This is a genomic window from Nocardia sp. NPDC004260, from assembly GCF_053603155.1.
Map to the genome: position 1 here is coordinate 1 of NZ_JBSGEZ010000062.1, position 46,195 is coordinate 46,195.

General features: G+C 66.8%; 30 protein-coding genes and 2 pseudogenes. 13 read left to right on the forward strand and 19 right to left on the reverse strand.

What is annotated here, in order from left to right:
* Window positions 1-254: 254 nt before the first annotated feature.
* From ACWEO7_RS28975 to ACWEO7_RS28985, 3 genes are all read right to left on the reverse strand, one after another.
* A complete protein-coding gene (locus tag ACWEO7_RS28975; RefSeq protein ID WP_452427875.1) occupies window positions 255-2,867 on the reverse strand; it encodes a helix-turn-helix transcriptional regulator in 2,613 nt (870 codons plus the stop codon).
* Window positions 2,868-3,196: 329 nt separating this feature from the next.
* Window positions 3,197-4,060: a CHAP domain-containing protein gene (locus ACWEO7_RS28980; protein WP_452427877.1), complete on the reverse strand. Its 864-nt coding sequence runs from the start codon at window positions 4,058-4,060 to the stop codon at window positions 3,197-3,199.
* Window positions 4,061-4,126: 66 nt separating this feature from the next.
* Window positions 4,127-4,474, reverse strand: coding sequence for a Tn3 family transposase (locus ACWEO7_RS28985; RefSeq protein ID WP_452427879.1), 348 nt, complete (start codon window positions 4,472-4,474; stop codon window positions 4,127-4,129).
* Between the two features lie 292 nt (window positions 4,475-4,766).
* Between ACWEO7_RS28985 and ACWEO7_RS28990 the strand changes: the two genes are divergently transcribed.
* Window positions 4,767-4,952, forward strand: coding sequence for a hypothetical protein (locus ACWEO7_RS28990; protein WP_452427881.1), 186 nt, complete (start codon window positions 4,767-4,769; stop codon window positions 4,950-4,952).
* Window positions 4,953-5,017: 65 nt separating this feature from the next.
* Here the strand turns inward: ACWEO7_RS28990 and ACWEO7_RS28995 are convergent, their stop codons facing one another.
* From ACWEO7_RS28995 to ACWEO7_RS29010, 4 genes are all read right to left on the reverse strand, one after another.
* The gene (locus ACWEO7_RS28995) at window positions 5,018-6,478 is read right to left on the reverse strand and encodes an NAD-dependent succinate-semialdehyde dehydrogenase (RefSeq protein ID WP_452427882.1); all 1,461 of its coding nucleotides are present in this window, start codon (window positions 6,476-6,478) and stop codon (window positions 5,018-5,020) included.
* A 261-nt stretch (window positions 6,479-6,739) separates the two neighbouring features.
* Complete coding sequence (locus ACWEO7_RS29000; RefSeq protein ID WP_452427884.1) at window positions 6,740-6,928, reverse strand: DUF6011 domain-containing protein; 189 nt, start codon at window positions 6,926-6,928, stop codon at window positions 6,740-6,742.
* A 36-nt stretch (window positions 6,929-6,964) separates the two neighbouring features.
* Window positions 6,965-7,144, reverse strand: coding sequence for a hypothetical protein (locus ACWEO7_RS29005; RefSeq protein ID WP_452427886.1), 180 nt, complete (start codon window positions 7,142-7,144; stop codon window positions 6,965-6,967).
* A gap of 235 nt (window positions 7,145-7,379) precedes the next feature.
* Window positions 7,380-8,402, reverse strand: coding sequence for a YncE family protein (locus ACWEO7_RS29010; RefSeq protein WP_452427888.1), 1,023 nt, complete (start codon window positions 8,400-8,402; stop codon window positions 7,380-7,382).
* Between the two features lie 89 nt (window positions 8,403-8,491).
* Between ACWEO7_RS29010 and ACWEO7_RS29015 the strand changes: the two genes are divergently transcribed.
* The 6 genes and pseudogenes from ACWEO7_RS29015 (at window position 8,492) to ACWEO7_RS29040 (ending at window position 12,639) form a co-directional block, all read left to right on the forward strand.
* A complete protein-coding gene (locus ACWEO7_RS29015) occupies window positions 8,492-8,992 on the forward strand; it encodes a Chromate resistance protein ChrB (RefSeq protein WP_452427890.1) in 501 nt (166 codons plus the stop codon).
* Window positions 8,989-9,420 carry a chromate resistance protein ChrB domain-containing protein gene (locus ACWEO7_RS29020; protein ID WP_452427892.1) on the forward strand — a complete coding sequence of 144 codons (432 nt, stop codon included), beginning with the start codon at window positions 8,989-8,991 and terminating at the stop codon, window positions 9,418-9,420. Before ACWEO7_RS29015 ends, ACWEO7_RS29020 begins: the two co-directional genes overlap by 4 nt.
* A 145-nt stretch (window positions 9,421-9,565) precedes the next feature.
* A pseudogene (locus ACWEO7_RS29025) lies at window positions 9,566-10,351 on the forward strand (chromate transporter).
* Window positions 10,296-10,742, forward strand: coding sequence for an ester cyclase (locus ACWEO7_RS29030; protein WP_452427894.1), 447 nt, complete (start codon window positions 10,296-10,298; stop codon window positions 10,740-10,742). The pseudogene ACWEO7_RS29025 and the gene ACWEO7_RS29030 overlap by 56 nt, the downstream one beginning before the upstream one ends.
* The gene (locus tag ACWEO7_RS29035; protein ID WP_452427896.1) at window positions 10,739-11,668 is read left to right on the forward strand and encodes an NADP-dependent oxidoreductase; all 930 of its coding nucleotides are present in this window, start codon (window positions 10,739-10,741) and stop codon (window positions 11,666-11,668) included. Before ACWEO7_RS29030 ends, ACWEO7_RS29035 begins: the two co-directional genes overlap by 4 nt.
* 125 nt (window positions 11,669-11,793) lie before the next feature.
* Window positions 11,794-12,639 carry a helix-turn-helix transcriptional regulator gene (locus ACWEO7_RS29040; RefSeq protein ID WP_452427898.1) on the forward strand — a complete coding sequence of 282 codons (846 nt, stop codon included), beginning with the start codon at window positions 11,794-11,796 and terminating at the stop codon, window positions 12,637-12,639.
* 75 nt (window positions 12,640-12,714) lie between these two features.
* Here the strand turns inward: ACWEO7_RS29040 and ACWEO7_RS29045 are convergent, their stop codons facing one another.
* A complete protein-coding gene (locus ACWEO7_RS29045) occupies window positions 12,715-13,194 on the reverse strand; it encodes an SDR family oxidoreductase (protein ID WP_452427900.1) in 480 nt (159 codons plus the stop codon).
* Between ACWEO7_RS29045 and ACWEO7_RS29050 the strand changes: the two genes are divergently transcribed.
* A complete protein-coding gene (locus ACWEO7_RS29050) occupies window positions 13,135-13,533 on the forward strand; it encodes an SbtR family transcriptional regulator (protein ID WP_452427902.1) in 399 nt (132 codons plus the stop codon). The genes ACWEO7_RS29045 and ACWEO7_RS29050 overlap by 60 nt on opposite strands.
* Window positions 13,534-14,034: 501 nt before the next feature.
* Here ACWEO7_RS29050 and ACWEO7_RS29055 read toward each other — a convergent pair.
* Together ACWEO7_RS29055 and ACWEO7_RS29060 are read right to left on the reverse strand one after the other, a co-directional pair.
* A complete protein-coding gene (locus ACWEO7_RS29055; protein WP_452427903.1) occupies window positions 14,035-14,877 on the reverse strand; it encodes a MerR family transcriptional regulator in 843 nt (280 codons plus the stop codon).
* 124 nt (window positions 14,878-15,001) lie between these two features.
* Window positions 15,002-15,088, reverse strand: a pseudogene (locus ACWEO7_RS29060) (IS5/IS1182 family transposase); the annotation flags it as partial.
* A gap of 230 nt (window positions 15,089-15,318) precedes the next feature.
* Here ACWEO7_RS29060 and ACWEO7_RS29065 point away from each other — a divergent pair.
* On the forward strand, window positions 15,319-16,806 hold the full coding sequence (locus ACWEO7_RS29065; RefSeq protein ID WP_452427905.1) for an aminotransferase class V-fold PLP-dependent enzyme: 1,488 nt from the start codon (window positions 15,319-15,321) through the stop codon (window positions 16,804-16,806).
* 341 nt (window positions 16,807-17,147) lie between these two features.
* Here ACWEO7_RS29065 and ACWEO7_RS29070 read toward each other — a convergent pair whose 3' ends face one another.
* Both ACWEO7_RS29070 and ACWEO7_RS29075 read right to left on the reverse strand, forming a co-directional pair.
* Window positions 17,148-18,854, reverse strand: coding sequence for an FAD-dependent oxidoreductase (locus ACWEO7_RS29070; protein ID WP_452427907.1), 1,707 nt, complete (start codon window positions 18,852-18,854; stop codon window positions 17,148-17,150).
* Between the two features lie 11 nt (window positions 18,855-18,865).
* Window positions 18,866-21,070: a molybdopterin-dependent oxidoreductase gene (locus ACWEO7_RS29075; protein WP_452427908.1), complete on the reverse strand. Its 2,205-nt coding sequence runs from the start codon at window positions 21,068-21,070 to the stop codon at window positions 18,866-18,868.
* Window positions 21,071-21,149: 79 nt separating this feature from the next.
* Between ACWEO7_RS29075 and ACWEO7_RS29080 the strand changes: the two genes are divergently transcribed.
* A complete protein-coding gene (locus ACWEO7_RS29080) occupies window positions 21,150-21,854 on the forward strand; it encodes a TetR/AcrR family transcriptional regulator (RefSeq protein ID WP_452427910.1) in 705 nt (234 codons plus the stop codon).
* A 454-nt stretch (window positions 21,855-22,308) separates the two neighbouring features.
* Here ACWEO7_RS29080 and ACWEO7_RS29085 read toward each other — a convergent pair whose 3' ends face one another.
* Genes ACWEO7_RS29085 through ACWEO7_RS29100 form a run of 4 tightly spaced genes read right to left on the reverse strand, consistent with a single transcriptional unit; the run spans window position 22,309 to window position 40,150 of the window.
* Complete coding sequence (locus tag ACWEO7_RS29085) at window positions 22,309-25,332, reverse strand: helix-turn-helix domain-containing protein (RefSeq protein WP_452427912.1); 3,024 nt, start codon at window positions 25,330-25,332, stop codon at window positions 22,309-22,311.
* Window positions 25,245-37,124 (reverse strand): glycosyltransferase, encoded by an 11,880-nt coding sequence (locus ACWEO7_RS29090; RefSeq protein ID WP_452427914.1) that lies wholly within the window; start codon window positions 37,122-37,124, stop codon window positions 25,245-25,247. The genes ACWEO7_RS29085 and ACWEO7_RS29090 overlap by 88 nt, the downstream gene beginning before the upstream one ends.
* A gap of 2 nt (window positions 37,125-37,126) precedes the next feature.
* Window positions 37,127-38,731 (reverse strand): hypothetical protein, encoded by a 1,605-nt coding sequence (locus ACWEO7_RS29095; RefSeq protein WP_452427916.1) that lies wholly within the window; start codon window positions 38,729-38,731, stop codon window positions 37,127-37,129.
* Between the two features lie 18 nt (window positions 38,732-38,749).
* On the reverse strand, window positions 38,750-40,150 hold the full coding sequence (locus ACWEO7_RS29100; protein WP_452427918.1) for a hypothetical protein: 1,401 nt from the start codon (window positions 40,148-40,150) through the stop codon (window positions 38,750-38,752).
* Between the two features lie 742 nt (window positions 40,151-40,892).
* Here ACWEO7_RS29100 and ACWEO7_RS29105 point away from each other — a divergent pair.
* The 3 genes from ACWEO7_RS29105 to ACWEO7_RS29115 all read left to right on the forward strand — a co-directional run bounded on the left by ACWEO7_RS29105 (window position 40,893) and on the right by ACWEO7_RS29115 (window position 43,281).
* Window positions 40,893-41,015 carry a hypothetical protein gene (locus ACWEO7_RS29105; protein ID WP_452427920.1) on the forward strand — a complete coding sequence of 41 codons (123 nt, stop codon included), beginning with the start codon at window positions 40,893-40,895 and terminating at the stop codon, window positions 41,013-41,015.
* A gap of 302 nt (window positions 41,016-41,317) precedes the next feature.
* The gene (locus tag ACWEO7_RS29110) at window positions 41,318-42,061 is read left to right on the forward strand and encodes an SDR family NAD(P)-dependent oxidoreductase (RefSeq protein ID WP_452427922.1); all 744 of its coding nucleotides are present in this window, start codon (window positions 41,318-41,320) and stop codon (window positions 42,059-42,061) included.
* An 8-nt stretch (window positions 42,062-42,069) separates the two neighbouring features.
* The gene (locus tag ACWEO7_RS29115) at window positions 42,070-43,281 is read left to right on the forward strand and encodes an acetyl-CoA C-acetyltransferase (RefSeq protein WP_452427924.1); all 1,212 of its coding nucleotides are present in this window, start codon (window positions 42,070-42,072) and stop codon (window positions 43,279-43,281) included.
* A gap of 86 nt (window positions 43,282-43,367) precedes the next feature.
* On the opposite strand, the gene ACWEO7_RS29120 is transcribed toward ACWEO7_RS29115, so the two are convergent.
* From ACWEO7_RS29120 to ACWEO7_RS29130, 3 genes are all read right to left on the reverse strand, one after another.
* Complete coding sequence (locus ACWEO7_RS29120; RefSeq protein WP_452427926.1) at window positions 43,368-44,105, reverse strand: FadR/GntR family transcriptional regulator; 738 nt, start codon at window positions 44,103-44,105, stop codon at window positions 43,368-43,370.
* Window positions 44,106-44,225: 120 nt separating this feature from the next.
* Entirely contained in the window at window positions 44,226-45,422 is a 1,197-nt protein-coding gene (locus tag ACWEO7_RS29125; protein ID WP_452427928.1) for an acyl-CoA dehydrogenase family protein, read from the reverse strand.
* A 10-nt stretch (window positions 45,423-45,432) separates the two neighbouring features.
* Window positions 45,433-46,062: an HpcH/HpaI aldolase/citrate lyase family protein gene (locus ACWEO7_RS29130; RefSeq protein WP_452427930.1), complete on the reverse strand. Its 630-nt coding sequence runs from the start codon at window positions 46,060-46,062 to the stop codon at window positions 45,433-45,435.
* Window positions 46,063-46,195: the final 133 nt, after the last annotated feature.

The window sequence follows — 46,195 nt, forward strand, 5'->3', positions numbered from 1 at the left end:
ACCCGACCACCACGAAGCCATGGTCTACATCGCCACCATCATGACCATGTCACGCCGACTCACCCGAGCGTGACCGAAGTTCCCGGACGCTCACTGAGAGGGGCAGAGCAGTTGCACTACGACGGTCAGGGGTGTGCCGGGTGCGATGGTGTGGTTCTCATCCGGTGTGGTGATGACGATCGATCCGTCGGTGCCGTCCTTGAAGGATCTGTGGGAGCCCAGGGTTGAGATATCCCAGGACACCCGACCGAAGATCAGACACTCCCCCGTCGTTGTTCTCTGGTTCGAGTTGGGCGCTTGGCTGCTTCCGTTCGGATCCTGCCCATCTCGCTTTTCGGAACAAGTTTGATGATGTCTTGTCGTGAGGTGATCAAGAGTTTGTGAAAGATTGCCCCCATCTGTGCGTCGATGGTCCTGAGGGAGTTGCCTCGACGGGCAGCGATGGCACTGTTCGTCCATCCTGCAGCAGCCAGCGTGGCGACTTCCCGTTCGGCACTCGAGAGTTCACCCCAATGGGACAGGTTGTTCTTCCTGGCGGGATGGTCGATTGGCATCTCGTCGATGGACAACGTTCCCAGCGCCAAGCGCTGCACCTCGCCTAGCTCGGGACGCAGTGAGGAGCCTTGCCGGTAGGCCGCGGCGAACGCCTCGTCCCCCAGCACACGGCGGACAACCTCGATAGCCTTGTTCGTTTCATGGGCGAGCAGCGCCAGATCGCCAAAATTGATTCCCGGCCCTGCCCGCATAGTCGCCGCTCCTCCGATGAGCTGAGCGGTTTCGGTGGCCAACGCGCTGATCTCGGCTCGGTCCGCATTTCCGGCGTCGATCATATTGGAGACGATCCGCGCCAACGTCCAATGCCGAATGTACAGTGCGAACGACACGCCCCACTGGTCACGCGCGGCAACATGATACTCGAGTGCTGAGCGCCCCACGGCCGATGCCTCGGCGGGATCACCATGTTTGGTCAATGTGATCGCCCAGGCCAACTCGGCCCATGCCTTTGCCCACCCAGCTCCGGACCTGGTGGCATGCTCCAGGTGACGCCGCGTGATCTCCAACGCTTGCTGTGCAGTTCCGAGGGAGCTGGCAGCTACGGCCTGGTAGAACTCACTCCTGCCCTCACCGCCCCAATCATCGAAGGTGCCGAACTTTTGCCGGGCCCGACCCAGCACCGCGATAGCCCTCGGGTCACGGCGGGCGAGCATCAGTACCGTCCCCCAAAGGAATTCGACGCTGGCGGGCAGACCGAGATCGTTTTCCGGATTCTGCCGCCAGTTCCCTCCGGCCTCCGTGTCGCCGATGCATCCGACCACACATTCCTCGAGTATCCGGTCGGCCTCGTCGCTTCTGCCCTGCAGCACGGAGAGCCACCCGAGCATCGTCATGGCTGCTGTTTGAAGCTCGGTCGGCTGTGCAGTGCGTCCACGGGTCGCCTGCAGGGTGCGTTCGGTCCACCGGCGTACTTCTCGGGGTGAGCCTTTGATGATGGGCAGGGCAACCAAGCCCGCAGAGATTTCCAAACCGAGTTCGGGTTCCCCGGAGGTCAAGCTTGTCTCGATCGCAGTCACGATGTTGTCCCAGGCTGTGCGAACCCCCCAGTTCTCTTCGCCGGGGCTGAACCATTTGATCTGCGCTTTTACGACTTTGTCTCGATAGTATCTGCGGTGACGGCGTTCGAGCCGCGCCGGCTCGTCCACCTCGCTGGTGGAGCGTTCTTTCAGCCGTTGCGCGGCAAACACCCGGATACTTTCCAGCAGCGAGTACCGCACCGTCGTCGGCATGATGTGGGCCGTCACCAGCGACTGGTCGACGAGCCCATCAAGCAAGCCCTCGATCTCCTCGCATTCCAGGCGTACGACCGCATCACCGCCGGATAGCGGCTCACTATTTTGGGGCCAAGCCGCATCGTCGGCGCACACCGCCGCGATCGCTTCCAGACCAGCGCCCACATCCGGCGCGGAGCCGGTGTCATCCTCGGGATTGGTGTCGTAGCCCGCGGCGAAGACCGACATTCGATCCAAAAGGAGCCGTTCCTTGTCCAGGCACAGGTCATATGACCAAGCGATGACGTCACGAACGCTTTGGTGACGTGGCTCGACTCCCACCCGCGGCCCGCGCGACCAGCGCATCCTTTTGTCGGTGGCCTCCCCGCTCAAGTCCCGAACGATGGCACCCAGCGGTTGCCGCAGCAACCGTGCGGCCGCCAACCGGATATACAGCGGATTGTTCTCCACGTGACGGCACACCAGGTTGGCCAGCTTGATTTGATCAGGGGTGGTTACGGGATTGTCGGTGAGTTCAGCGCGACTCCGAAACAAGGTGAGTGCCTGCTGCTGTGACAACGAAGGAACCAAAATGACACGTTCGTCGACCCACCCGATCGGCCGGCGGCTGGTCGCAAGAATGGTCAGACCCGGCACCGCTTCGGTCAGCTCTGCGATCAACTGTCCGGCAGCGGTCAGGACATGCTCGCAATTATCCATCACCAGCACGGTCTGCAGATTCCGTCCCACCGCGTCCGTACTGGTCAACGTATCGACCAGCGAATCCCAGGCCGATTGCTCCGAGGAGTCGGCGTCCACCACCGAGCGCATGATCTCCTCCTCGACCGCGGTCGCGTCGGCGCCCTTGGTCAGCCGCGCTAATCTCACCCAAAAGATCCGACGGTGTGCAACCGTGTTGAACCGGCGCACAGCTTCGGTCGCAAGGCGCGTCTTTCCGATACCGCCGGGACCGATCAAGACGATCACTCGAGCAGAACTCAGCAGCAGGGTAGCGATCTTCTCCAACTCCGGATCACGACCAATGAAACGATCCGTAGCCGATACCAGGTCTCCGCGATATTTGCGGCGGGTCGCCAACATGCCACCGGAGTTTACTCATCCGAGCAAAATTCTGTGGGTTTGATCACTGCTTTCTGTAACCGTTGTGAACGAGGGCTATTACTGTGACAGATGAAAATTTTTGGTGGCGCCATGGCGGCATCCAGCAGTCTTTCGGGAAGCCTGCGCCACCCACCGTCTTGGCGGCCGCAGACTGGACCGTGCGGCCGGCTCCGCACGTGGAGCTGGCTCCCTTTCGTTCGATTCGATCGACAGCCATTGCAGCACAGCTATTTATCCTGGTCAGCGCCGTTTTGCGGCCTTCAGAGCCTTCGTGTGGGGTTGCGGGTTCGGCCCGGTAGCCCGACCGGCTACGAGTCGTGAGGTGAGGGGGCAGGCGGCCATGGTGGCGATGGCTCTCCAGAGTTCTCGACTGGTGTGAGGAACCTGCCATCCGGGCGTTGGGTGTGGTACACCGCCACATCCGAACCGTACATGTCGGTGACCTCGTGGAGTCGGTGCCGCACGACCGACAGCGGGCCTTGTTTGGAATCCACGTAGACGTCGCCAGAAGTCACGTCTGCGACCACCCCAGAGTGTGTGACGACGGAGTCGGCGTTCCGATAGACCACCACATCACCCGGAACCGCGGCACCGATATCGATTCTGCGGAACCCGTTGTCCTTCAGGATCCAGTCGACCCAACCGCCCCCCAGCCAGCCCGCTTCGCCGTCGCGACTGAAGGTGTACCCGTGGCAGTTGTAGTGGGGGTTGATCGGTGCGAGCGACTCGAGCCGATCAAGCCGGACACCGCTTTCGATGTTCATTCGGAACAGCTCGGTCAGACCGGCTCGGCTGCGGAAGATCCATGGGTCGAAGGGGGGAGGGGCACCGGCTGTGGCCTCCGAGAGGGTCCTCGGCGGGATCACCGTTCCTCCATCGGTTGTGTGGGTACGTAGCGTGATCGGGTCGGTGGCCCATCCAGTTCTGGCGACATGTGCAGCTATCTCATCGGGTGTCTGGTGTTCGGCGGTGGTATTCAGGTCCGTGTGTGCAGGGGTGGCCCGTGCAGCCGGACCGATCCTGTCGAGTCCGGTTGCGAGCCGCTCGTCTTCGTGCTGGATCCGACCGAGGCAGTTCCGTATCTGGTGCGGGAATTCGTGGTGTGTTTTGCTGATCTGTGGGGCGGCTTTGTAAACAATGGCATCGGCGATGCGCTCGGCTGCCTCCAGCATTCTCGAGATGATCGCTGCGTCGCCCGACCCGCCCATCGAGGTTGTCTCTCGCCTGTGACCGGGCTGTCAGGCAGCGAGGCCGACGGTGGTGAAGTCGACCTCGGTGAGCGCCGGGTCGAATGGGTCGGGTTGGTGGGTGAGTACGTCGGTGGCGTAGGCGCCGAAGCGACTGATGTGGGCACGCACGTACGGCGACAGGGCGGCGAGCTGGTCGGCGGTGACGGTCCAGACCTCGGCGGCCAGGTCGCGGACGACGTCCATGATGTTCAGGGCGTTGTGGAAGATAACCAGATTGGCCAACAGGGCGTTGAGCTTGATCAGCTTCTCCTGCTCTTCGGAGTCGTTGTCGGCGAGCACCCCGTTGTTGCCGAAGCTCAGCCATTGGGAGAAGTCGTTGCGCTCGATCGACGTCACCCGCGCACCCTCTCCGAACCACACCGAACCAGGACCCACGCACCGTAACGGAAGACAACCCTCCCGCACCCCCCACAGTCCACCAAACCACAACCGAATCAACGCGGACGGTTACACCTCACCCCGATCGGCATGCCTCAGACCAGGGCGTTGCCCCTTTCCGGCTTATCTCGACTGCGCCCCCGACAGAACAGGAGCCCTCCGATGAAGTGTTCGCGGATGAGGAGTCGGCGCGTCTGTGGGAGTTTCCGGAGGTCAGTCGCGAGGAGTTATTTCGGTTCTTCACATTGCGGTGATCGACGCCGCCACCGGAAAGACGCTGCTGGACACCCTGGTCAACCCCGGCCCCGGCATGCCGATCGCACCGGGAGCCTTCGCTGTGCACGGCATCACCGACGCCGAGGTCACCGCCGACGGGCGTCCCGGCCTGGCAGCTCACACGGCCCGGGACGTGGTGTATCGATGTCCTGAACCGTGAGTGCTGCTGGACAACCGAATTCCCGCAGCACCGCTGCACGCATGCGCATCTTCTCCTTCGAACGGTCAGCCCACGAGACCGGCGGATTCGGTCTTGCGGGGCAGGGAGCGAATCAGTTTGCGATTGGCGAACTCGAAGATGCCGAGTTCGGACAGTTCGCGACCGAAACCGGACTTCTTGATCCCGCCGAAGGGCAGATCGGGCTCCAAGGACGTCGGATGGTTGATCCACACCATGCCGCTGGCGATCTGCTCGGCCACCGCTCGCGCGCGGTCCGGGTCACTGCTGTACACGGTGGCCCCGAGCCCGAACTTCGAGGTGTTCGCCAACTCGATCGCCTCGCGTTCGTCGCCGACGCGGTACACCACCGCGACCGGCCCGAACAGTTCCTCGGAATAGGCGCGCATATCGGGGGTGACATCGGTCAGTACCGTCGCGTCGACGAACGCGTCCTGGCGTCCCGGCGCCGGTACGTCGGGGCGGCCGCCACCGGTGACCACCGTGGCGCCCTTCTCGCGGGCATCCTGAACCTGTTCCAGCAGCTCCTCGGCGGCCTTCGGGGAGGAGAGCGGTCCGAGTGTGGTCTCCGGATCCGACGGGTCGCCCGGGCGCAGTGCGCCGAACCGCTCGGCCAGACCGGCCACGAAGCGATCGTACAGTTCGTCCGGTACGATGAAACGTTTTGAGGCGACACAACTTTGACCGGTGTTCGCCAGCCGCCCTGCGGTCGCCGCATCGATCGTGTCGTCCAAATCGTCGGCGTCGAGCACGATGAAGGGGTCGCTGCCGCCGAGTTCGAGTACGCATTTCTTCACGTGCCGCCCAGCGATCTCGGCCACCGACGCACCGGCGGCGTCGCTGCCGGTGAGGGATACGCCCTGGACAGCGGGGTGGGCGAGGACGTGCTCGACGTCCGAGACCCGCAGGAAGACGTTGGTGTAGACCCCTTCGGGCGCGCCGGCGTCGGTGAAGATCTTCTCCAGTTCGAGCGCGGTGAGTGCGCAGAGCTTGGCGTGCTTGAGCAGAATTGTATTGCCCAACACCAGATTCGGCGCCGCGAACCGCACCACCTGATAGATCGGGAAGTTCCACGGCTCGATGCCGAGCAGCACCCCCAGCGGTGGGTTGACGAGCTGGGCTTCGCCCTCCTCGACCGGCAGTGTGGTGGGCTCCAGAATGCGCGGTCCGTTCTCGCCGTAGTACTGCAGAATGCTCGCCGAGAGGTCGACTTCGAACTCGCTCTCGGAAATGCGTTTGCCCATTTCGCGGGTGATCAGCCGGGCGAGGTCGTCCTTGCGTTCGCGCATCAGATTTGCCGCGGCGGACACCACCCGCGCACGCTGCTCGACCGGTTTCGCGCGCCACGACCGATAGGCGTCGTCCGCGCGTTCGACCAGGGCATCGAGTTGCTCGGTCGCCACATAGGGCAGTTCGGCCAGGGTTTCGCCGGTATAGGCGTCGACCGTCTCGAACGGTTCGGCGTTGGGACCCGAGGCGCTCATAGGCTGGACGTTGGTCGATGTCATCGGTCACCACTCCTCGTACGATGGAATCCGACTCGGTCGGTGCCGGTCGGTGTCACTGGGTGGCTACCCGCCCACGGCGCACGAAACATCTCACCGCACGCTGACGTGCGGGAATGCCGGCCGGTCGCGCCGTCCGGCATCGGTGGGCGGCGCTGAGCGGGCTGGTTGGTGTCGGTGGCGCGGACGTGGAGGGCGTGGGTGCAGGGGTGGCCTGCCAGCGGTAGGTCCATTGGCGCCAGGTGTCGAGGGAGTATTCGGTGGTTAGTACGGGATCGTCAGCTGTTCCGCGGCGGAGATGTCGAACAGGGGCAGTTCGTGTAGTTGCCGTGCCGCTGCGGCGCGCTGTTCGGCCTGCTCACGGACCGCGCAGGTCGGCCCGATGCCCTGGGCCACCGATTGCGGTGACAGCAGCCAGCCGTGACAGCGGCGACAGTGCGCGACAAGTCGCACGGTGGGCAACCGGCCACGCCCGCGACCCGGGCCGTCCTATTCGGCGAGTTCGGACCGGATCTCCAGATCCGGACGCGCCCACCCCGCGGCGGTGACCACGAGCACCCCGTCGTGGCTTCGCAGGCGGGCGAGCACCGCGCGCATCCGGCTCGGCGACGCGGCGCCGGGGACATCGAGGACGACGACGTCGGCACCGTCGAGCAGGACCCCGGCCACGGCGAGTGGATCCGGGATCCGGGATGTGCGCGAGCCGGGCGAGGTTGCCGTTCATCTCGGTGAAGGCCAGCAACCCCAGCTGCGGGCACCCGATGACCGCGACCCACTCCCCAACGGCGGTCACCGCGGCGAGCAACCCCGAGCAACGCGGCCAGCGCGGCCGACCGGACGGGTGTCGACGTGTCGAAACTGCCATGGCATGCCCTTGTCGTCGAAAGGTGTGGTGACCGACGGTTCAGTGGATGGGTTCGAACTCCCACAGCACTGGAGTCCCGTCCGGGCCCTTGGGGATCGGGAAGTAGCTGTGATGGGTGGCGGGGTCCAGCGCCAGCGAATGGGCCCCATCGGCCAGATGCGCGGCGCCGACGGCGACGGTGCGGCCGTCGCGGCGGTCGAACACACTGACCCAGCCGCTTTCGGCCGCGACGTAGACCCGGTGCGCGCTCGCGTCGTAGACCAGCACGTCGGGAGTCTGACCGACAGAGTCTTGCCCGGTGACGGTGCGGGCGGCCAGGTCCACGGTGACCATTCTGGAGTCGGCCTCGCAGCCGACGAACATCACCTGTGCATCCGGGTCGAGGGCTTGGCCATGTGGATGGTCGCAGCCGGGCGTGGGGATCCGGTCGGTCACCACGAAAGTCGCGGGATCGATCACCGCCAGATCGTTGCGGCCCTGAACCGCGACGACCATGCGATCGGTGACCGGGTTGTAGACGACGTTGCCGACCTCCCCACCCAACCCGACGGTGGCGCGCACAACACCGGTGTCGGCGTCGACGACGGTCTCGGTGCCGGCGTGCTCGTTGGTCGTCCACACCGCGTGACGGACCGGGTCGTAGGCCAGCCCGTCGGGGTAGTCACCGGTCGGTGCGGTGAACACGACCGCGCCGCCGTCTTCGTCGAAGGCGACCAGCTGGTTGCGGCCGGTCGCGGTGGCATACACCCGGTGGATGTCCGGGACCACGAGCACGCCGTGCACGTCCGGCACATCGGGGATGGTGCGCACCACCTGGTGGGCGCGCACATCGACCTCGACGACCTCCCCGGCACCCATGTGCGCGAGGAACAGCAGCCCGCGCCCGGCATCGAGGCTGGTGTAGTCGAAGCGCACCGGCCCGCCGGTCAACGCCACCTGCGCGACCTGCCGCAGCGGCAGCTCCCCGGGATGCGGGGGACCCTGCGGTGGGGAGTTCGCGCATCCGCTCACCGCCAAGGCCGCGGCGCCCAGCAGCGCTGCGAGTGCGCGCGTCGGGGGCATCACCCACCTCCCACATCGGTGTAACCGTGGTTTCAACACTACGCTGGAGGCCAGGTGCGGTGAACCCCACCACCGGATCGGAGGATTTCGTGCCCGACTCACCAGCGGCTAAGCCCGGGCAATGGGTGATGCTGTCGTATCGCATGCCTCGTGAGCCGTCCACGCCGCGGATCGCGGTGTGGCGCAAGCTCAAACGCCTGGGAGTCGGGCAGATCTCCGACGGCCTGGTCGCCCTACCGGCGGATGCGCGCACGCGTGAGCAGCTGGAATGGATCGCCGAGGAAGTCATCGATGCCGGCGGTTCCGCCTCGATCTGGATCGCCCAACCCGCAACGTTGACGGTCGAACGTGAGCTCGCCGCCACCATGGCCGCCGCACGCGCGGCCGAGTACGCCGCGATCACCGCCGAGGCTGCGGCGGGCCCGGTGTCGGTGACCGCCCGCCAGTCGCTGGCCCGGCGATTGCGCACCGAGCTGCGCACGATCAAACGCCGTGACTACTTTCCACCGCCCGAACGCGACCAGGCCATCGCCGCGGTCGAAGCTCTTGCCGCGGCACAGGTTTCACGCGCCCGCGGAGTGTCGTCATGAAGTGGGCGACCCGGGCGGGCATTCACATCGACCGCGCCGCCTGCGCGTGGCTGATCCGCCGCCACGTCGACCCCGGCGCCGAGTTCGTCTTCCTCGCCGACCCGGCCGATCTCCCGGCGGAGGCGACCGGGTTCGACATGCGCGGGGTCGAGCTGTCCCACCACGGTGGGGATTGCAGCTTCGAAACCATCCTGCGCCGCTACGAGCTGCATGATCCGGTGCTGTGGAAACTGGCCGCGATCGTGCACGAAGCCGACCTCGACGACGAACGCTACGACGCCCCCGAAGCCCCCGGCCTGGACACCGTGCTGCGCGGACTGTCGATGATCTGCACCGACGAACAGATCCTGGAGCTGACCGCCCCGATGTTCGACGGCCTCTACGAATTCCACCGCCGCGCCACCCTCTTGGGCCGGGAACCCAGCTGAAAACCCGCCTCACCCGACACCCTCCGCTCCACCCACCGCCGGTGTGTGCGCCCCTGCGCAATGCGCGGGCAATTCGGCCATTTCCGAAACCCGCGTGCCGGACTTCGCGTCGCACAACCGATGCAACCAAGGTTACATTCCCTGCGTGAATGAGGCGACACCACCGAAACAGCAGGACCCTCCGACATCGGCGGAGGAGGGCACATCGACCGTCGGGTTCACGCGGATCCTCGCCTACTTCCTGAAGTTGGGCGCCATCGGGTTCGGCGGCCCGATCGCGGTGGTCGGCTACATGCAGCGCGACCTCGTCGAACAACGCGCCTGGATGGGCCGCCGAGACTTCCTCGACGGCGTGGCACTCGGCCAGGCGATGCCCGGGCCGCTGGCCGCCCAGGTCGCGATGTGAGTCGGCTACCTGCGCGGCGGCGCGCTCGGCGCCGCCGCCGTCGCCGCTGCGTTCGTCGCGCCCTCGTTCCTGCTGGTGGTAGTCGTCGGCGGGGTCTACACGCGGTATTCGGGGTTGAGCATCGTGGCGTCGCTGTTCTACGGCATCGCCCCCGCCGTCATGGCCATCACCACCCTGGCCGCGATCAACCTGCTCAAACTCACCGACCCCCGCGACCCGCGGTTGTGGGCCATCAGCGCGGCCGTGGCTTCACCTTGCGTGGGACGAGGAGCGGTGACCAGGGAACCTCGCCCGGGGGGACAGCGCCCCTTCCTACCCTCGCGAGCGACGCCGTTCCCGAGGGGCCGACGCCGTCGGCCGAAGGTGGTGGCGACGACACCTGGGGAATCGGCATCTGGTTGGTCCGCGCTGCGGGACTCACAGTGGAAACCGTTCGCCCACCGTGACAGCACAATCGGAGGACCGATACATGACCGGATCTCGCATCGACCTGATCGAGAACTTCTACCGCGCCTTCAGCGGTGACGTCGATCTGCTCGACGATGTAGTGGCACCTGAGTGGGAGGACATTCCGCTGGGACCCGACCAGCAACCCGGGCGAGAAGGCATCAAACCTCTTGTCGTTGCGATCAATCAGGCGTTCTCGGACTTCACCATCGTCATCGAGACCGTCCTCGACGGCCGCGGCGACAACGGCGACGGCCCGCTCGCAGTGCGCGCCGAAATGCGCGGCACGCACACCGGCGAGTGGTTCGGGGTGCCCGCGACCGGGCGGGAAGTCCGAATCCCGATCCACGAGTTCCACGAAGTCGCCGACGGCCGCCTGGCCCGGACCTGGCACCTCGAGGATTGGCTCGGCTGGCTCCACCAGGTCGGAGCCTGGCCAGTGGCAGGACAGGAAGAGAAGAAACGATGAAAGCGATTCAGATATCCGACTACGGCGAGCGCGTCGTCGCCCGTGACATCCCGACACCGGCCATCGGCCCGCGGGAGGTCCTGGTGCGCGTCGCGGGATACGCGGCGAACCCCCTCGACCTGAAGATCGTCGCAGGCCATATGCACGACTACTTCCCGGTCGAGTTCGCGTACACCCTGGGCACCGATCTGTCGGGAACCATCGTGGCCGCCGGTGACGACGTCAATGGATGGGCCGCCGGAAACCGTGTCATCGCGCGTCTGGACCCGAGCCGCGGTGGCGCCGCCGCCGAGTACGCGGTGGTGCCCGCAGCGCAGCTGGTCCGAGCGCCCGCCACGGTGTCGCTGCCGCTGGCCGCCGGTCTGGTGACCGCGGCGGCAACGGCGTGGCAGGCCCTGACCGAAGTGGCGAACGTCGAGCCCGGGCAGACCGTGTTGGTACACGGCGGCGCGGGCGGGATCGGCAGCTTCGCGGTGCAGTTCGCCCGCGATCTCGGCGCCCGGGTGATCGCGACGGCGTCGGGCCCCGGGCTCGGGATCACCGACAAACTCGGGGCTCATCAGGTGATCGATTACACCACAACCGATTTCACGACTGTCGCGACCGAGGTCGACGTCGTGATCGATACCATCGGCGGCGATACCGAGATCCGCTCACTGGAAGTGCTGAACCCGGGCGGCCTCCTGGTAGCAACCCCGATGCCACCCGATGTCGAGCGCGCCGCAACCCGCGGCGTCCGCGCCGAGTTCGTCTTCCACAGCTCCGACCCGGCCCGGCTGGCACGAGTAGCCGAGAAGATCGACAGCGGAACACACATCCTGCTCGACCGCATGGTCCCGCTCACCGAGGCAACTGCCGCGCTGGACTATCTCGACGCGGGAAAGGCGAAGGGCAAGGTAATCCTGGTCGCCGACAAGCTCGTCTGATATCCGGCCACGACAAGGGCATCCGTCGAATCGACGCGGCGGTCCCCCGCCGGCATCGCTGCGGCCGCGCTCGATGGGGCCATTACCACCTGGTTCGCGTGTCGCCCCGACCGGATACTGATCTCATGGATCTCTCGGAGCTCGGCGCGTTTCTGAAGTCCCGGCGTGATCGGGCACGGCCCTCCGATGTCGGTCTCCCGACCGGACCGCGCCGACGCGTACCCGGTCTGCGCCGCGACGAAGTCGCCGGGCTCGCCGGCGTCTCCACCGATTACTACGTGGAATTGGAACAGGGACGTGGAGTCCAACCGTCCGAGCAGATGCTGGCGGCGCTGTCCCGGGCGCTGCGCCTGACCTCGGACGAGCGAAACCACCTGTATCATCTCGCCGGTCGCCCGCTGCCGCCGATACACGGCGTCGCCGCGCATGTCCACCCGGGCATGCTCGATCTGCTCGATCGGCTGCCGCACACCCCGGCGCAGGTGATCACCGATCTCAGCGCGACATTGATTCAAAACCGGCTCGCACGAGCGTTGCTTGGACCTCCTCCAGCCGAGACGGGTCTCGAGGCGAGCTTCATCTATCAATGGTTCACCGACCCGTTCGTCCGCGATCTCTACCACCCGGAAGAGCATGCCCACCAGTCGCAGGTTTTCGTCGCCGATATGCGGGCGGTCGCGGGCCGGCGCGCAAGGGATCCCGAAGTGATCGCGCTCACCGAGAAACTGCTGCGGACGAGCGCGGAATTCGCCGAGCTATGGGCCAGGCGTGACGTCGCCGTTCGCCGCGCCGACCGGAAACGGCTGATCCATCCTCTGGTCGGCGAGATAGAACTCGATTGCCTCAGTCTGCTCAGCGAGGACGGCACGCAACGCCTACTGTGGTTCACCCCCGCGCCCGGATCGCGCGCTGTCGAACAGCTCGAATTGCTGTCCGTGTTCGGTGAGCAGCAGATCGAGCCGGCGGACTAGATTCCGGTTACCGTGCACGGCGACCAGAGGAATGGGCCCGTCACCGATTCGGACCGGCGCTCACCGGCGAACGCTTCACACCTGCGCCATGCCGCCATCGACGAACAACTCCACACCGGTCACGAAGCTCGAGGCGTCGCTGGACAAGAACACCGCGGCCTTCCCGATCTCGCGCGGATCTGCGATGCGGCCGGTGGGGTTTCCCTCCCCCATCTGCCGCACGGCCACGTCGACCTCTTCCGGCGTGCGCACCATTCCCATTGCGCTGCGCAGGGATTCGGTGTCGACGGCGCCGGGGCTGAGGATGTTCATCCGCACTCCCGAGCCCTTCACATCCTGAATCCATGCCCGCACGAAGCATCGGATCGCCGCCTTGGCGCCGCCGTACATGCTCATGCCCTGGGGCGGCTGGGTGGTGGCGGTCGAAGCGATGATGACGACAGCGCCGCCCTGGGGTAGCAGTCGCAGCGCGGGCTGAACTTCCCGACCCGCGAGGTGCTGATCGAGGCCGCCTATCGCAACGAACTGGCCAAACTCTGCGACGCGGCATCGCAACTGCTCGAGACGATGCCACCGCAGCAGGCGCTGCGCGCCTGGATGGGCCGCTTCATCGATTACGCGACAGCCAAATTCGGGATGGCCGACGCGCTGCGCGCCCTCGTGGAGTCCGGCGTCGACCCTTATGTCCGCAGCAAGGAGATGATGCTCGACGCACTGGCCGCACTGCTCGACGCCGCCGCGCGGGCGGGCACCATTCGCCCCGACATCGGCGCGACCGATATGTTCGCGGCACTCACGGGCATCGCACTCGCGTCCGGCAAGCCCGAGCAGCGCGAGCAGGCCGAACGACTACTCGATCTGACTCTGGACGGACTGCGCGCATCGCCTCGCTGACCGAGCGGGTTCAGCACCATTCACACATTCGCGCTGGCGTCTCTGAACGGTAGGGAAAGCTCGGGTGGATAGTCCATGACATACTCGCTGCACCGGGGTGCCCGACACCGCCGAGGCATGGTGTCCCTATCTATAAGACAAGCTATGCATGATGACCCTCAACTCGCCCAGGCGCGAAACTTTCTGGTCGAGTTGCGCCAGTGTGCGCAGACGCTGATGCGTCGCCGTGAGTTGATGCCGGGAACCGCGATTCGCATGCCCAGCCCGTCGACACCGAACTTGCCGCCGTACACCGCCAGATCGAGCTGCTGTATCAGCAGGAGCAGCCTGGCTTGTTCGAGACAAGTGAATCAGGGCGGCTTGGTCGATAGAGAGCCCACGTTGGATAGCTTGTGAGGCACGCGTTCATGCTCCTATCGAAGCGGCCCGGGTATGCTCGAGGCACAGCAAATACGCTTTGGCGTCGAATGACGATTCCCGTCCCTCCGCAATCCTCAACGCTCACAGCACCGGGACAGTCACTGAAACCATGGCCTCCGATTCAGGCACAAGGTTGGGGTCGTTGCGATAGACGTTGAAATGATGGGTCGAGACATCGTCGTCGGTGCGAGCGATCCGTAGACCGTTGGCGCTGATGAAGGCCGCGATTCGATCGTGCGCTCGCGGGATCATCTCGGCGAACGGGCCGGTCACAGTCGCGCACACCGCGCGGCGAACCGGCAAGTGCAGCGCCACGAGCGGAGCTCGCGCCTCGACACTCGCGGTGGTCTCCACGAAAACCGATTCATCGACATCGGATTCCCGGAATTCCTCATCGTGTTCGATGCAGCCGCACAGCCCGGTCATCGCGATGTCCTGCCGCTGGAGCTCAGGCATGAAACGCTCCCACAACTTCCCCTCGGCGGCGTAGTTTTCCACCGTCCCCCGCAGCGCCACCAGCGTCTGCGCGGGGATGTCGATCAATTCGACCTCGATGTCGGCCATGATGTTCTCCAGTTCGTTCGGGTCGAGCATGCGCTCGATGAGGGCCAGCCGATGCCGGACCGAGGCGGCCTCGTCCACGAGTGTCCGGCGCTGCGACCGCAGCGCATCGGCATACGCGGGAGTGCCGAACACAGCGAGCAGGGCTCCGATGGCGGACACGCCGAAGCCGACGTCGCGTAGCTGCCGAATCCGGCCGGCATCACTCAGCTGCTCCGGCGAATACCTGCGATATCCACTGGCACCATCGACCACGGCGGGAACCAGCACCCCGGTCGCGTCGTAGTGCCGAAGCATCCGCACGCTGATCCTGCTCAACGAGGAAAACCGGCCGATGGACATCAGCTTCGAGGGGTCGGTCACGCCAGTGAGTCTGCAACCTCACACAATGTCAGAGTCAACCGACGCGGCGATGGTCGGCCAAAAGAATAGGCCCCACCGTTGATAGAGGCCCTTGCCTTGCACACCAGTCGGTCGTCCATCCGCGCCGGCCCGGGGTTCCCGGTGGCCGGACCGGCAGTAGCGGCTCGATCACTGTCCACAACTCGTCGTCCACGATCCACGGCGCCGCCACGACGAAACATATCGCACCGCAACGAGAGTCACCGCCAATCAACCGAACCTATCAGGAGCTCTAACTACACGAGTTTCGGCGCATCCCCACGACGGGGATCAATACAGGATTCACGTCCCGCGCTACTTCGGCGATACTTGCACTCGTTCTATAACACCGACAGATCCGGCAGCGTGGCTTCGCCCCGACCGAGCCGCGACAAGAACCGCACGACGATATGAGGACTGACCATGAGCGGCCAGGGCGCGCTAACGATCAGCACAGAGGAATTTCTGGCCGACTATCCGGAATACGCCACGACCACAGTGCTGGATGACCTCCGTGCCACCGAATACGCCTATCTCGATCGCAACCAGGACATCTATCTTGACTACACCGGCGCAGGGCTGGCCGCGGCCGCCCAACACCGGGCACACAACGAATGGGTCTCTGCGGGCTGCTATGGCAATCCGCACTCGAGCAATCCCACCTCACGTGCGGCGACGGCTGGGGTCGAGACTGCCCGGGCTGCTGTGCTCGCCCATTTCAACGCGTCACCGCAGGACTATACGGCGATCTTCACGGCGAACGCCACGGCGGCATGCCGATTAGTCGGCGAGGCCTACCGATTCGGTAGGTCGGTACGTTTCGTCCTGACGGCTGACAACCACAATTCGGTCAATGGCATTCGAGAATTCGCACACTCCAGGCGCGCTCGAACGGAGTACATCCCTCTCGTCGGTACAGAACTCAGAGTGACCGAGGCTGCTGTCCGCGCCGCACTGGGTGGCCTCACGGCGGGGGAATCGCACTCGGCTGCGGCGGCGAACGGACGCGACAAGCATCGTGGGCTGTTCGCCTACCCAGCGCAGAGTAATTTCACCGGCGTTCAGCATCCACTCGAATGGGTTGACATCGCACATGATCACGGATTCGATGTATTGCTCGATGCCGCCGCCTACCTGCCGACCCATCAGCTCGATCTCTCCGAAGTACGTGCCGATTTCGTTCCCGTGAGCTGGTATAAGGTCTTCGGTTATCCGACTGGAGTCGGCTGTCTGGTCGCCCGCCGCGATGCGTTGGCCAGACTGCGGCGGCCGTGGTTTTCCGGCGGCACCGTTCAGGCCGCCAGCGTGGAGGGCCGGTGGTACACACCTGCCGCGGGATATGCCGAATTCGAGGACGGTACAGTGAATTTCCTCGCCATACCGGACATCCAACATGGTCTCGAATGGCTGCACGGAGTCGGCATCGATGTGATCGATCGGCGTACCCGCTGCCTGACCGGGTGGCTGCTGGATCGCCTACTGTCGCTCGTGCACGACAACGGCGCTCCGGTGGTCCGCATCTATGGCCCGCGCGATATGGTCAACCGCGGTGCGACGATCGCGTTGAATATCCTCGACTACTCCGGGGCCGTCGTCGACGAGCGTCTGGTAGCACGCGAATCCTCCGCGGTCGGGCTGTCTTTACGCACGGGTTGCTTCTGCAATCCTGGCGCTGGCGAGGCTGCCTTCAACATCGACCGCTCGGCGTTGCTAGGCCTGCTCGGAAAGCCCCCTGGCACGATCGATTCGTATATTGCCGAACTCGGCCTGCCCACCGGCGGCGCGCTGCGTGTCTCCTTCGGAATCGCGTCCAATTTCCAAGATGCCCAGCGATTCGTCGAATTCGTCGACACGACCTACCGCAACCGCCGGTGTGATCCGCAGGATCTTCCGCCGCGAGAACACTGCTGAACGAAGCCCCTCCCCAGCGCCGATGCCAGTAGGTGCATAGCGAGCATCGATACCTCGATCACGGCGCAGGGCTACGCCGTTGTCCGTTAAGCAGCCGCTGACCAGGGATTTTGAAGTTTGGTGATGAGGTGTAGTGCCGGGTCTGGAGTGAATGCGGTTGTGCGGCAGGCCTCGGCGAGGTTGGTTTCTCCCTGGAGACGGTGGAGATTGATTGCCACGCCACCGCCGCCCTCAATGCCCGCGCACGACCATGGGTCTGGGGCCGACCAGCCCCGAAACCAGGACCCTACGCCGCCGTTTTATCTACCACCTTCGAGGAACGCAGCATTGGCAGGAATTGGTTAGAGGCGGAACCCGTCTGCGTCGATCGGCAGTGGAATCGTCGGCATCGAATCCTCCCCATGCGCAACGGCGAGCAGGGCGGGGAACGAGGCAAGTTTGCGCCTCGGCCGTCCCTGAACCGCGCCGAGGTCGCGCTCGGTCCGATCGATCGCCCTCCACTCGTGCACACCGACGGCGGTGGGCTGGCGCTGCCGGACCAGTGCGTCGAGGTCCTGCGGGGTGGTTGCCGGGGTGGGAAGCAATCCTGCGGAATGGTCGGCGAGGAGTGCGGCGACAGTGTCCCGTGCGCATTTCTTGTTGGCGCCGATGCCTCCGGACGGGCCCCGCTTGATCCATCCCGCCGTGTAAACGCCGGGGATGGGTTCGCCGGTCCCGGCGAGGACTCGGCCAAAGTCGTTGGGCAGCACACCGCGGTCATGGTCGAAGGGCAGGCCGGGCAGCGCAGCGCCGCGGTAGCCCACCGCCCGGAGTATCAGACCCGCCTCGATGGTCTCTTCGATTCCGGTCGGGACAGCGCGGACGTCGCCGCCGGGGCCGTGTTCGAGCCGATTGCGCGCCACACGCACTCCGGTGACTCGTTGATCGCCCAAGATCTCCAGCGGAGAACACAAGTAGCGCAGGGCAATACGGCGCGACGCGCCGCGGTGGCGTGTGGTGAGTTCCGCGGCAGCCTGCGCTTTGGCCAGCCCGATCGGGTCCGATCGAAGTGCGGCGAGCTGGTCGGGATCCAACCTGGCCTCATCGGACGAGGCGAGGACATCGGCGCCGTCGAGATCGGTCAGGGCGAGCAGCTCGGGAGTGGTGTACGCGGCCTGCGCGGGGCCGCGCCGGCCGAACACCACGACTTCCTCGATCGTGCCGGCGGCCAGGGCGGCCAGGGCGTGGTCGGCCATATCGGTGGCGGCGAGCTCCGCGGGATCGGCGACCAGGAGGCGGGCGATGTCGAGGGCGACGTTGCCGTTGCCGACGACGACCGCACGGCGACAGGAGAGATCGAACGTGCGGTCGATGAAGTCCGGGTGGCCGTTGTACCAGTTCACGAACTCGGTTGCCGACGCGCTGCCCGGCAGGTCCTCGCCGGGAATCCCCAGGCGGCGGTCACCGGAGGCCCCATAGGCATAGACGACGGCGTGGTGCGCTGCGGCCAGCTCGTCGTGGGTGATGTGGGTACCGACCTCGACGTTGAGGTGGAAGCGGAAGCGGCCATTGGCGGCGGCGCGCTCGAATACCTCGGTGACGGATTTGGTGGACGGGTGGTCGGGGGCCACCCCGCCTCGCACCAGACCCCACGGTGTGGGCAGCCGGTCGAACATCGTGACTGTCGCGCCCGGATGCTCGAGCAGCTCGAGTGCGGCATACGCGCCCGCGGGCCCGGAGCCCACCACCGCGACTCGAAGCTCCTCGATCTCGGCCCGCGCAGCGGGCGGCGAGGCGTCGGGGATGCCGGGCGGCAGCGGGTTTCGCTGGTAATAAGCCTGCGCCAGGTCCAAGAACCGGCCTGCCGCGGGCGCGGTGTCGCGGGTGATCGCCCCGACCGGGCACTCGGCGACGCAGGCGCCGCAATCGATGCAGCTGGCGGGGTCGATGTAGAGGGCTTCGGCGGAGGCGAAGCCCGGTTCGTCGGGGGTGGGATGGATGCAGCCGACCGGGCACACCGGCACACAGGAGGCGTCGTTGCAGCACGGCTGGGTGATGACGTGGGGCATGGCGTTCCTTGCTAGCGGGAGTCGGGGAGCGGTTCCACGGTGACCGGGATTCCGTTGAGGGCGGCGTTTCCGCTGACGGTGTCCAGGAACAGCGGGTCGGTGACATCGTTGGCGCTCGCGCCCGCGACGCGGGAGGCCACGGACAGCCGACTTTCCGTCGCCGCGTGTCCGTACCCGTGCGGCAGGCTGACCGTGCCCGCCATGATGTCGGTGGTCTGCCTGACGTCCACCCGCACGGCGCCGGTGCGCGAGCGCAGCACGGCGGGCCCGTCGGCCAGTCCGAGGCGGGCCGCGTCGGCAGGATGCATGAGCAGATGGTGTCGCTGCGGACCGGCGACGAGGCGGGCGTAGTTGTGCATCCAGGAATTGTTGGAGCGCAGGTGCCGTCGGCCGATCAACAGCAGCGACCCTGGATCCGCCGGAGCCGTACACAGGTCGGAGCGCAGTGTGTCGAGGGCGTCCGCGATCTCCGGTGGCACGAGGTGTAGTCGGCGATCAGGAGTGCGCAGGCGATGCTCGACGCCTGGCCGCAGCGGGCCCAGGTCCAGCCCGGCCGGGTGAGCGAGCAGTCGCCGCACGCTCAGTTTGTAGCGACCTGTGCGCAGGAGCAGATCCACCAGCCGGCGCGGCGGTGTCCGCAGCCGAATCTCGGTGGCCAGGGCGAGCCTACTGAGGCGACGGCGCAACACCTGCATCCGGCCGCCTCCGAGGTGGCGTTGGTAGGCCGAGCCGAGGTCGCGGAAGATCTCCCAGTCGTGCCGCGCACCGCGCGGCTTGGGCAGCACCGCGGGCGAGTATTTCGCGGTATTCCGGACGGCGAAGGACCGGAAAACCAAGTCGTAGTGGTCTCGTTCCAGCGCGCTGGTCGGCGGCAGGATGACGTCGGCGTGGCGAGTGGTCTCGTTGAGGTAGAAGTCCACGGCCACCATGAAGTCGAGGCCGCCGAGCGCGGTGCCGAGTGCGGCTCCGGCAGGAGTGGACAGCACCGGGTTTCCCGCGATCGTCAACAGCGCCCGCACCTGCCCCTGGCCCGGCGTCGTGATCTCCTCGGCAAGGGCGGCGACCGGAAACTCGCCGGCGAAGGAAGGAAGCCCGCGCACACGGCTGCGGCGTCGGCCGAAATGGCCCGGGCTCAGCAGCCGTGTCATGTCGATGGCCGGGTCGGTGAACAGCGTCCCGCCCTCGCGGCCCAGGTTGCCGGTAATGATATTGAGCACCTGGATGGCCCACTGGCACACAGTGCCGTGACGCTGGGTCGACACACCGAACCTGCCGTAGCAGGCGGCGGGGCCCGCGTCGGCGAAGGAGTGGGCGAGGCGGGTGATCGTGGCGGCGGGCACCCCGCTGAAACGGCCAGCGGCTTCCGGCGTGAATTCGGCGACCGCGTCTCGGAGCGCGTCCGCACCCGTGATGTATTCGGGCAGGCGCGGTGCCCGGTCTCGCAAGACGACGTGCACCATGGCCAACAGCACCGCGGCGTCCGTGCCGGGCCGGATGAACACGTGCTCATCGGCGTCCGCGGCCGTCTCCGTGCGGCGCGGGTCGATGACGGTGACCCGCCCGCCGCGCTCGCGGATCTCCCGCAGCCGCCGCGCCATATCCGGCGCGGTCATCAGGCTTCCGTTCGACGCACGCGGGTTGGCACCGAACATGAGCAGGTGCTGTGTCCGGTCCAGATCCGGCTCCGGCAGCAGGAACTGGTGCCCGTACAGCAGTGCCGAAACGACCTGGTGCGGCAACTGGTCGACCGAGGATGCCGAGAAGTGGTTGTGGGTTCGCAGCAATGAGGCGAACGCGGACCCGTGGGTCATCGTGCCGAGGCTGTGGACCGAGGGGTTGCCCAGGTAGACCGCCACCGCATTCGCGCCGTGCCGCCGACGGGCCTGAGCGAGTCCGCGGGCCGCCGCACTGATCGCCTCGGACCAGTCCACCTCCACCCATTCTCCGTCGATCTTGCGCAGCGGCCGCCGTAGCCGGTCCGGGTCGCTGTGCACGTCGGTCATCGCTACGGACTTGGGGCACACGTGGCCGCGGGATAGGGGGTCGTCGCGGTCGCCGCGCACACCGACGGCCCTCCCGCCCTCGATGGTGATCTCGATCCCGCAAATCGCCTCGCACAAGTTGCAAGCGGCCTTCGCCGTGGCGCCGCCCCCGGAGCCGCGTATCGCCCGCCCGGCCTTGGTCAATGCATCGACGGCTGCCCCGGTCGCGCTCATGGTGTAGTCGCCTCCGCAAGAGATCCGCTGGAACATGAATATGACGTCATGTTATTTTTTCGTGTCTACCATGGATGCCGTGCCCGACGCCAGCCCCCTCCGCCGCGAACCGGTCCAGCAGCGCAGCCGCGAGCGCGTCCAGCGGATCTTGGACGCCGCCGTGGAGATCATCACGGCCGAGGGAACCGACGCGGCGACGGTCCGCTCCGTGGCGGAACGTGCTGGTGTCCCGGCCGCGACGGTGTACCAGTTCTTCACCAACCGCGACGCCATCTTCGAGCAGCTGCTCGCCCGCGAACTCACACGCCTCGATAGCGAACTGGAGGCGTCCCTCGCCACCGCCCGGCCACACCCGGACATCGCGGCCGCCGTCGAGGCGTTCATCGCCTTTCACGGCCGCCACTACATGTCCCACCCGGACTTCGTCGCGCTCTACTACGCCTCCCGGCACAACGAGGCTCTCCGCGACGACATCAGAAGACACCTCGGCAGGCTCACCGACCTGCTCCACCGCCACCTGCTTGCCACCGGCCTGCTCGCGCCCGGCACCAGCCGACGCGTCGTCGAAGTGGCCGTGGAGCTGGGTGACCACGTCTTCGAGCTGGCCCACCAGCGCGGCGACGAGAGTGACGCGCTGACCCACGAGGGTCGGATCGCCATCACTCGCTACTTGCAGGTCTATGCGGCCGCCCGCCAGCACGACGAGCCGATCGGGCTCCCTGAGCAGGTGGTCCGTGCCGAGCCGATGGCTTCGGCTGTTTCACGGAGCGCGCAGGCGTCGTAGCGGCGCGCATGCACCGTATGCGCGCCAGCACTATTCCCCCTGCGCAGCGGCTGGAGTCGCGGGTTGACAGGCGTAGGAGATGCGGTAGCCCCACCTGAACCGAGGACGATCATCGGCCCAAGTAGGTCATGTGGGATTCTCCTAGGCGTTGGGGCTGCGAGCCACCGCAGGCGGTGAGGCTGGTTGTGGCCTCCCGCGGCGGGAGGCGGGCGCACGTCCGAGCGGATGCGCGCCCGCCGCGGAGCGAGCTTTGACCTCCGCGCCGCTCCGTACCACGTGGAGTTGACCGCCGCGATGGTCAGGACTGTCATCCACGCCATGACGTTGGCGGGATGACACCTTCCGGCCGGCAATGGCATCGGTACAACATCAGCCAGCTCCAGGAATATGGTGACATCTCGCCAGCCGGCACTGTGGTGGGGCGCGGTCACGTCCGAGCTGGCCGATGAATCCGTCAGGCCCGGTGTTTCGTGGCTCCACGGCCTGCTTCGCCTTCCCAGCCGGGATAGAAGCGACTCATGAACGCCGCGGCGATGTCAGCCGGGGCGTCCAGTCCGGCGAGCAGGCGCAGCGCGTAACTCGCGCTGATGCCGGATTCGCCTCGGGGGTTGTGCGCGCGCTCCTTCTGACTCAAACCGGTCAGGCCGACACCTGCTCGTGCGGCCAGCTCCGCGCGTGAGAGTCCCATACTCGTGCGGGCGGCGATGATCCAGTCCTTGGGATGACGGAACCGGTCGGACCGGGGATCGGGAAATTCGCCGTCTTCGTCCGGGAAATACTGCCGGAGAACTGACTCGGCCACCTCGCCGGGAGCGTCCAAGCCTTCCAGCAGACGCACCGCCATCTCCCTGGTGATCGCCACGCCGCGCTCCAATGAACCGATGTATGTCGCCGAATTCGCCACGCCCATGCGAGCGGCCAATTGGGATTGGGTCAGTCCGCGAGCCAGGCGAGCAGCCTTCAACCACCGCCGGAACGGCTCGGTGCCGTTCGGTGTCGGCCACGCTGCGGCTGGAGCGGCCCGGTCACGGGGAGCCTCGGTCAGGTCGCCGACACCATCATGGGCGTCACCGTCCGAGAGCCGCGACCATGGCGTCGTCCGCGGTGACTCCCCCGAGGCAGGTCTACGAGAAGACTCGCCCGGTTCGGGTGGTCTGCTCCCGATGAATCCGCCCGGCTCGGTCGTGCCCTCCTCCGGGGCGGAATCGCCGTGTGACATCGGTGGAGTCGGCGGCTGATCCGGTTCGGTCTTCGTCTTGCTCCACGGCGTCGGCCGGTTCTGCTCGCTCATGGTGACGTCGGCGGGTTCACGATGATCGAACGCACCGCGCAACCGGGCGATCGCGTCGGCGAGAACGTCTGCCGCGGCAGCGACAGGCAACCCCAGCCCCTCTGCGGTGCGAGCCAAGGACATGCCCTCGACCAGGTGAAGCATGACCAGCCGCTCCGCGATGGCCGGGTCGGCCAGGTCGGCCAGCGCGGAGCGGACCGTCATCGCGAAGTCGGTGTCGGGGAACCCCGCCGGAACCCGATCGGCCACCTCCCGGCGCGGCGACCCGTCGCCGCTGATCGGCGCATCCAGCCGCAGCGTGGGCCGAGCCAGGATCTCCCGGGCCAACGCGACATCGGCCGGCTTCACTCCCGCTCCCCGCGCGATCTCGGTGTCCTCGAGCGTCGCACCCGCGGCGACCATCCTGTGGATCTGCGCTTCCACCGTGCTCACGAGTTTCCGCGTGCGGTTGTCGAGATCGGGGAATCGCAGGGCGAGACGATACCGGAACACCGCGCCGCGGCAACTGGCCCACGCATGAGCCGCGAACGACGCGGACGGAACGTGGTTGCTGATCGCGCCGAGCATTCCGACCCAGGCGACCTGTTCCGCGTCGTCACGGATGTCCGGAGCTTCGCGACGCGCCACCGCCTTCGGCACCCATGCGAATCTCTCGAAAATCTTGTCCTGGGCCGCTCTTTCTTCCGGCGAACCCACCCGAGTCACGACATACTGTTCGAGCAGTTCTTCTTCGTCTCGATAGCCGGATCGCTCGTATCGATCCGCATAGAATCGCTCGACGATCTCCAGAAGCAACTCGCCGCCGACGCCTTGCGCTCGACACAGTTGCCGCAACTTTCTCAGCCGCGGCAGATAGCGATTGTTCTCGATGCTGGAAAGAGTGCTGCGCGGCATCCGCGCTCGGCGCGCGAGTTCGGTCGCCGAAATTCCTTCGTCGTGACGTAGCGCCGCGAACCAACGCCCCAGCGATTCGTGTGCGGCGGGATCGATATCGGCGGTGACATCCGGGTAGAAGTCCCGCACCGCCTGGATCAGCAAGCCACCCGAGACACCCAGCGCTCGGCAGATCCGCCGGAACGTGCCGAACAGCGGCCGTCGATTCTCGGTCTCGACCTGTGCCAGATACTTCGTGGACAGACCGGTGACACGGGCGAGTTCGGCGCGGCTCATGTCCCGGTCGTTACGCAGCGCGGTGATCCAGCCGCCGAGGTCGTGTCCCGCCGGTTCCAGGTCGAGATCGATGTGTGGATAGAAGTGCCGGGTCGCCACACGCAGCAATTCGTCATCGATCCGGAAAACCTCGCAGATTCGCCGGAAGACCGCGAATCTCGGCACGTAGTTTCCGCTTTCGATATTGCCGAGATGACCCCAGCCGGGCCCGATCGCGTCCGCGAGATCGATCCTGGTCATATCCCGGTCGTGACGCAGCGCCACGATCCAGCTGCCGGGTGACGCGGGATCGTGGGCCGTCGGGCCGAGATCGAGCACGAGATCGGGATAGAAATGGTGCGTGGCCGTGCGCAGCAGTCCCGGCGCGACTTCCAGTGCCCGGCAGAGCCGCCGGAAGATGATGGAGCTCGGAGTGTATTCGCCGCCCTCGATTCCGGCGAGGTAGCCCGCCGATGTGCCCGCGGTCCGTGCCACCTCGGCCTGGGTCGAGTCGTTGACGTGCCGCAGCGCCATGATCCAGTTACCGGGTGTGGCGGGATCGTGCGCTGTCGGGTCGAGATCGAGCACGAGATCCGGATAGAGGCTCCGCGTGGCCTGCGCCAGCGCCTGCTGTTCCACGCCCAATGCGCGAGCAATCCGGAAGAACATGTTCGGTGGCGGGCGGTCTCCGTTCTCGATCTCCCCGATCCGCGTCGGCGTCACTCCGACCGCGCGCGCGAGGTCGGCCTTGGTCATGCCCCGGTTGTTGCGGTGCGCGGCAACCCAGCCACCCGGCGAATCATGGGCGGCAGCGAGTTCGACGTCCGGGTAGAACCGCCGAGTGGCCTCGGTCAGTTCCGCACCCTCGACTCCCAGCACGCGGCAGACCTGCTGGAAGGTGCCGAGGGATGTCCGTCGCCCGTTCTCGATATTGGACAGTGCGGCATTGGTCAGACCTGCCGCTTGCGCAACCTCCTTCTGCTTCCTGCCCTGTTCGAGCCGCAACGCCTTGAGCCACGCGCCCCGCGAGGCGTCCACCGACGGATCGGACTGTTCCCCGGGCCGACTCCCGATGAAACCGGACAGGCGGTCCCCCGCCGCCCTTCGTGCGTCCGGGCGACCCGCCGCGTCCGATTCGCCGGCCCTGCGCAGACCTCGATCGAGCGCTGCGGCGAACCACTCGCGAAGTCCGCCTGCCGCCTCGACATGGCCTGCAGATCGATGTCGTGCGGCAGGCGGATCGGCCGGTCGAAGGCGAAGGCGAACACTGTCGCCGCGAACGTCCGAATCGTCGCGTCGCTGCCCCGCGTCATCAGCGGCGCCTGGAACAGCAGGTAGACCGCGTTCGCGAAACGCCGCAGCACATCGGCAGACGGTTCTGGCGACCGCTGCTCGACAGCCGCGGCCAGTTCGGCCAAGGCGGCGTCGAAGATCCTCCGCTGGTCGGCGGCCCGCGCCGTCTCGAGCACGAACCGGCCACGCTCGAGCACATCCGGATGTTCGAACCCGGCGATCGTGATGTGCGGGTAGTCGAGGGTGAATGCCTCGACCAGCCGCGCCTTGGCCTGCGCTTGGACGTCCAGCCCCGCACTCCGCAATACCTCGCCCGGCGTGCGCACAGCGTGCCACTCGATCTCCGCCAGCGCATCCATGTACCGGCCGTGGATGTGAAGCAGCGCGGCCTTGTATTGGTTGGGTATCGGCAGATCCGAGATCCACGATTGCAGGTAGGCCACCTGTTCCCGAATACCGGAGAGCTCCGACCTCGGCATGCCGTGGTGCTGCCACACCTCGCGCCCGTCGATTTCACGCACGAACTTCGCGGCGAATGCACCGGTCGGCGTCGCGTTGATCGCGGAAGGGGCGCGGCCACCTCTCACCTCGTTGTCCGGACCCACACTCCAGTCTCGCGCGGCGCGGTTCGTCCTGGTCACCGCATCGAAGAGGCCGAGTCGCTCGGCCGAGCCCGAGTCGAGGATCTCGCGGTCCGGTGCGCGCAGGCTGTCGCCCGGCCGCCCGGGAACGATCTCCCGATAGACGGTGTCGTCCTCCAGAATCAAGCAGGTACGCGCTACCGGCGCGTCCATGATCGCGGCGACCTTCCGTTGCAGTACCTGCTCGACAGCGACGACGGGATCGGCGTAGGTCTCCGCGAACACTCGGGTGCCGTTGCCGAAGGTCACCGACTCGACCCGTACTCCCGGCGCATCGGCTACCAGCGAACGTTCCGCTGTTCCGGACTCCCTGCCTGCGAGCACCAGGTCCTGGAACTCGGGACCTGCGGACGCGCCGTCGCTGGACGGATCCTCTTCTCGTGTGCGGCTGCCGATATAGCCGTCGAGCCGGTTCGCTCCGGTGGACCGGTGTCCGGGAGCCTCATTGTCAGCGGCTGGTGTCCCGCCGCTGTCGGGGAGGAGAGATCCGACCGCAGCGGTCACCGTCGCCGCGAATGCGGGCAGGGTCGCGATCCGCTCGGACTCGCCGCCGGCGGACCGTCGGCTTCCCGTGCGGCCGGAAAGGATCCGATCGGTGACGATCCCCGAGACGGCGGAGGCGAGGAGCGGGGCGGTGCGGGCGTCGATCTCCTCGACCACCTCGCCGAAGTGCGTGGCCAGCATCGCCCGGTGCCGGTCGTGTGGCCCGTGTGCTCCGGGGCCGGGTGCGAGCAGGTTCAGGTGCAGCACGCGGGCCTCGTCCGGATGCGCTGCGAGGGCGGTGAGATAGGCGTTGATGGCGGCCCGCAGCCGGGACAGCGGGTCGTCGGCCGCGACGTCCGGCATGGCGGCACGGGTGGCGGTCCGCACGCGTTCGACGGCTGCCGCGCACGCGGCCTCGAAACCGGTTCGCTTGTCGGGGAACAACCTCTGGAATGCGCTGGGTGACACGTCAGCGCGCCGCTGGACGGTCTCCGGAGACATCTCGGTGTAACCCCGTTCGGCCGTGACAGCGATCAGTTGTGTCAGGATCCGTTGCCGCTCGTCGGGTTCCGCCTGTGACGCCGAGCGGGTGGGCTGTTCCCGAGACGGCTTCGCGGACTGGGCCGGGACGCCGGCTGCCGAGTCCACGGCCGGGGTCGGCGTGCCGTTGCGAAGCAGATCGACGAGATTTCGGCGGACGGCGGGCACGGCGGTGGCATCGCCGGTCACGGCCCAGTCGGCGAGGATGCCGTAGATCGCTGCCGCCGAGGCGCGGCGCTGCCGCGTCGGCGTGACCGACTCCTCGAACACGGTCGCGAGCGTGGCGGCGATCTCTTCGATCACGCCCACCATGAGTTCGGCGCGCGCTGCCGGGGCGGCGGCGAATCCCTCGACCAGCAGTAGGCGGGCCGTGGCCGGACGTGCGGCAACGGCGCTCACATACGCGTTCACCGCGGTGGTGACACGGGCGGCGCGGTTCGACGACGGCGCGCCGCCCACCTCGTCGACGACCAGTTGATGCAGATTGCGCCGGGCCTGCCGATGCGCGTCGGCCAAGGCGCTGGAGGTGGTCGGGAAGTGATCGTGGAAGTCGTCCCGAGGGATCCGCGCGCGTCGGCAGACGTCATCGATCGTGGTTGCGCCGAATCCCTGCACCGCCACCGTCGCCACGAACGCCCGCAGCAGGTCGGCGCGTGAACCGTGGTTGCGCGCAGCGGTTGTCGCGGACGGATCGAAAAGCCACTCGTCCACGCGCGCCGCGGCGAGCCGGATGGGCAGCGGGTCCCGCGACGGCGCGAACTTCACAACCGTGTAGCCCATGACGGCCCGCCGTACCGCGGGATCGGTTTCCATCGCGTCGGCCACGTCGAGAATCAGTTCGTAGTCGGTTCCTTCGCCGCGCACCACCACATGCCCGTTTTCGAGCGTCACCTGGGCGCGAGAGGGGCGGATGTCCCGGCGAGGGTGTGGATCGGTGTTCAGGGCGGCATGCACGAGCATCTTCGCGCTGCGCTTGCGGGTGAACGGCTTCAGCAGTCGTTGCAGCCGACCGGCGGCAGCCCAGGCGGCAGGCACATCGTCGAGTACCGAGCCGAGTGCAGCGGCCCAGGTCTCGATCTCCGGCGCCGCACCGAGATGCTGCTCGACGATGTTGAACCGTTCCGCCTGCTCGCGGTACTCGTCCAACCCGGTGAGAAACCTGCCCACTCCGCTGGACGACGGCACTACGACCGGTGCACCCTGTTCGATCGCCTCGGCGGCGACCAAGCCGAATCCCTCGGCACGCGAGGGCATCACCACGACCGTCGCGGACCGGATATCCGCCTGCAGCGTGGCTCGATCCGAAGTCCGCGGAGCCACCTCGACCGCGTCCGGGTCGCCGATCAGCCCGACCAACTCGGCGCGGGCCGACTCGACGCCACGTCTCGGATAGCCGCGCACGACCAGCCGCACGTCACGCCCGCCGGCCCGCAGCCGCCGCACCACGCGAGCGATCTCCGCAACGCCCTTCAACGGGTCGTCCGCACGGCCGAACAACAGAATCCGGGCCGGCGCACCCGGCGCGGGGACCGGCGGCTGTTCGGCCGGCACCAAACCGGGCTGCAGTTCGTGCACCGAGCCGTGCCCCGCCATGACCGCCGACGACAGCGCGTCGGCAGCGAGCACCGGTCCCAGCCCCGCGACCAGATGCGCCCGCCGCGCCAAATAGACATCGGCCGCGACCTTGGCCCGGCCCCGTTCCGGGTTGTTGCCGAGAGTGTGAAACAGCATCGGCGTCAGATGGTTGACGCGAACGAGTTTCGCTGCGGGGTACCGCTCCTCGGCAGCCAGCGCAGCGGCTAGACCGTCGCCCGCATCATGCACGATCACCAGATCCATCAATTCCGGCAGTTCGTCCCAGTTGGACAGCATCCGCTCACGCGTGACCGCCAACGACCCGCTTTCGCGGGGGCCGATCACCTGAACACCGGGGATCCGGGGAGCGCGCCCCACCTCTGCTGTCCGAACCGTCACCGCATGCCCGGCCTCCGCCAATGCCTGGCACAGCGACACGGTCAACGTGGCCATGCCGGTTCCGCCCAACCCCCACTGGGCGCAGCACACCAGAATCCGCTGTCTGGCGAAGTCGAGCCGGAGACGATGCCAGACTTGGCCCTGAGGCAAGGGATCGGCGGTCTCGATGTCGATGCGGCAGTCCACATCGGACAGCTCGCTACGCAGTTGCTCCGACGTCATGCCGGGATCGGTATCGGTGGCGTCCGGCCGGGTGTAGTCGAGCTGAGCGACCAACCGCGGCCGGCCGTCGGTGTCCCGCGCGGAAGTCACGACGATCACAGGAGCATTCCCTGTCCGGGCGCGAGCGATCTCCGTGATCCGCGGTATCGCCTCGATCACGTCCTCCGACATCCCCGACAAGTCCGGTTCGGGCAGTCGAGCCGCGACGGCGGCGGCCAGGAGCGCGGGATCCCGCGTGTGAGCGCCGGGCTCGACGACCACCTGCCAACGAAAACCGCTGTATTTCACCCGCATCTCGGCCGCATGCGTGCGGGCGTCGCGATAGGCGTCCATCGGCGTGTAGATCGAGTCGCCGGCCAAGCGGTCGGCGATCTCCCGCAGCTTCGCGGCGTGCTCACGACGCAGGTCCCGGTTACCCAGCAGCCACCCGTCAGGAGGACGGTATCCGCTGTCGGGATGTACGAAGCCTGCACTGCCGCGGAGACGGTTGATCAGGGCTCGACGAATGGTGAGGTGAGAATGTTCGGGCATCAGGCGCCCGAACCGGTCCGCGAGCCGTAGCGCCTCGTCGACGGCATTCACCCGAACGCCCCATTCGGACAGGACTCGCCCGAAAACACGTGCCGGATCGAAGCGGCGCGACATGAGGTCCTCGAGCGCCAATTCGATGCTCTGCACGACCGCGTCGGGTTCCGACAACGTCTGCAGGTCCGCGGCGGCAACCCACCGGGCAACTCGCGTCGCCGTGTGGAATTCGCCGCCGGTCATCTCCCCCCAGCGCTGCCGCATCTCCTCGACCGCCGCCGGTAGGGCGATCATCTGGATTCCGGTCCGCTCATCGAATCCGGTGCCGTTCACGGCGAATCCGAGCAATCGGGCGGTACTGGCGTCACAGCCGTGGGACAAGGCTCGGTCATGGAGCAATTGAGCCGAGCGCAACTCGTCGTAGCCCTCGGGGTTGTCGCCGCGCCGCCCCCCGCCGTAGACGAGATCGCTCCATGCGTCGGCGGCTATCGCCAAGATGATTTCGCGCAGCTCGGCGCCGTGGAGGACGCCGTTGTCCACGATGTGGCGCAGGTCCTCGGCTACGCTCATGCCGTTGTGGTATAGCGCGGCCACGCCGAACTCGCGCAGTTCGAAGGCGTCGTCGTGGAGATGGTTGGCGCGACCGATGTCGGGATGGCCGTACAGCGTCCGATTGGCGAAAAGCCCCTCGGCGGCCAGCCGTATCCCGCGCCGGATCTCCGGATCGGCGAGCTGTTCGGGCGACACCCGCGCCCGCAAGATCTCGGTCACCTCCTCGATCTCGCGCGCGATCACCTCGGCGGGCAACGGCAGACACGCCGGACTCAGCAGATGATCCTTGATCCAGTCGGCCGAGGCCGAGTCCTGCGTCTCCTGCGTCCAGGCGTAGACGTCGGCCAATAGAGCGACCCGCGGTCCGCCCCCGGCGGGTTGCCACGACCGGTCGGCCAAGTCCTCGTGTGACACGATGCCGGTTTCGACACCGGGCCAACCCACCGATACCCGGAACCGGCCGCGCGCCAACACCGAGCGCTGTTCGTCGTCCTGCGCCCAATCTTCGGCCTCGCACCGCCGGTACAGCCACTCCGGAACCGATAGTTCGATGACATCTCGGCCACCCGTCGAGTCCGAACCCATCACTCGCGCCGCAGCCGCACGTCCCACTACGACGCCGTGCTCGGCCAGCGCCCTGCCGAGTTCGCCGACATCGATCGGCCGGGCCGATTCCGGCGTACCCGCAGCCGGATCCCGTTCGGCATCATCCTCGGGACCGGACGATGGCCTGCGGCCGATCAGACCGCCGGGGCCACGCGGTCCGGAGCGCTGTTCACGCTCGTCGGTACCGGCGCGGTCCTCCGGGGCCGACAGCGGTCGGCTGCCGATGGGAACGCGGTGTCGACTCGGCCGCGACCCGGTCTCGGGTCCCCGCTGGGCATCGGGGCTGAGAGTGGCCGCGCGGACGCTGTCCGGAGGCTGATCGTCACGTGGTGCGCGATGGCCTGCCAGCGCGAACTGGTCCCGTCGAAACGGTGGGGCGCGACTCGACCACAGTGATGGCGGGGACAAACCGGGACTTCGGGCGGAGACAACCGGACGCTGTGTCGTGGACAGGCGGGCGAGAGGTTCGCCCGCACTGTCGAATTCGATCGCGAAAACGTCCCGGTCCTCCTCGCCGAGCTGATCGACGAACGGCTGCTGTTCGCGCTGCCACTGCTGGAATGGGACGGCTTTGTTCAGCAGTGCGCGGGATCCGGCCAGATCGGCGGGGGTGATCGGAGCCTCTCCGGGGGCGGCCGCGATGTCCAGGACGACCAGGTTCGGGGCATCCGCTCGGTCACTATCGTTGACCAGCAGCACCAGGTGACTCTCGACTTCTCCTTTGTTCATCCACTTGTAGACCAGCGCCTGGCTACCCCCGGGCCGGTCTTTCAACGATGCCGCGGCCTTGTCCAGCGAACCGAAAGCCCGAAAGGCGCCGCCGAAGGCCCGTTCGGTGTCTTGCGCGTCGTGACCCCGCAGCGGCATGTCGTCGGGCATGCGGTAGGCCTGTTCGTTCTCGGGGTACAGCACCCGCATCATCGTCACACCATTGTTGACGCAGCTCTTCGGACTGCGCTGGTGGATAGCGACAACGAGGTCGAGCAGGGCGCTGACGGCCAAGTAGGTGGAGGCGGCGTGAACGAGGCTTTCGTTGGCCGGGTCGGCGTTGGTTTCGCCGGGGGCGACCAGGCGGGCGACCGCGTCGGCGATTCCGTCACGTGCGGTGGCGGCGTTCACCTCGGCGGCGTCGATCTCGAGCAGGCCCGCCAGTTCCTTGCGGGCCGTCTCGACGGCGGCGCCGACCTGGCGCACACCCTCCGCACCGCCGACCTGGGCCGGGTCCCAGCCGAGTTCGGCGGCCAGCCGATTGCGTTGCGGCGTCAGATGATTCAGCGCCTGCTCGTCGGTGAAGACGTTCGACCGCAGCACTGCCGCGGGCGGGGCGTGGTCGAGGTGCTGGTTCAGTGCTTCCACGGCAGCGGAGGAGACGCCCGCTCGTTCCAGCAGTCGGCTCAACGGGTCGTCGTCATCGTCGGTGTCGAACACGGCCGCGGCCGCCTGGGTCGGCGCGGGAATTCCCAGCCACCCCGCCAGCCGCGCGAACCGGTCCCCCCGCAGGTGCGGTTGGATGGTGTCAGGCGGGGCGTGCACGGCCTGCATCGCCGCACGGTCCATATCCGTCCTGGCCTGCCCGAGACCCGTCGCGTTGTGGACCGTCTGCGGCTCGGTGTGGAGGAGGCGTGGAGCGATGGCGGTCCGGGGTGAGACCGCCGACATGGCAGCGGAAACGTCTGCGATAGGGGGCGCGTGGGCCTGGTGCGCGCGGCGCATCGCACGCTGCAGGTACGCGCGGTCGGCCGCGTCGTTCTGCAGGGGAGATGTCAGGCTGCGCATCTCCCGCTCGGCCGCGAGCACGTCGGCGGCGGTCGCCGCGATCTTCGTCCGTGCCGCCCGCAGGGCCTCCCCCGGTCGTGCCGGATTCGTGTCACCCGCGTGACGAGCGGCTTCGGCGTATCGCGCGGTGGCCTCGGCGTGCTCGGCCACCGCGGTCCGATAGTGGGTGACCGCGACCTGCGCACCGTGCTGCCGCGCTTCGCTGTAGAGGCGGTCGGACGCGGCTACGTTGAAACAGAAGCTGCCGTTGCGACCGTTGCGGCCCGCGCGGGCCGACCACTGATGATCCTCGTCCGGATTGGTCGGCGAACGCCCCAGCATGTGCGCGTGCACCCCGCCCAGCTGATCGACCTCGTCGCTGATCGACACGTCGAAACCCCGGCCGAGCATCCCCGTGCCGACGGTGACCGCGCCCCGAACACCCGCGGCGTCCTTGACCGACAGCAGGTGCTCCTCGGCGGCATTGTTGTCGCGGTGCTCGGCGAACCATCGGGCATCGATCGCGTTGTGCTCCACGCCCGCCTTGGTCAGCATCAGCGAGAATTTGCGGGCCAGATCGTTGAACGGGCAGATCACCAGCACCGGCCGTCCTTCGGCCTGCAACTGCTGCACCCGGCCCACGGCGTCCCGCAATTTATCCGGTTCGCGCAGGAAGATCCGATCCTCCTCCCCCGTCAGTTTCGACCGGCCGAAGTCCTCCACCTTCGCCAAACCACCCTCGACCGGGAAATTCTCCTTGATCTCCGCGGCGGTCCGCTCCAGCGTGCCCGACATCAGATGCAGATGTTCGTAACCGGCGAGGACGTCCTCCACGGTGACCTGTTTCGATCCCGTTCCATCGGAATACACCGGGGCGCCGAACATGGCCTCCACCATTTTGTGGCGGCCTCCGAACCACCGGCTCTCGGTGCCGATCTTCGGATCGCTTCGCGGCTTCCCGTACTCGTCCAGAATCTGCACCTTCTTCTCGGAACCCTGGCCGAATATCTGGAAATCCCGATTCAGTTTCAACCGGCCCGCCCTGACGTCCAGGAAGGCACGGGCCATCTCGGTTTCCTCGGCGGTAAATCTCCGCCCGGTCCGGCCTTCCCACAACCGGCTCACGGTGTCGAGGCACCGCTCGGGTTGCTCGCGCAGCAACCGCGCCGTCAAAGTCCGTGCCGCTGCGAGGTCTTCCGTCGACAGCGACCGCATTGTCCCGGCCTCCTCCGCTGTCAACGGCCCATCGTGGAGTGCCTCTTCGAGATGCACCGACAGGTCCTTCGCCGCCGTGATCCTGCTGCGCAGTACGGCTTTCAAGAAGTCACGCACCCGCTTCACCCCGGCGGCCTCCACGTCCGAGGCGAGCTCCCGCTGCCCCTCGGACTGGTAGTGCACCGTCTGGTTGTGCACCAGCACCGCGTCCGCCTCGTCGATGGTCGCGGTCTTCCCCGGCGGCGGCCGGTCGAACAGTTCGGCGGTCGCGCGCTCGTCGTAGGTCATGTAGTACACGGTCGGCCGGTCCGGCTCGCCCGGCGGGTCGTGCGGATCCCAGCGCGCGACCTCGTACCCGAGACTCCGCAGCATCGGTGCGAATTCCCGGACCCCCTCGTTGGCCAGCACCTCGGTCGTGGTGATCACATGATGCACCCGCACCGAATCACCGCTCGCCGACTCCACCGGCTCGCCACGCGACAACTGCCACAACGTATCCAGCGCACCGACCATGGATTTGCCCTGCCCCGTGCCCATCTGACGCATGAACCCGTGCTCGCCGAGCAGGAACGCCTGCAGCTGGTTCCACCGCGGCGTCTTCCCCGTCCCCTCGCGCATCGCGTCGATGTATCGCAGCAGCGACTCCACCCGATCGCCATGCTCCATCGCGTGCCTGCGCTGCTGCCACGACTCACCGGCCAGCTCTTCTCGCCGGAGCCGATACAACCCCAGCGCCTTCTTCGCCGCGTCCTTGAACCGCGTCTGCTGCTCGGCGGTGAGGTCCTGCTTCGTCGCCGGATCCGCCGAAGGCAGTCCCGCCAGAGCCTCTGACAGCCCCTCCGCCGGGCGCTCCGGTCCGTCCTGCGCGGACGGGCGAGCGTCGGCGGGCGCGGCATCCTCGGAGCGCGCCGCCGATGGCGGCTCATGTGGCGGCGGCCCATCCGCCGGTTTCGGTGCCGTGACCCGTGCCGGGCGGTCACCACCCGCACCGTGGCGGCCGGACGCATCGCCCACTCCTATCGGCGGATCGACCTTCGCCGAATTCGGGCCCGGCCGCGCGACCGCCGGTTCGTGCCCAACCGCACCGTCGGCGGTCGGAGCCCGGGCGCTGCGACCGTGGACCACCACGTGCGCGGCGTCCTCTTCGTGATCCGCCGAGCGCTGCTGTGGCGAACCGGAGTGGTCGCCGTCCGCGCTCGACAGGACAGCGCCCGCAGCCACACTTTTCCCGAGCTGCGCACTACCACCGGCACCGGAAATGCCACCGGCCTGTGCATTGTGGCCTTGCGCACCGCCAACACCGGCCTGGCCGCCGTCGCCGGCTCCCGTGTTGCCAGTGCCGCCCACCCGCGCCTCGCCGCCATCATGGGCACCGCCGCCTCTGCGGGCGCCATCGTCATGGGCACCGCCGTGCGCACCAGCGCCATCCCGCGCGGGATCAGCGGCGTACTCGGGATCAACGGTCCGCGTATCCCCACTACGGCCCTGCGCATCCCCACCGACCTGCGCCCCACCGGCGGGCGCGCCGCCACCGGAGGCCTCGGCACCGGCGGGGAGGTCCACACCGGGCGCTCGATCACCGGCTCGGTCTGCCGACGCCCCGAGTCCTCCTCGCGTAGGCGAATCCGTGTCTCCCGGTTGTCCGTCCACCCGCGCCTGACCGTTCGAGTGTCCATTCAGCGGGGGAGCCTGTTCACCCGACCCCGAATCGGCGAGGCGTCGCGCCAGATCTGCCGACTCGTCCGGCTCGTAATGGCTCTCACCCGTGGCTCCCGGCGGACCCGACGAAATCAGGTTCTCTCCGGGCTGCGATGCTCCGGCGTCCATGGGGTGGCCGGGGGAGGCCGAGTTCGTGGGCTGCGGGGTGGCGCCGTCGTTCCTGTCCACCAGAGCAGGCGTCAGCGGTTTCGTGTCCTGCGGAGCCCCCGCCAGCCGCATCACGGCATCCTTGCTGAGACTCACCGTGGGAGGATCCGGAGGGACGTAGCCCCCGCTGCCGTCGACCATTTTCCCGGCAGGGGAACCGAGATCCGGGTGGCCGCCATTGTGGACATCCACAACTCCGGCGAATCCGCCGCTGAGCAGCGACGCCAGGACGTCTTCGAAGTGTTCCGGCCAGCCGGTGATCAAGGCCGCCGCACCCAGACCGGACACCGCGCCCGCGACTCCCTGCACCAGCCCGAGCGCCGAGCGGCCGGTTTCCAGGCCGGGAACGACCTTGGGCGCGAACTTGCCCGCAGCCAGGCCGCCCACCGCGCCACCGGCGCCCGACACTCCGGCAGCTTCGATCGACTGCAGATCGATACCTCTCGGGTTCGCCCCGTTCGGGTCTTTGACGGTCGGAAGCCGGTCGCCGGACACGACCTGCATAAGCTGTGCCGCGAGATCCACACCTGCGGGCACCGCGGCGGCCGTACCGACCGCGAACGCGAACCGGTACGGCCCCAACGCCGACAGCCGGGCCCCCGTCTTCGCCGCGCCCACCTTGTAGGCCTGTTCCAGGCCCGCGCGCATCAACGCGACCTTGCCTCGGCCCTCGATCAGCATCGACTCCACCACGGGAGCAGCCGCAACTTCGCCGGCCGGACCGGCAGCGGCGGCTGCCGACAGCGTCGTGATGATGCGCCAGGCCAGCTCGACGCCGAACGCGAACATCACGCACAGCGTCTTCTCCGCATCGTTGGCGGCCGCGTGCGCTTGATCGGCCAAGGCCAGCGCTTCCTCCCGCAGCCTGGCCGCGCCCGCACGGTGCAGATGCAGTATCTCGCGCACCCGATCACCCAGCGCTCCGAGCGAATCCTCCTGCGCCAGAATCTTTTCCGCGTCGTCCCCGTGATTCTTCATAGCGGCGGCCTTGGCCCTCAGCTCCGCAGCCATCCACCGCATTCCGGATACATCGGCGCGCGGCAGGTCTCCCCCGAAGACCACCAGTTCGATCGGGCGCCGCACCACGGGGGGCAAACTCTCGAACAACATCCGCAGCTCCACGACCAGGTTCAGCGACCACGAACCGTCCACCGGCACCCCTACTCCCGCCGTGACGCCGCATCGACCAGCACCGCGTGCAGTGCTCGCGCCTGGCGGCTCGCCTCGTCGCCGCGCAGCACGACATCGGCGAATGCGGCGCCGAGGGCTCGGCTCGCATCGAACTCTTCCGCGTCACCGGCCAGCTCGGCACGCCAACGCCGGTACCCGCTGACCACCTCACCGAGTGTGCTGGTCCGTCCCGCCTCCAGACGCAGGTACTCCGAGATCAGGACCCGCTGCGCCTGCCTGCGTGCGAGACCGCCACCGACAAAGTCGAGCGCCCTGCCGAATTCGCGCAGTGTCGCCAGGTAGATCTCCGGCTGCGCCGCCTCGAATTCCGCCGTCCCGGTCGACTGCTGCGCGGTGCGCTGGTCGAGGATGATCGACCGACCGACGCCCGCACCTCGGCTATCGCGCGGTTCCGGACTCCACCACACGGGGCCCGACTCGGCTTCGAGCTCCGCGACCGCGACGACATCGAGACCGATCACAGGGTAGTCGGTGAGCACACGGTCCACAGCAGCCACGAATCCGCGCACCACCGGCGCTTGCAGGCCGGGGATTTCGAATCCGGTCACCCGCACGTGGTGGCGCTCGGCCAACATCCGCGCCAGCTGGGCGACGAGGGGATCGGTAACCGGCGGCGCGCCGGAGCGATGCCGATCGCGCCCGCGCGGCGATTCCGCAGCGGGGTTCCGCGTCCGCGGCGGAGCACCGTACCGAGGGTTCTGCGGTCTCGGCTCGGCGCCGGCGGGCGGTCCAGCCCTTCTAGACGGCTGCCCGGACCAGGGGGTGTCCCGCCGACCCACACCACCCGACGGGCCGACTCCCGCCTGCCGCCCGGCTGAGGCACGGGGCGAATCCCGGGTGGCGGCCGGCGGAAACACCGCGGAGGCCGGAGGGCGGCGACCGGAATCTCCGGCGGGCTTGCCGGGGTTGACGCCGCCCGGTCCGCCTCTCCCCTGGGCGGCCTCACGGCCTGCTGACCGATCGGAAGGACTCTGCTGGGGACCGCCCTCCGGCGTGGAGCGTCTTACCGACACGTCCGGTGCCCGCGACCCACCGGGAACGGATTCGAAGGGAACACCCCGGTCCGTTGAATACAACGGGTTTGCGGGAAACGCCGGACTCGATGGAAATAACGGGTTGGCCGTATTCGCCGGGTCTGCCGCTGCCGGAAAGGTCGCCGCGGGCCCGGATGTCATGGGTCGCTGCGCGCCCGCGGGCGAGGACGTGCCCGCGCTGCCGTCCGGCCAGGGCGCCGCGGGCTCGCCGATCGGGTTCAGCTCGTCGGCCGAAGCGGCGACCCGGCCGGCGCCGAGCCGGTCCTGCGATTCGAAGTGGCTTGCGGCGTCGACCATCCCGGCGGCCGTGCTGTGCAGACTCTCCTCCATTGCCCGCAGATTGGCCAGCAACTGTTCGGCATGCGGCTTGAACTCCCTGGCGAACGCGACACCCAAGTCGTCGTCACCCCAACTGCCCTCGGCGTGCGCCAAAGAAGCGCGCAGTCCCGCATAGGTCTGCCCCACGCGATCCCCGAGTTCGGCCAGCCGCGCTCCCCGCTCGCGCATGCGGTCCGGATCCAACCGAACTTCACCGTTCACGTCGCGATCCCCCTCCGGTCAGGCTCGGCTGTTACCGCGCAACCGGAACCGCCGCTCGAAACCGGCGACGAACACCGACAACGGCACCGACGTGGTCGAGCGCTCCACCACCCCGTCATCCGCGACATAGAAAATCGCACGGTCCAAAGCCATTTCGCCGCCCGGCACCGGCGAACGTACCATCCAACCCACGCTGATGCGATCGGCCCGCAACGTCGACAGCGAGTATCCCGTGGTGTCGTAACCCTGTCGTAGGATGTGGTCCCGGACGAGGTCGAGCGCATCCGCTTCGCCGACACCCTCGGCGTGGTTCGCGTCCAGATCCGCGAGTACGAACTGGAACATCGCCCCATCGATATCGATGCCGGTGCCGGTGCCGTCACCGAAGACCTGCACGATCGCCTCGCGCGTCACCGCACCGGCCTGCGCCGCCGACACCAACAACTCCGCCGCGTCCGACATACCACCCGACCGGTCGTCCAGCAGACTGCCGACGACACCCGCCACGGTGCCGACCGTCCACACCGCGGGCAGCGCCGGCGCACACTCTGCCATCGGCGCGGACTCACCCCGGTACCACCGACCGGACTCCCACCAGTAACAAAACGACAGCAATCCGGTTGCCACCCGCGGATTGAGCACCGGGTCGGACACCCATTCGGGCGCTCCCGCAAAGAGTTCCGGAATCGGTGCACCGCCGTTGTACGCGGCTTCCAGGACCGACGCATCCCACACACCACCCGACAGCACGGCCCGGTCGCCGGGCAGCAGCGTCAGCGTCGAACCGCTGCGCCCCGCGCCTTCGAAGATGCCCACCGACGGACCGATCCGCGGTCCCTGCCTCGACCCGACCGCCACGAAGGCTGCCGCCAGCACCGCCCACCGCGCCCACAACACGGCCAGCTCCGGCAGTTCGCCATCCACGGCCACCGGGCGCAACCCCGCACGCCGATCCGCACGCACCGCGTCGGCGGCGGCGCGCGGCGTCCGCGTTCGGCGTTCTCCGCGTCCGAGGTACGCCGCCAGCCACACCGGTAGCCGCTCCCGTGGGTAGCGTTCCAAGTCGGCGAGATAGGCCGCCGGTGCGAACAATTGCTCACCGGGGAACGGAACGACACCGTGATCGGCAACGGCCTCGACACCGTCGGCATCGATGCGCACCAGCAACCGCCACCACGGCCCTTCGTTGGCCCTTGCCGCCGTCTGCCGATGCCGGCGTACCGCATCCCACACCGCATCCGGTACCGGGCACCGGAACGACCGGATACCGTCCTCGACCGTCAGCACCGCCGATTCGGCGACCACGGTCATCGCGAACCACGCCTCCAGCCGACGCCAGCCGGGCACGGCCACCGCACGCAGCCCATCCGCGATCCGATCGACCAACCCGGCGAGATCCTCATCCCCGGCCCGCGTCACGGCACTCTCCGTGCTCCGGAGACGACGAACGCGCCGAAGCCACGACGGCGCCAACGCGCGGCCTCGACTGCGAGCAGTACATGAGAAGTTCCCACAAATCGCCTGGAATCGGTTCGTCGTCAGGATGCGAAATGTTCTCAGGCGAAGATTTCGCACTTCGCGCCCCAGCGCAACGCCGGTATTCACCAGCCATGGCAAGTCCACGGCCCGGTGATGTGAAACGCTCATGTACTCGCCGCGCGCGGCCTCGATCGCCCGATGTCCTCGATCCGGAAGCGACCGAGCGCTCGAAGGCCCTCAACCCGCGGATGCTCACTGATCCGCGTCCCGCAGCCCCTGTCGTGCGGACTCGCTGTCGTTGCGGGCGAGCACTTCCCGGATCAGCCCACGCGGGTCGCGGACGCCCGTCGCGGAGGGTGACGGATTTCCCCTGCGGACCGGTCGATCTCGATGGTGACGTTCTTATGGCCGCAGCCAGTCGGGAATGGCACGGGCCAGCGCAGCGTCTTAGGTCTTCTCCAAATCGAACCGTCTGCGTCTCGAATCGTGGGCGTCCGGCCAGAGACTCGTGACCGGGCGAATCTATTCCGCCTTCCGCGTTCTCGGCAATTCGTTGTCGATACCGCGATGTCCGGGTTGCGGTGCGCATCGGCTCCACCGGTTCATACCAGCCGCGCGGCGGCTGTACACGACCGCGACTCCCCGTTCCGCTCCTGACACCGGTTCCGAACGTGTGCTGTCGTTGGACGACACCGAGGTGTTCGGGCCGACGCTGTTCGAGTACCCGTTCTCCCGGGCGATCGCGAAGCGGCATCTGAAGGACGTTCGGATCGAGGTGATCGGCGTCGCCGGCTCCCGGTGCTGAAAATGCTGACCGACAGAGGCATCGCATGGGTCGATCGGCCCAGAGCCCCCGAGTTGCGGAACGTGGTCGACCAGGCCGCTCTGGTCAACCGGCGCACACCTACGGGCTGGGCCGCACCCTGGTGTTCACCCACCGTGTCGACGCGGCCGCTGATCGCAGCACTGATAACGGCGATGATCTCTAGCTTCGCATCTGTGGGGCCAACTGTCCGCGTGAGCATCAATAGGCAGAGCCCTGCACTTCCACACATTCTTCATGTCACAGACATTGACAGTATGGTAATTGTCAGACAACATGGAGCCATGTCACCTTCAGTTGCCATCGTTACTGGTGCCAGTCGCGGATTGGGCAGAGCCATAGCTCTCACTCTCGCTCGATCGGGAACGCAAACCGTGATCGCGTCGCGCAACTCCGCGGAGTTGAAGTCGCTCGCGGACGACATCAGCGCGCTCGGGGTGCGAACTCTTGCCTGCGTTACAGATGTCTCGGACGAGTCTTCTGTCGAGCATCTCTTCACCACCTGCTTGAACGAGTTCGGTGGACTCGATGTCCTGATCAACAATGCGGGTGTCACGCTACAGCGGAACCTTGTCGATCTGACCGATTCGGACTGGCAACACATCTTCGATGTCAATGTCCGAGGGATGTTTCACTGTTCACGTGCCGCTGCGAGATACTTCGCATCGGTCCGCTCTGGACGGGCGGTGAATGTGGCTTCCGTGTTCGGCCTTGTGGGCCGGCCGGGCTTCACATCTTACTGCGCTTCCAAAGGTGCGGTAGTCAATTTCACGCGTGCGGCCGCCGCCGAATGGGCCCGTTTTGGCGCTCAGATCAACGCGGTGGCCCCTGGCTATATCGCCACTGACATCAATGCTGATTTACGCGGAGACGCCGACGCGATGAAGAAGGTGCTGCGCCGCATTCCTGCCCACCGAATGGGCGAACCCGAGGAAATCGCCAACGTGGTCCGATACCTGGCGCTCGACGCGCCGGCTTTCCTCACCGGCCAGACGATCGCCGTCGACGGCGGCGAGACCAGCGTATAGGAGATCAGATGCGTGACGCAGTCATCTGCGAGCCACTCAGGACACCGGTTGGCCGCTACGGCGGGATATTCAAGGATGTCACTGTGGCCGAACTCGCCGCCACAGTCGTCAGCGGTCTCGTCGAGCGAACGGGGATCGCTTCCGCGGATGTGGACGATGTAATTTTCGGGCAGGGCTACCCGAATGGCGAAGCCGCCGCTCTCGGCCGGATCGCCGCACTGGACGCAGGATTGGAGATCACCGTCCCAGGGCTTCAGATCGACCGCCGATGCGGCTCAGGGCTGCAGGCGGTGATCTATGCCTGCATGCAGGTCTCGAGCGGTGGGTCCGATCTGGTTTTAGCCGGTGGCGCTGAGAGCATGAGTCAGACCGAGTTGTATCTGGCCGACGCCCGATGGAACACGGGCGGAACACCTGTGATGAAAGACAGGCTCGCCGAACCACGTAAGAACTCGGGCGGTAAGCGGTTTCCGGTGCCGGGTGGAATGATAGAGACTGCCGAGAATCTGCGGCGCGATCATGGGATCAGCCGTGTCGAGCAGGATGAGTGGGCGCTTCGCTCACACCGCCGGGCGGTGCGAGCGATGGACCAAGGGCTGTTCGATGACGAGATCGTCCCGGTCATCCTCCCCGCTACGAAGAAAGTTCCCGAGCGAGTTGTCGTCCGCGACGAGCATCCGCGGCCGGACGTCTCTTTGGAGAAACTGGCCGCACTGCCCCCTCTGCTGTCGTCTGCCGATCCTGAAGCTACTGTCACGGCAGGCAATTCGAGCGGCCAGAACGATGCGGCCGCGGTGGCGATCGTCACAACACCGGAGCGAGCCGATGCACTCGGTCTGCGTCCTTACGGCAGGCTGGTCAGCTGGTCGCTGGCCGGCGTGGAACCATCACGGATGGGTATCGGCCCTGTCCCCGCGACACACTCGGCGCTACAGCGTGCGGGGTTGCAGTGGTCCGACATCGACCTCATCGAATTGAACGAAGCGTTCGCGGCGCAGGTACTGGCATGCTTCCGCGAATGGAAATTCGCCGATGCCGATCTCGACAGAGTCAATGTAAACGGATCGGGGATCTCGCTGGGGCATCCGATCGGCGCCACGGGAGGGCGTATATTGGCGAACCTGCTCAGGGAAATGCACCGGCGCGAAGCGCGCTACGGGATCGAGACGATGTGCATCGGCGGCGGCCAAGGGCTGGCAGCGGTGTTCGAGCGGGTATGACGGCAGTGTTCCATCGGGCCCTTAGCGCAACGACTCGCGGAAGTGCTTCCATGTGGAAGGCTTCACGAGTCGTTGCGCTGTCGGCTTCAGTATTCGGCCTCGGGATAGTCGCGGCTGCGCTGACGAACATACGTCAGGTGTTCCTGCATCGCTTCCGCAGCCGCTTGTTCATCACCCTTCTCGACCGCCTTGATGATCTTGGTGTGCTGACGGATAGTCTCCTGACCGACTTCCGGTGTCAGTTCGAGGTAGCTGACAGGTGCTGTGCACGCGTGCAGCGCCTGTACGAAAGCTACCAGCAGGCGGTTTTCGGACGACTCGGCGATGATGCGGTGGAACTCCTGATCCAGCGACGAGACCTGAGGGTCGAGCAGGTCGATCGCTTTCTGCTTCGAGACGACGGCACGCGCTGCGGCAACCTGCTCGTCGGTGCGGTTGCGTGCTGCGAGTCGGGCGCAGGGAACCTCGACAATCTCGCGGGCTTCGCTCACTTCTTCGATATTGAGGGATCCTAGGCGCAAAACGTGCAGCATGGAGTCTTGCAGCATTCGGCCCAGCGCCCTGCTGTCGACCTCTCGGACGAAAGACCCCCCGCTTACACCGGGGATTTTGCGCACCAGTCCGGCCGCTACCAGCGATCCGAGCGCCTCCCGAACCGTGGGTCGACTGACGCCGAACATGTCGGCCAGCGCATTCTCCGACGGCAACTTCTCCCCTTGCGCGAACCGTCCCTCCAATATGGCGTCCGTGATCTGCTTCTGCACCTGTTCACGCGGCCGAAGCACCTGCTGTGCAACGAACTGTCCAGCCCCGGGCTCTCCCATTGATCCATCCCCTCACACGCTATGACCTTGGTACAAGCTTAACAGGCGATAAATTGCCTGACTGTTACCAGTCGGAGACTGAGTCGGGGGCCATAGTGCGCGTGGCCCCCGACTTCAGTGTCAGAAGAGCTGGTATTCCTTGAGCAAACTTCGACCGATGATCAGCTTCTGGATGTCGGAGGTACCTTCCCCGATGAGCATGAACGCTGCCTCACGGTAGAGCCGCTCGATCTCGTACTCCTTCGAGTAGCCGTATCCGCCATGGATCCGGAAGGCGTCTTCGACCACCTCGTTGCAGTACTCGGATGCCAGCATCTTGGCCATCCCGGCCTCGACATCGTTGCGTTTTCCGGAATCCTTGAGCCGAGCAGCGCGAACGACCATCGAATGTGCAGCCTCGACCTTCGTCGCCATCTCCGCCAAGCGAAACAAGATCGCTTGGTGTTGAGCGATAGGTTTGCCGAAGGTCTCGCGCTGCTGAGCGTAGGCGATGGCCAGCTCGAACGCACGATTGGCGATGCCCACCGCACGGGCTCCAACGTTGACTCGGCCTACCTCGACACCGTCCATCATCTGGTAGAAGCCGTTGCCAGGGACGCCGCCGAGGATCTGGTCGCTGGACGTGGAGTACCCGTCGAGGATCATCTCCGTGGTGTCGATGCCCTTGTACCCCATCTTGTCGATCTTGCCAGGTATCGTCACACCCTCGACTGTCTCACCGAAGCCCGGCTCTTTTTCGACCAGGAAGGTCGTCATGTTCCGGTAGACCGACTCCGAACCTTCGTCGGTCTTCGTCAGGACAGCAACGAGATTCGAGGATGCTCCGTTGGTCAGCCACATCTTCTGACCGGTGATCGAGTACGAGCCGTCGTCTCGCCTGGCCGCCTTTGTCGTGATCGCGGCCACATCCGAACCGAGCGCAGGTTCGCTCATGCTGAACGCACCTCGCACCTCCCCGGTCGCCATCCGCGGCAGGTATTTGCGCTTTTGCTCCTCGGTTCCATGCCGCATCAGCAGGTAGGCGACGATGAAATGGGTATTGATCACGCCGGAAACGCTCATCCAGCCTCGGGCTATCTCCTCGACCACCAATGCGTAGGTCAGCAGAGATTCACCGATCCCCCCGTATTCCTCTGGGATCATCAGACCGAATACGCCGAGTTCCTTGAGGCCCTCGACGATCGCGGCGGGGTATTCGTCGCGGTGTTCGAGTTCGGTGGCCACCGGAAGGATCTCCTTTTCCACGAACTTCCGGACGACTTCGAGGATCTGGCGCTGATCTTCAGTGAGGCCTTCTGTGGTCACTAGCCGACTCACGGTGTTCCTTTCATGAGAGCCCACCACTTACATGTGTGGTGTGCTCGGTCCTGGCAATGATCCGCTGCGCCCACTTCTGCGTGGCCTCGTCCACCATCACCCCGTCGAGGACCGCCACACCGCTGCCCGTCGACGCCGACCCGTCGAGCGCTTCGATAATGCGTGTGGCGAGTGTCAGTTCTTGCGCCGTGGGCGCGAAGCCGCCGTGGCAAATGTCTATCTGACCGCGGTGGATAAGTAGGCGTCCGTCGAATCCTTCGGCTGCGCACCGCATCATGTCTACGCAGAACGCGTCCATATCGCGCACCTTCGTGAAAGGCCCGTCGACAGCGAGTTTGTCGTTAGCTCGAGCAGCCGCGACGATCGCCAGTCGCGCCGACTGTTGGAGGTCTTCCGCGGCCGTGGCACGAAATCCCATCGACGCTTGGTGATCGACCGCGCCGAAACACAAACAGCGTAACCGCTCCCCCGCGGAGGCGATGGCGTCGAGCCGCGCGATCCCGGCTGCATCCTCGATCAGAGCGTCGATGTGGATTCGGCCCGGTGAGAAGTTGCCTTCACGCTCGAGCTGGCCGATGATTCGATCGAGACAGACCACATCGACTGCGGAATGGGTTTTCGGCAACATGATGGAGTCGATGTTCGTTCCGCATCCCCGAACGAGCTCGGCGACATCCCCTAAGGGTTGTCCCGTAAGTCCGACGCGGTGATGACGACCTGGACCCGGTTACGGTCAGCGGGCGTGGGCGAGGTTGGCCAGAGTGGCAACTCCG

Coding starts and splice junctions, on each gene's coding strand:
- ACWEO7_RS28975 (WP_452427875.1), bottom strand. CDS start 2,867: ATGTTGGCGACCCGCCGCAAATATCGCGGAGACCTGGTATCGGCTACG.
- ACWEO7_RS28980 (WP_452427877.1), bottom strand. CDS start 4,060: ATGCTGGAGGCAGCCGAGCGCATCGCCGATGCCATTGTTTACAAAGCC.
- ACWEO7_RS28995 (WP_452427882.1), bottom strand. CDS start 6,478: ATGACATCGACCAACGTCCAGCCTATGAGCGCCTCGGGTCCCAACGCC.
- ACWEO7_RS29010 (WP_452427888.1), bottom strand. CDS start 8,402: ATGCCCCCGACGCGCGCACTCGCAGCGCTGCTGGGCGCCGCGGCCTTG.
- ACWEO7_RS29020 (WP_452427892.1), top strand. CDS start 8,989: ATGAAGTGGGCGACCCGGGCGGGCATTCACATCGACCGCGCCGCCTGC.
- ACWEO7_RS29030 (WP_452427894.1), top strand. CDS start 10,296: ATGACCGGATCTCGCATCGACCTGATCGAGAACTTCTACCGCGCCTTC.
- ACWEO7_RS29035 (WP_452427896.1), top strand. CDS start 10,739: ATGAAAGCGATTCAGATATCCGACTACGGCGAGCGCGTCGTCGCCCGT.
- ACWEO7_RS29040 (WP_452427898.1), top strand. CDS start 11,794: ATGGATCTCTCGGAGCTCGGCGCGTTTCTGAAGTCCCGGCGTGATCGG.
- ACWEO7_RS29065 (WP_452427905.1), top strand. CDS start 15,319: ATGAGCGGCCAGGGCGCGCTAACGATCAGCACAGAGGAATTTCTGGCC.
- ACWEO7_RS29070 (WP_452427907.1), bottom strand. CDS start 18,854: ATGCCCCACGTCATCACCCAGCCGTGCTGCAACGACGCCTCCTGTGTG.
- ACWEO7_RS29075 (WP_452427908.1), bottom strand. CDS start 21,070: ATGAGCGCGACCGGGGCAGCCGTCGATGCATTGACCAAGGCCGGGCGG.
- ACWEO7_RS29110 (WP_452427922.1), top strand. CDS start 41,318: ATGTCACCTTCAGTTGCCATCGTTACTGGTGCCAGTCGCGGATTGGGC.
- ACWEO7_RS29115 (WP_452427924.1), top strand. CDS start 42,070: ATGCGTGACGCAGTCATCTGCGAGCCACTCAGGACACCGGTTGGCCGC.
- ACWEO7_RS29120 (WP_452427926.1), bottom strand. CDS start 44,105: ATGGGAGAGCCCGGGGCTGGACAGTTCGTTGCACAGCAGGTGCTTCGG.